Here is a 57671-nt window from a genome sequence, read left to right on the forward strand (position 1 = left end):
GCGAAGACGTAGAGCTCGAGCATGTTGGTCTCGTTGAGCGCCTCCGGCTCGAGCCGGCCGCCCTTGCTCGCCTCGTTTTGCAGCGGCATCACCTTGACGTATTTCGAGCCGGCGTAACGTTTTGCCATCGCCGCCTGCAGGTCGGCGCCGCCGGGCTTGCCCGGCAGCGTGTCGAGCTGGAGCGGCACCGAGACCAGCATGCCCTGCCGGTAGTTGCCGACCGAGGGAATGAAGATCGGCCGCCGCGTCAGGTTCGAATAGAGCTGCATCTCCGGCAGATGCTTGTGCTCGAAGCCGAGGCCGTAGAGCTCGAAGGACGGGGCGCTGCCATCCTCGAAGCTTGCGATCATCGACTTGCCACCGCCGGAATAGCCGCTCACCGCGTTGACGGTGACGGGATAATCAGGCGGCAGCAGGCCGGCATCGACGATCGGCCGCAGCAGCGCGATCGCGCCGGTCGGATAGCAGCCGGGATTGGAGACCTTCTTCGCCGCCTTGATCTTGCCGGCCTGGTCAGGCGTGAGCTCCGCAAAGCCGTAAGCCCAGTCCGGCGCGACCCGGTAGGCGGTCGAGGCATCCAGCACCTTGGGCGCGTGAGCCCCCATGCCGTCGACCAGGGCAACGGTTTCCTTGGCGGCATCGTCGGGAAGGCAGAGTATGACGAGATCCACCTCCTCCATCAGCGCCTTCTTGGCCGCGGGATCCTTGCGCTTGTCGTCGGCAATGGTCTTCACCGCGACGTCGCTTTGGAGCTTCAGCCGCTCATTGATGCCGAGCCCGGTGGTGCCGGAGCCGCCATCGACGAAGACGGTGGCCGGCTTCTTTGCCGCGCTGGTGGCCGGAGCTTTGGTGGTGTCAGCGAGGCTCATGATGCGCTCCCTTCGAGCATGTTCGTGTCGTCTGCGAAAATCTGCGGCCTTGCCTGCCGCATCAATTGTGAGATCCGCTTGGCATCGGCATCGCCGCCGTCAAGCGCATTCGCGATCGCTGCATAATCGGCATCCGACTTGTGCTGGTTCAGCTTGAAGCTGCCTTCGACCTCCTCAACGGTCATGACCAGCCCAACGATCCCTTTCTTCATCGTCTCCAGCCGACCCGCCGTCATCTTGGCCGACGTCCACGGCTTTTTCGGCAACAGCCAGCCCTCAAACTTGGCGCTGAGCGTCTCGAGCTGCACCGCCAGCTCGTCATCCGACAACAGCCGAACCGGCCCGCTCAGATGCACCGACTGGTAGAGCCAGGTCGGAACCTGATCCGGCGAGACGTACCAGTCCGGCGATACATAGGCATCCGGGCCGTTGACCGCGAGCAGCCACGACGCCTCGCCGCCCGCCAGCTTTAGCAGCGGATTGTGACGGGCGAGATGAAAGGCAGCCTGCGGCGTGCCATCTGCGGCATAGGTCAAATAGAACGGCAACGGCGAGGCGATCGGCCGCTTGCCATCGAAGGCGCACATCGTGCCGAAGCCGCGCTCCTCGGCGAATTTCAGGCTCGCGGCGCGGTCCTGCTTGAAAAAGGGTGGCGTGTACATCGTGGTCTCCTGCTGGGCCTCCTCGGGGGACCGCCGGATCAGATCGCGCTGACAGGAGAGAGGATGCCGCGGATCGGGTCCAGCGGCAAAGACGATGATCTCAAACGCGATCGACCGCCCAAACCGCTAAGCTGCGGCGGCGGCGACGGGCGAACAGAATGGTCGCGGCGTTGATCATGGCGCGCGGCTATAATGCCCGCTGGTTCCATGGTCAAGAGCAAATCGGTTCAGTGGGACGGCAGGATGCCGCACGCGCGACGGCAGGACGCGCACAGATGTCATCGGCCCGCCGTGGAATTTCCACTAGAAGTAGGGGTTTTCGAGAACGACCGGCGGGACACAACCTCTTCGCCGGCCCCGAGCCGTTCGCACCCAGCCTCAGGACATCACCATGACCGAGATTACTCGTCGCGCAACGCTAGCCGGCGCCGCCGCATCGGCGCTCCTGCCTTTCGTGAAGATTTTGCCCGCGGGCGCCGCCGCGCCGCTGGCCGAGAAGCAGAATGCGAGCTTCTATCGCTACAATGTCGGCACCCACCAGGTCACGGTGGTCTGCGATGGCGTTGCGACCGTCAATCTGACCGACAATTACGCCGCCGGCGCCAGCAAGGATGACATCAACAAAGTGTTCGCCGAGCACCACCTGCCGGCCGACAAGGTCACCCACACCTTCAACCCGGTCGTGGTCAACACCGGACCGAAGCTCGTCGTCATCGATACCGGGCTCGGTCCCGACCAGTTCACGCAGTCGAAGGGCAAGGTCGGCCAATTCCAGAACAATCTCGCCGCCGCCGGCATCGACCGCGCGGCGGTCGATACCGTCATCATCTCCCATTTCCATGGCGACCACATCAACGGCCTGCTGGCGGCCGAGAACAAGCCCGCCTTCCCCAATGCCGAGATCATGGTTCCGGCGGTGGAATGGAAGTTCTGGATGGATGACGGCGAGATGAGCAAGGGGATGGGCAATCCGATCCTCGAGAACAATTTCAAGAACATCCGCCGCGTGTTCGATGCCCTGGGCCGCAAGGTCACGCAATATGAGGCCGGCAAGGAAGTCGCGCCCGGGATCACCTCGGTGGCGAGCCCCGGCCACACGCCAGGCCACAATTCCTTCATCGTCGCCTCCGGCGCCGAGAAGGTGCTGGTGCAGGTGGATATCACCGCGGGCGCAGCGTTCCTGTTCGTGAAGCATCCCGAATGGAACATCGCATCCGACGTCGACAAGCCGCTGGCCCAGCAGACGCGCCGCAAGCTCTACGACATGGCGATTGCCGAGAAGATGCCGATCCAGGCCTTCCACGCCGCCTTCCCCGGTCTCGTCCGGGTCGAGAAGGACGGCTCCGGATATCGCTGGATCCCCGCGATCTGGAACGCATCGCTGTAGGCTTGCTTAGAAGGCTTGGCCTGACGCCCTGACCGGGCGGCCCCGTTGCCCGGTCAGATCACCCGCCAGATCCACTCCATGATCTTGGCGAGCACGTCGCCGAACAGCAGGAGCACGGCCGACCAGATCAGGGCCGAGACGAAGTTTGCAGCCTGGAAGGTCCAATAGGGCATCTCGAAGATGCCGGCCGCGAGCGGCACCGAGGCGCGCAGGGGTCCGAAGAAGCGCCCGATGAAGATGCTGGGGACGCCCCAGCTGCGCACGAAAGCCTCGCCTCTGGGGAGCAGTCCCGGATAGCGCGAGAGCGGCCACATCTCGGCGACCTTCTCCTTGTAGCGATAGCCGAACCAGTAGGAGACCCAGTCACCCAGCGCCGCGCCGAGGGCGCCGGCAATCCAGACCGGAAAAAAGTTGATGCCGCTGACCCCGATCAGCGCACCGATTGCCACCAGCGCGCCCCAGGCCGGGACCAGCAGCGAGATGAAGGCGAGCGACTCTCCGAAGGCCAGCACGAACACGATTGGCGCTGCCCAAGCCTGGTGAACGCGCACGAAGTCAGTGAGGGCGTGCGCAAACTGCTCCATCCAAAATAGCCTTCCCGCCCCGTCTCAAGGTGCTGCTCGATGAAAAGGACTGGTAAGCCAAGGACTTGTGTGACATCAAGTCACAAAACCCAGACATCACCAAGCCGGCACGTCAAATTGCCGGGAAATGGCGAGGCTGCGGCGTAAAATCGCCCGGATTCGCTCCCAACCCACAGCGCCCAGTCCGCCCTACGGTAACCTTTCCAAGTCAGAAGTGGCATAGTCGGCTTAACCGATTCGCCGCTTCTGCGGCCCTCAAAACCCATCAAGATATATGTCCAAGCAGTTGAAGCCAAAAGCAAAAGACGATTTCTTCGGCGGTGACGAGCCGAAGCCCCGCACAGCCGTCAAGGCGGCGCCGCGCAGTGGCGGGGAAGCCGATTACACGGCAGCCGACATCGAGGTGCTCGAGGGGCTGGAACCGGTGCGGCGCCGGCCCGGCATGTATATCGGCGGCACCGACGAGAAGGCGCTGCATCATCTGTTCGCCGAAGTCATCGACAACTCGATGGACGAGGCGTTGGCCGGGCATGCGACCTTCATCGGAGTCGAGCTGAGTGCGGACGGTTTCCTGACCGTCACCGACAACGGCCGCGGCATCCCGATCGATCCGCATCCGAAATTCCCGAAGAAGTCGGCGCTCGAAGTCATCATGTGCACGCTGCATTCGGGCGGCAAGTTCGACAGCAAGGTCTATGAGACCTCGGGCGGTCTGCATGGCGTCGGCATCTCCGTGGTGAACGCCCTCTCCTCGCGTCTCGAAGTCGAGGTCGCGCGCAGCCAGAAACTCTACCGCATGACCTTCGAGCGCGGCCATCCCAAGGGCAAGCTCGAGGACCTCGGCAAGGTCAACAACCGCCGCGGCACGCGCGTGCGCTTCAAGCCCGACACCGACATCTTCGGGCAGAAGGCCGCGTTCAAGCCGCAGCGCCTGTTCAAGATGACGCGCTCGAAGGCCTACCTGTTCGGCGGCGTCGAGATCCGCTGGAACTGCGCGCCCGAGCTGCTCAAAGGCGTCGAGGACGTGCCGGCGGAAGCGACGTTCCACTTCCCGGGCGGCCTCAAGGACTATCTCGCTGCCGCGATCCACGCCGACACGCTGGTGCATCCGGACATCTTCTCCGGCAAGTCGGGACGCAACGGCGCGCACGGCGCCTGCGAATGGGCGGTGGCCTGGACCGCGGACGCCGACGGCTTCCTTTCCTCCTACACCAACACCGTGCCGACGCCCGACGGCGGCACCCACGAATCCGGCCTGCGCAGCGCGCTGCTGCGCGGCTTGAAGGATCACGCCGAGCGCGTCGGCCAGGGCAAGCGCGCCGCCTCCGTCACCTCGGAAGACGTGATGGTGGGCGCCGCCGTGATGCTTTCGGTGTTCGTGCGCGAGCCCGAATTCCAGGGCCAGACCAAGGATCGCCTCGCCACCGCCGAAGCGCAGCGCATCGTCGAGCAGGCGATGAAGGACCCGTTCGACCATTGGCTGTCGGGCAATCCGAACATGGCCAACCGGCTGCTCGACTTCGTCATCGACCGCGCCGAGGAGCGGCTGCGGCGGCGGCAGGAGAAGGAGACCGCACGCAAGACGGCCGGCAAGAAGCTGCGCCTGCCCGGCAAGCTCGCCGACTGCACCGATGCCGGCACCGAGGGCTCGGAGCTGTTCATCGTCGAGGGCGACTCGGCCGGCGGCAGCGCCAAGCAGGCGCGCGACCGCAAGACCCAGGCCGTGCTGCCGCTGCGCGGCAAGATCCTCAACGTCGCCTCCGCCGGCAAGGACAAGCTGACGGCGAATGCGCAGCTCTCCGACCTCGTGCAGGCGATCGGCTGCGGCACGCTCGCGCAATATCGCGAGGAGGATCTGCGCTATCAGCGCATCATCATCATGACCGACGCCGACGTCGACGGCGCCCACATCGCCTCGCTCCTGATCACCTTCTTCTATCGCCAGATGCCGCGGCTGATCGATGAGGGACATCTCTTCCTCGCGGTGCCGCCGCTCTACAAGCTGACCCACGGCTCCAAGTCGGTCTACGCCCGCGACGACGCGCACAAGGAGGCGCTGCTCAAGAGCGCGTTCAACGCCAACGCCAAGGTCGAGGTGAACCGCTTCAAAGGGCTCGGCGAGATGATGCCGGCGCAGCTCAAGGAGACCACCATGGACCCGGCCAGGCGGACGCTGCTCAAGGTGGTGCTGCTGGCCGACGACCGCGACACCACGGCGGATTCGGTCGAGCGGCTGATGGGCACCAAGGCCGAGGCGCGCTTTGCCTTCATCTCGGACAAGGCCGAGTTTGCCAGCGACGAGCTGCTGGACGTTTGAGGCGGCAACCAAACCGGCTGCACGCCAACACAGCCCCGGCCCAAAGCCGGGGCTGTGTCTTTGGGGCAGCGGCCGCCGTTTCGGACCAGTTTGCCTTGTGTGCTGCCGGGATCTTCGTTGCTTTCCGGATTCGTCTCGCGGCGACTCGGCCAGCGACTCAGCGGATGCTGCGGCCGGGAGCAGGATTGCCTCCGTCTCGGACAAAACCGAATTTGCTAACGAAACCTTACTCAAAATCGAGTCGCCAGAATCCGGTCAAGGCCTTGAAACATAACAATTTTTCTAGATCTGGGCGAGGCCGCCGCAAAATACCCCCACACCGGCGTTTTCCGGCGACTGTGCCTGTCCGGCAACAGCATTTCGGCAAGAACCGTCTATAGTCCGGTCATCAGATGACACGGACTTCAGTGCGCTCGCGCCGACAAGGTTTGGGGATTTAAAATGAAGAAGACATTGCTCGCTCTGACCGCGGTTGCGGCGATGGCCGGCTCGGCCTCGGCTGCCGACTTGGGCGCCCGTCCCTACGCGAAGGCCCCGATGCCGGCGCCCGTCGCCAACTGGACCGGCTTCTACGTCTTCGGCGGCGGCGGCGGCGGCCTCTCCAATGCTGACCAGCAGATTGTCGACACCGCCACGGGTACCCCGCTGACCATCACCCAGCGTCAGGGCGGTTCCGGTTGGTTTGGTACGGTCGGCGCTGGTTACGACTGGCAGTTCAGCGGCACCTGGGTCGCCGGTGTGTTTGGCGACGCTCAGTTCGGCAGCATCCGCTCCACCATCCAGGATCCGATCTTCGACATCACTGGTAACCAGAAGCTGGAGACCTCTTGGGCCGCGGGCGTGCGCCTCGGCTGGCTGGTCGCTCCGAACGTTCTCTCCTACGTCAACGGCGGTTACTCCGGCGCTCACTTCGGCCGCACCAACTTCACGACGCTCGGCGGTACCCCGGCCGGTGTTCACCTCAATGGCTACGATCGTCACGGCTGGTTCATCGGCGGCGGCGTCGAGAACAGCCTGAACATCTTCGGCATCACCTCGCCCGGCTGGTTCATGAAGACCGAGTACCGTTCGGCCTTCTACAATGCCAAGACTGAGGCTATCCGCACCGATATCGGCGACCTCCCGACCATCAACAGCGTCCGCGCCAACAGCTGGAACCAGACGATCTCGACCTCGCTGGTCTACCGCTTCAACTGGACCGGTCCGGTCGTCGCGAAGTACTGATCTGATCGCACGATCAAGCGTCAAAGCCCCGGCATCGCCGGGGCTTTTTCGTTTTGGGCCCTAGCGTCCTTGCGGCCACGGCCCATTGTGTCCGTACCAGAGCTACGGCTAGTCTGTCGGCAAGTTTTCGTGGCTGCGGCAGTCGTTGATGCCGTGGAGCGCGACAGAAGCGGACCGATGGGAGGAAGGCATGCGCAGATTTCTGCTGGTGGCAGGCCTGTTTGCAACCGCTCTCGGGCTGCTCTGGATTGGACAGGGCACGGGCACGGTTCCGTGGCCGCGATCGAGCTTCATGGTCAACCAGCTGCACTGGGCCGGCTATGGCGCAGCCATGGCCGGGTTCGGGCTGGTGCTGATCTGGCAGAGCAACCAATAGAAGAAACCAGGGAATTCAAGCATGACATCCAGCCGGTTCGATCTCCGCGGCAAGGTCGCGATCCTCACGGGAGGCAATGGCGGCATCGGGCTCGGCATGGCGCGCGGCCTCGCCGATGCCGGCGCCGACATCGCCGTGGTCGGACGCAACGAGAGCAAGTCCGCCGCCGCCGTGGCCGATCTCAGGCAGCGCGGCGTGAAGGCGATCGCCGTCGCCACCGACGTGACCGACAAGGCGGCAGTCGCAGCCATGATCGACCGTGTCGTCAAGGAGCTCGGCCGCATCGACATCCTCGTCAACAATGCCGGCATGAGCATCCGCAAGCCGCCGCACGAGCTCGAGCTCGACGAGTGGAACAAGGTGATCGACACCAACCTCACCAGCGCCTTCGTGTGCTCGAAGCTGGCCTATCCGGCGCTGAAGGCGTCCGGCAACGGCAAGGTGATCAACATCGGCTCGATGATGTCGATCTTCGGCGCAAGCTTCGCGACCGCCTATGCGGCCAGCAAGGGCGGCATCGTGCAGTATACGCGCGCCTGCGCCAATGCCTGGGCGCCGGACAACATCCAGGTCAATGCCATCCTGCCGGGCTGGATCGACACCGATCTCACCCGCGGCGCGCGACAGCAGGTCTCGGGGCTGCACGAACGCGTGCTGGCGCGCACGCCTGCCGGACGCTGGGGCGACATCGACGACTTCGCCGGCATCGCCGTGTTCCTGGCATCGCCCGCGTCGAATTTCGTCACGGGCACCGCGATCCCGGTCGACGGCGGATTCTCGGTGATGGCCTGAGGTCGGTCTGCGCGCCATCCAACGACGCAAAAAAGAAGCCCCGGACGACGCCGGGGCTTTTGAATTGAGACAGTGCTTTTCTTGATCGTTGGTCGCGTTGCGTCGACGTGCTCAGTAGCGGGCGATGGTGGGTGCGTCGAACTTGTAGCTCGCGCGCACCACGGCCCATTGGATGTCGCGCGGCTTGGCATCGAAGGTGTAGTTTCCGGAGGTGCCGCCGAGCTGATAGGTCTGGCTGGTGAAGGCCGCGTAATTGTATTCGAGGCCGACGATCCAGTTGCGGGTGACGCCGTATTCCCAGCCGGCGCCGACGGTCCAGCCGTTAGCCCAATGGGTTTGTCCGCCCGAGCCCGTCGCCACACCGACGGTGTCGGCGACCGAGAGGCGGTTGTTCGCGCCGGCATAGCCGCCCTTGATGTAGAAGAGGTTGTTCTGCACGGCGAAGCCGGCGCGCCCGACCACGGTCGCGAGCACGTTGGTACGCCAGGAGAACACGTCATCCGCGGCGCCAAACACGGTGTTCGTGAACGAGCCCTTGTTGTCGAGACCCGAAATCGTGCCTTCCACGCCGAACACGTAATTGTTGGCCTGCCAATTGTAGCCGATCTGCGCGCCGCCCATGACGCCCGCGTTGCGCTGGCGATAGCCCTCTCCCGGCAGCAGATCGCCGAACGCCGCGCCGGTGCCGTTGTTGATGAACTGCTGGTTGGTCCATGCGCCACCGATGTGGCCGCCGACATAGAAGCCGGTCCAGTTGAACAGCGGCTCGACATAGGCGGGCGCCTTCGTGTAGCGCGCACCGAGATCGGCGGCGGAGGCCGCACCGGTCGAAACCAGAGCCGTCGTGCAGGCAAAGGCGGCAATCAACTTATTACGCATGGTACACCCTGTGTCCTTGATGGACGCACGGTCACAGACGGCTCTTACCAAAATTGAAATCAACACGGTTAACGTGGCGGTTGGGCCCGCATCGCGCCGTGAATCCGATGGCGATGTTGCAAGCGTGCAACGCATCGCGCGCGAATTCACGCCGCGTTATCCCTACCGAAGTCCTCCGCTAGGATTGCGGCGCGGCGCGCAAATGCACGTGCTCGGGCCGCACGCCGAGCGCAAGCAGGCGCGCTGGAATGCCCTGGAGCCATGGCAGCGCGGTGATGAGGCGCACGACCAGCGGCACCTTCAGCGGCCGGTCGCCGCCCTGCAAGGCGCCACTGATGATGTTGTTCTGCACGACCACCTGCATAGCTTGCGTCATCTTCACCGGGAACGCGCGACGGCGCCTGATGGCATCGAGCTCGTGCTCGGACGGGCAGCCATGCTGCAGCTTGTCCGCCAGGAGGTTCGCGGTCGCAACCGCATCCTGGACGGCGAGATTGACGCCGACGCCGCCGATTGGCGACATCGCATGCGCGGCGTCGCCGATGCACAACAGGCCTGGCTGCGTCCAGCGCGTCAGACGGTTGATCGCGACGGTGAGCAGCTTGACGTCGTCGAAGCTCTTCACCTCGGCGGTGCCGGAGCGGAGGATCGGCGCCATGCGCACGACGTCGTCGAGCAGCGCCGAAAGTCCCCTCGCCTTCACCGCATCGTACTGTCCCTTGGCGATGACATAGGCGCACTGCCAATATTCGCCGCGGTCGAAGGTGATCATCATCTTGCCGGGCTCGACCCGAGCGAACACGTTCTCGGTTTCGTCGGGTTTGCGGCCGGCGCGAAACCACAGCACGTCCATCGGCGCGCCGATCTCCTCGACGCTAAGGCCGGCGCGCTCACGCACCGTCGAATGCCGGCCGTCGCAGGCGATGGTGAGATCGGCCTCGATGTCGATGATGCCCTCAGGCGTCTTCGCCCGCACGCCGGCGATCGTCTCGCCGCGGCGGATCAGATCGATCGCCTCCGTGCTCATCATCACCTCGAGCGAGGCAAAGCGCCTGCCCGCCTCGCGCAGAAAATTCAAGAAGTCCCATTGCGGCATAAAGGCGATGAAGGGGTATTTGGTATGGAGCCGGCTGAGATCGGCAATGCGCACAGGCGTGCCGCCGAACAGGCCGTCCATCTTTTGCAGGCGCTGGTGCGGCAGCTTCAGGAAGCCGTCGATCAGGCCGAGCTCATCCATCACTTCAAGCGTCGACGGATGCACGGTATCGCCGCGGAAGTCGCGGAAGAAATCCGCATGCTTCTCCAGCACCACGACGTCGATGCCGGCGCGTCCCAGGAGGTAGCCGAGCATCATGCCGGCAGGTCCGCCGCCGACGATGCAGCAGCGGACCTTCATGGTCCTGTCAGATTGTGGGTTGGGTGTCACTGCAGACGCGAACCGCGAGGTGAGTATCGATGAAGAGATGTCCGCCGATACTAGCGCGATTCAGGTCAAAGAGAGTCCTAATTATGCAGGGCGCAGGTGGATCAATGCCGGTTGGGAGCAGCAGACCGGCGCCAAATGAAAGGCCCGCTTCGTGCGGGCCTTCCGTGACGGTCGCGTTCGACTATTTCTGATCCTCGTTGCTGGTCCCGGACCCCGGACTACCGATCGGCACCCCATTCGGAGCGCGCCCGGCACCCATGTTTCGCTCGGCCTGAGCTGCCGTGGGCGACTTGCCGGCGGCAGTCGGCGCCTGAACGTTGGGATTGGTCGGGCTGTTATTGGTGTTGATGTTGGCGCCTGTGGTGGTGCCCTGCGTTCCCATGCCGGAGGGAGCCGACGGCCCGGAATTGGCACTGCTGGGTGACGTTCCAATTCCGGCGCCCGATGAGGCCGCAGATCCGCCGCTGGCTCCGCCGGTCCCCGTGCCTGCCGCGGCACCGGCACCCGCACCACTGCCGCCTGCGCCACCACCACCACCGCCTCCGCCACCACCGCCTCCTTGAGCAAGGGCGGCCGTCGAAAGCGCAGCACAAGCGATCGTGACGAGGATGGATTTACGGATCATGGATCGTCTCCCTGGTTTGGCAAACAATCCAGCCCGGCAGGAGTTGTTCCTTCCGCAGGGGAAGCGAGCTTCTCGTCTCAGGACTTTGGCGACTTGCGGTCCCACGGCCGCTTGCCATCGGCGTCGCGATCCCATGGTCGCGTGGCCGGAGCCCCCTTCTCATCCTCGGCGGCCTTCGCGCGGTCCGCTTGGACGCGTTCGCGATCGGTGAGAGGTGGGGCTGTTGGAACTGGATTCGTTTGAGCCAGAACCGGAAGCGTCGTCAGGAGCGCGACAATAAGGAATTTTGTCATTCCCGGCTCTAGCACTTTCACCTTGGCTTGTCCGATTTAAGTTCGGCCGCTGCGCGAGATCATCCCGTCACAATCGCACAGCGCATCAATTATTACTCCGGTTCGCGCTCCTGAAGCTCTTGATCTCCGACACGCTGCCGTCGCGATAGGTCAGCTCCACCGAGACGGATTTCGTGCTTGGCGCGAGCTTCATGTAGAGCGGCATGCCGGCGCTGACCGCGCTGGGGTCGCGCATGTCGCAGGGCGGCATCTTCAGCACCTGGTTGGGCACGGCGCTGTCGACGCCGATGCGCACCTCGCGGATGGCGCAGCGGTAGGAGACGAGATGGGTGTAGTAGACGAGCAGCCCGTTGAACTCGCGGAACGACAGCCAGCTCGTCGAGGTCATGTCGAGGATCTTGCGCTGGTCGCGGATCAGCGCGGCCTCGGGATCGAACCTGATCGGGAACGGGCCCTGCATGTCGCCGGACTGATCGACATAACGGACCTCGATCGTGCCAGCCTGCGCATCCGGCGGCAGCTCGATCGACGGGTTCGGCATCCGCTTGCGGGTGCGCGGATCGAGCGTGTCGATGAAGCCGGTCTCGCGGAAATCGCCCGTGCCGGCAATGCGCCAGGAAATGCCGAGCGTCGGATCGGCGAAAGAGAAGGTCACGCTCCAGCCGCCATTGTGACGCGAGAAGCTCGCGATCGGCGCGTTGAGGGTCTCCTCCTTGGGCATCTGCGGCACCGACACCGGCGGCAGCGCCGCAAGCTTCGTGGGCGGCGGATCGTCCGAACGCGCGGCGGTGTCCTTGGCGAGGCCGCTGAGGAAGACATCGTCGACCATCTGGTCGAAATAGACCGGCACCTGCCTGTGCTTCACGGTGTCGGCGAGCTCGCTGACGGCACGGCGGGTACGCTGCGCCACCTGCACCAGATTCTCGCCGGGCTTGAGCAGCTCCTTGGCGAAGGTGCGCGTAAACACTGAGTTTGGATTGGCGTCGTCATTGGAGAGCCGATCGAGCGCGGTCTGGCGGGGACCCGCGGAGAACACCGAGAACACGCCCTCGGGCAGCTGGGTCATCGGTGCGAGACCGCCGGCGCCGGCGACCGCGCGGGTGCCCTTGCGCTCGAACGGATTGTTGCGGCAGGCGTCGAACACCAGGATCGAGGTCCGCGCCTTCTTGTTCTGCAGCCGCTCGACGATGCGGTCGGCCAGGATCGAAGCGTCGCGCACCAGCTCCTCCTGCCCTTCCGTCGCAGCCGGCACGTCGGTCGGCAGCAGATAGTTCTGGCCGGCGATCTCGAAACCGTGGCCGGCATAGAAGAAGAACGCGGTGTCGCCGGGCTCGATGGCCTTGTCGAAGGCGAGCAGCGTCTCGGAGAATTGCTGCCGGCTCTGGTTCTCGGCGACCATCACCGAGAAGCCGAGCTGCTTCAGCGTGTCGCCCATGGTGCGAGCGTCGTTGACCGCCTTGAGCAGCTTCGGCACGTTCTTGTAGTCGTTGTTGCCGACGACGAGCGCGACACGCTTAGCGGCCCAGGCGGGCCCCGCGAAACCGCTCAGGCCCACCGCGAGGCCAAGGGCCGCCAGAATTCTGAAAAGCCGACGCGTCATCGCAAAATTTCCCGTTGCAGAACCGGCCCTGCCACCGATCTTCGAACGGCAGTTCATGGGACCCCCTGCCGCTGTGTGATAGTCGGCCCAGACCTGACGACGGTTCAAGGACCCCGGGGGCTCCGATTGTACGATCCGACTATGGCCGATTCCGCTGGAATCTGTTTCCTTTTGGACAATTTCGCCGGAAGCGAGGGGCTGCCGTGTTGCACTGGTGTACGGACGAGGTCGACCCGAAGGATCGCTTCGACTATTGGCGCGAGGTGCGCGCCAAGGGGTTGTTCGGTGTCACCGCCGAGCTCGCGCGCGAGCGGCGCGCGGACTTCTTCGGCGAATTCTCGCTGCGTAAGCTGGGCGGCGCCGGCCTCGTCGAGCTGAAGGCCTCGCCCTACGCGGTCGAGCGCAGCGCGTCGGACATCGCCTATGCCCCGGGTGAGGCGATCTGCGTCTACCAACAGCTTGGCAGCGGCGGCTGGTTCGGCGGCATGCGCGCAAGCGACTTTGCCATTGCCAATGGCAGCTTCGCCACCAGCCATACCGACCTGCCGTACCGCACCGCCCCGCTGGGCACCGGGGGCTTCCACCTGCGGATCCTCAAGATCCCCGTGAGCCACATCCCGGTGCAGGACAAGCGCATGCGCGATCTAGCGCCCCGGACCTTCAACGATCCGGCCCTGGTGCCCCTGCTCGCGGCCTGCTTTGCCGATCTCAACGAAATCGCCACGGACGATACGGCCTCTGCCGTCCAGGCGTCCTTGGTCCAGGCTTTGGCCCATCTGGCGCTGATCGAGCGCGGCGTCGTGCGGCCCGGCAGCCGGCGGGGACAGCAGGCACTGCGGACCGCCCGCCTCTCGCAAGCCCGGCGGCTGATCGCGCGCCACCTTCAGGACCCCAATCTTGCGCCGGCCATGGTGGCCGACCTGCTCGGCGTCTCCGTTCGTCACCTGCACATGCTGTTCGAGATGGCAGAGAAGAGCTTTTCCCAGACGGTGACCGACGAGCGCCTGAAACAGAGCCGCCGCCTGCTGCGCGAGGCGCCGGAACGGCTGATCGCCGACATCGCGTCGTCGTGCGGCTTCGAGAGCCTGGCGACCTATTACCGGGTGTTCAACGCCGCCTATGGCATGGCCCCAGGTGATTTCCGGGCCAAAGGCACGGACGGCCGTTAGCTGCTGTCTTGGCGGTTGCGGCCAAGCGGAGGGGGCTCGGGGGAAAACCCCAGCCGCGCCCGTGATTTGGGCAAAAACCTCAGGCTTTTTAGGCTCTTCCCGCGCCCGCTCCATTGACTTTGGCCAATTCCCGCCTATGTTCCGGGTCGACGCGGCTCAGATCGAAGAGCGATTCCTGAGCCTTGCGCTTTGTCCGCGTGAGTCAGCACCCCCAGCTTCTTCGAGAGCGCGCCGTTTCGGGGTGGAACGCGACAGCCTTATTACCCTCGATTCCGAACGGCGGTTTCGACCAGAGGCTCAATGTCCTTTTCAGATCTCGGACTGTCCGAAAAAGTCCTCGCCGCAGTGGCGGCCACCGGTTACACCACCCCCACCCCCATTCAGGAACAGGCGATCCCCCACGTCCTCGCACGCAAGGACGTGCTCGGCATCGCCCAGACCGGCACCGGCAAGACCGCGGCCTTCGTGCTGCCGATGCTCACCATCCTCGAAAAGGGCCGCGCCCGGGCGCGCATGCCGCGCACGCTGATCCTCGAGCCAACCCGCGAGCTCGCGGCCCAGGTGAAGGAAAACTTCGATCGCTACGGCGCCGGCCAGAAGCTCAACGTCGCCCTCCTGATCGGCGGCGTCTCCTTCGGCGACCAGGATGCCAAGCTGATGCGCGGCGTCGACGTGCTGATCGCCACCCCCGGCCGGCTGCTCGACCATACCGAGCGCGGCGGCCTGTTGCTCACCGGCGTCGAACTGCTCGTCATCGACGAAGCCGACCGCATGCTGGACATGGGCTTCATCCCCGACATCGAGCGCATCTGCAAGCTCGTTCCCTTCACGCGGCAGACCCTGTTCTTCACCGCGACCATGCCGCCGGAAATCCGGCGCATCACCGAAGCCTTCCTGCACAATCCGCAGAAGGTCGAGGTCTCCAAGCCCGCCACGACCGCCGTCACCGTTACGCAAGCCCAGGTGCCCGCCGGCCGCGAGGCGCACGAGAAGCGCGAATTGCTCCGCCGTTTGCTACGCGAGGCCAAGGACCTCAAGAACGCGATCATCTTCTGCAATCGCAAGCGCGAGGTCGCGATCGTTCACAAATCGCTGCAGAAGCACGGCTTCAGCGTCGGTGCCCTGCACGGCGACATGGACCAGCCGGCCCGCATGGCCGCGCTCGACCAGTTCCGCAAGGGTGAGCTGCCCCTCCTCGTCGCCTCCGACGTCGCCGCCCGCGGCCTCGACATTCCCGAGGTCAGCCACGTCTTCAATTTCGACGTTCCCCACCACGCCGACGATTACGTCCACCGCATCGGCCGCACCGGCCGCGCCGGCCGAACCGGCACCGCGATCTCGATCGTGACACCGCTCGACCAGAAGTCGATGGCGGCGATCGAGAAGCTGATCGGCCAGAGCATTCCGCGCGCCGAAGGCGACTATGACGTCCACGCCGAAGCGGGCGAACAAGGCGAGCGTCCGCGCGAGCAGCGCGGCCGCGAGCGTTCACGCGGCGGACGCGGCAAGCCGCAGCGCGGCGAGCGGCGCGGTCATGACCGCGAGCGCAGCCACGAGCCGCGCGAGGCGCGTGGCGAGGCACGGGCGGCTCCCGAGGCGAGGCCGGCACGCGAGGCACGGCCTCCGCGCGAAGCCAGGCAATCATCCGAGCCGCGCAATGGTGTGCGCCCGCAAGCGAATTCGTCGCATGTGCCCTCGATCGGCCGTCCCGAGCCGCGCCGCCAGCGCGAGATCGACAGCGAGCCGGGCGATCACTCGCATCTGCCGGCGTTTCTTCTGCGGCCGGTGCGCTCCCCCGCCGGCGCCTGAAGCGCGCTGGCGCGCCAGATTTCGGTTGAAGATCCTCGATCTACAATTTTTTGGATGCCCCGTGAACGTATATTTACGGGGCGTTCACGATCGTCCGTTAGCCTACGAACATAATTTAAGGATTGCTGCGGTCGATGGCGCGTCGGCCGCTGTGGGGATGTTCAGTGATCAAGGTACTCGACGAACACGAACGCACCCTGGCGTTCGCCGAGGTGGCGCTCGGTCAGATCCGATCGCTTCGACAGACGGCCATTCCCCGCAATTACGAGATCTGGTACGTCTACGCCACCGGCTACAACGCACCGCTCAACAAGATCATCAATGAGACGCTGGCGCGCAGCGGCAAGCTGACCGAGGCCGATCTCGAGCAGATCTACGAGACCTATCTCTCCCACATCAAGACCACCGACCGCATCGACAAGGTCGGCGCGCGCGTCGTCGGCGAGATCGACGACGTCGTGAAGGTGTTGGGCGAGGCGCTCGGCATGACCGGGGCCTACGATACCAGTCTGTCGGATGCGACCGAGAAACTGTCGTCGGCCGAGAACCGCGACCAGGTCAAGGCGATCGTCGAGGCGCTGCTGCGCTCCACCAGCGAGATGCGCGAGACCAACAAGGCGCTCGAAGAGAGGCTGACGCTGTCGAAGAACGAGATCAGCAATCTCCAGCAGAGCCTGGAGGCGATCCGCGCCGAAAGCCTGACCGATCCGCTCACGGGCCTGGGAAATCGCAAATATTTCGACCGCATGATCGGCATCGCAGTGCAGAGCGCGCTCGTCTCGGGCGAGCCGCTGTCGCTGCTGCTGTTCGACATCGATCACTTCAAGTCGTTCAACGATTCCTACGGCCATCTCACCGGCGACCAGGTGCTGCGGCTCGTCGGCCTTTCGCTGAAGCAGACCATCAAGGGCCAGGACATCACGGCGCGCTACGGCGGCGAGGAATTCGCGGTCGTTCTCCCCAACACCGCGATGCGCCAGGCACTGACGGTGGCCGACCACATTCGCCGCGCCGTGATGGCGAAGGAATTGAAGAAGAAATCGACCGGCGAGATCCTCGGCCGCGTCACCATCTCCGTCGGCGTCTCCACGCTCAGGGAGGGCGACGACACCGACGCGCTGATCGAGCGTGCCGACGCCTGCCTCTACGCCGCCAAGCGCAACGGCCGCAACCGCGTGATCTGCGAAGCCGATCCGGAATTCGCGATCGAGAGCCACAGCCGGGTGGCGTAGGCTAAATCAATTCCCCGCCGTCATTCCGGGGCGCGCCTCTTGGCGCGAGCCCGGAATCCATACTCCCGATGGTGGTTATGGATTCCGGGCTCGCGGCGATACCCGCGCCCCGGAATGACCGCGACCTGAGAGCGAGACCTCCGCCTCGGTAATGCGCGCGATTCAGCCGTCGCTTTATGAGCTACGGCGACCCGCCTTACGCGCCGTTTTCTTGGCCGGTCGCTTCTTTGCAAGGGGCTTCTTCGCCGCCGCCTTCTTCGCCTTCGGTCGCTTCTTCACCTTGGCGCGCTGGGCGGCAGTGAGCGCCGCCCTCGCCCATTGCGCAAGCTCCTGGGAATCGTCGAACAGGCGCGCCGGCAGCTCCCAGTAGGAATTCACAACCACGGTCTTGGCGCGGGTCGAATACTGGAACGGCTTCGAGCCTTCGGCCTCGAAGTCGGGAATGGTCGTCTCGTCGGCGCGAAAGAACAGGCCGGCGCGCAGCGACAGCGCGAAATTGACGCCGTCGGCGGAGATGCCGTAGCCGGAGAACATTTTCCGGATGGTGACCGGGCCGAAATCGGCGAACAGGTCGATCAGGAATTCGCGGTCCATCGGAGGCTTCCCTGCGCAAGCAAGTGAGCCTTCATAGCATTTCCGTCATTGCGAGCGAAGCGAAGCAATCCAGACTTCCGCCGCGGAGGCAGGTTGGATTGTTTTGTCGCCAGCGCAAAATTGCTCGCAATTTTGTCGCGGGCTCCTCGCAGTGACGCTGGAAAGTCTACCCGTCGATCTTTGCCGGCCGCAACTCGACCGATTCGCCGCAACCGCAGGCGGAGACCTGGTTGGGATTGTTGAAGACGAACTGGGCCTGCATCTTGTCGGCCTTGTAGTCCATCTCGGTGCCGAGCAGGAACAGCACGGCCTTGGGATCGACCAGGATCTTGACGCCCTTATCCTCGACGACCTCGTCGGTCGGGCGGATGTCGTGGGCGTATTCGACCGTGTAGGACTGGCCGGCGCAGCCGCCGTTCTTCACGCCGACGCGCAAGCCCACGATCTCCGAGTCCGCGCGTTGGGTCAGCTCGGTGATGCGCTGGGCAGCGGCATCCGTCAGCCGCATCACCTGCGGGCGCGGGCGCCGCGGCTTCGGAGTGGATGCTGGTGTCGAGCCTGACGAAATCTGGGTCATGTTGTCTATGTGGTCCGTTGCGGAGCGAATTCAATGCGGCCCGAGGGCGTCACCACATGTTCAGCACGAGGCGGGCCTCGTCGCTCATGCGTTCCGGCGACCACGGCGGCTCCCAGACGACCTTGACGTCGACCACGCCGACGCCGGGCACGCTCGCGACCGCGTTCTCGACCATGGTCGGCAGCTCGCCGGCAGCCGGACAGTTCGGCGTCGTCAGCGTCATCTGCACGTCCACGGAACGGTCGTCCTTGATCTCGACCTTGTAGATCAGGCCGAGCTCGTAGATGTCGGCGGGGATTTCCGGGTCGAACACGGTCTTGAGCCCGGCGATGATCTCGCGGGTCAGCCGCTCGGTCTCCTCCGGCGGCAATGCCGAATGGGTCTCCATCGGATTGGCTTTGATTTCGGCCGTGTCACTCATGCAAACAAATCCCGCGCCTTCAGCAGCGCCTGTGCCAGATGATCGACTTCTTCCCGCGTATTATACATGCCGAACGAGGCCCGGCATGTCGCCGTCACGTTGAACCGCTCTAAAAGCGGCATGACGCAATGGGTGCCGGCGCGCACCGCGATGCCCTGGCGGTCGATCACGGTGGCGACGTCGTGGGCGTGCGCGCCCTTGAGCTCGAAGGAGATCACGGGGCCCTTGCCCCGCGCCGTGCCGATCAGCCGCAGCGAGTTGATCTCGCGCAGGCGCTCCTGGGCGTACGCGGTGAGGTCCGCCTCGTAGGCGGCGATGCGTTCCTTGCCGATCGAGTTGACGTAATCGATGGCGGCACCAAGGCCGACGGCCTCGACGATCGCCGGCGTGCCCGCCTCGAACTTGTGCGGGGGATCGCCATAGGTGACGACATCGCGCGAGACTTCGCGGATCATCTCGCCGCCGCCGTTGAAGGGGCGCATCGCGACGAGGTGGTCGTACTTGGCCCAGAGCACGCCGATGCCGGTCGGGCCATAGACCTTGTGGCCGGTGAAGACGTAGAAGTCGCAGCCGATGTCCTGGACGTCGACCGGCAGATGCACGGCGCCCTGGCTGCCGTCGACCAGCACCGGAATGCCGCGGGCGCGGGCAATCTTCACGACGTCCTTGACCGGGACGATGGTGCCGAGCGCGTTCGACATCTGCGTGATCGCGACCAGCTTGGTCTTCGAGGTCAGCAGCTTCTCGAACTCGTCGATGAGGAAATTGCCCTCATCGTCGACCGGTGCCCACTTGATCACCGCGCCCTGGCGTTCTCTCAGGAAGTGCCAGGGTACGATATTCGAGTGGTGCTCCATGATGGAGATGACGATCTCGTCGCCTTCCCCGATATTGGGGGCGCCCCACGAAGACGCGACCAAGTTGATCGCCTCGGTCGCGTTGCGGGTGAAAATGACTTCCTCGGTGCGCGCCGCGTTGATGAACTGCGCCACCTTGGTGCGGCCGCCCTCATAGGCTTCGGTCGCGGCATTGGCGAGGTAGTGCAGGCCGCGATGCACGTTGGCGTATTCGGATGTATAGGCCTGCGTCATGCGGTCGAGCACAGCACTCGGCTTCTGCGCCGAGGCGGCGTTGTCGAGATAGACGAGCGGCTTGCCGTAGACCTGCATGGCGAGCGCCGGAAAATCCTGGCGCACGCGCGTAACGTCATAGGCGCCGTTCTTGACCGCCGGATGCGTGCTCATGACCGCCGCTCCAGCCAGCGCTCGGCGATGCCGATCACGTGCTCGCGCAAAGTATCATCGGCGATCTGCTCGATCGCCTCGCCGACAAAGGCCTGGATCAGCAGCGCCTGGGCCTGCTTCTCCGGCAGGCCACGGGCCTTCAGGTAGAACAGCAGACTGTCGTCGAGCGCGCCGGCGGTGGCGCCGTGGCCGCAGGAGACGTCGTCGGCAAAAATCTCGAGTTCGGGCTTGTTGTCGGCCTCGGCCTCGTCCGAGAGCAGCAGCGCGCGCGTCATCATCTTGCCGTCGGTCTTCTGCGCGTCGGGACGGACGATGATGCGGCCCTGGAACACCGAATGGGCGCGGTCGTCGATCACCGCACGGAAGATCTCGCGGCTGACGCAGTTCGGCACGGCATGGTCGACCACCAGTGTGGTGTCGCCGTGCTCGGTCTTCTTCAACAGGTTGACGCCGTTGACCGAGAGCTGGCTGCCCTCGCCCGCCAGCGTAATGAAGCCCTGCAAGCGGCTGACCGCAGCGCCGCTGGTCATGTTGAAGACGTTCAGCTTGGTGTTGGCGCCGACGGTGACGAACTGCGAGGTGATGTTCACCGCATCGGCCGCATCGTCCATCAGGCGGATATGCGCGACGTCGGCGTCGTCACCGATCGAGACGATGACGGCGTCGTTGACCTGGTAGGCCGCAGCGCCGGCGGCGGCGAAGCTCTCGATGATGGTGGCGCGGGCGCCCTTCCCGATCGCCACCTGCGAGCGGGTGAAAGCCGAGGCCGATGCGGCGATCGCAACATGGATGATCTGGACCGGCGCAGAGAGCTGCGTTCCATCCGCGATCGACAGCACCACGCCGTCGGTCGCCAGCGCCGCGTTGACCGCGATCACGGCATCGGTGGACGCGGTCTTGAGGAGACCGGCATCCTTATCCAGCGTCTCGCGCAGAGTCTTGAAGCCGACCTCGGACGCAAGCGCCTTCACGTCTGAAAGCTCAGCCGCGAACACGCCGTCGACCAGCACCAACTTGCGGGCGCCCGCGATGGCATGCGCCTTGACCGCGTCCGCAGCGCGCTTCAGCGCGGTCGCATCGGGCACGGCGGCCAGCGGCAGCACCTCGCCGACCAGCGCGCGCAGGTCGGTGTATTTCCATTCCTCGATCCGGCGGTGCGGCAGACCGAGACGCTCATAGGTCTCGAACGCCTCGCAGCGCGCCGCCATCACGTCAGGCGAACCCGGCAGGCGGCCTTCGGCGCTGGCGAAGAGATCGCTCACCGCGCGGCCGCTCCCGGTCTTTGCCACAGCAACGTTCATCTTAAAATTCCTTACGCGGCATCCTCGAACTGGGCGTAGCCGGAGGCTTCCAGCTCCAGCGCCAATTCCTTGCCGCCGCTCTTCACGACGCGGCCCCTGGACATCACGTGCACGACGTCGGGCACGATGTAGTTCAGCAGCCGCTGATAATGGGTGATGACGACCATCGCGCGCCCCGGCGAGCGCAGTGCGTTGACGCCGTCGGCCGCGATGCGCAGCGCGTCGATGTCGAGGCCCGAATCCATCTCGTCGAGGATGCACAGGCTGGGCTCGAACAGCGCCATCTGCAGCACCTCGTTGCGCTTCTTCTCGCCGCCGGAGAAGCCGACATTGACACCGCGCTTGAGCATGTCCTGCGGGATGTTCAGCGACTTCGAGACTTCGCGGACCTTCTTGAGGAAGTCCGGCACCATCAGCTCGCTCTCGCCGCGCGCCTTGCGCTGCGCGTTCAGCGCCGTGCGCAGGAAATTCATGGTGGTGACGCCGGGGATCTCGACCGGATATTGGAACGCCAGGAACACGCCCTTGGCGGCACGCTCGTCGGGATCCATCTCCAGCAGGTCCTCGCCCCTGAACAGGATCTGGCCGTCGGTGACCTCGTAGCCGGGCTTGCCGGCGATGACATGGGAGAGTGTCGACTTGCCGGAGCCGTTCGGCCCCATGATCGCGTGCACCTCGCCCTCGTTCACGGTCAGCGTCAGCCCGTGGAGGATCTCACGCTCCTCGACACGAACCTTGAGGTCTTTCACTTCAAGCAAAGCCATAATGTTTTTCCATCTATCCCCTCATCCCAGGGAGCGCCGCAGGCGCGTCTCGAAGGATTGAGGCCACCAATCTTTCCGGTATCCATCCTTCAAGGCGGCCGCTTGCGCGGCCTCTTCAGGACGAGGTCCGAGCTAGCCGACCGACCCTTCGAGCGAGATCGAGATCAGCTTCTGCGCTTCCACCGCGAATTCCATCGGAAGCTGCTGCAGCACGTCCTTGACGAAGCCGTTGACGACGAGGCCGACCGCTTCTTCCTGGCTGAGCCCGCGCTGGATGCAGTAGAACAGCACGTCCTCGGAGATCTTCGAGGTGGTCGCCTCGTGCTCGAACGTCGCGGACGAGTTCTTCGCCTCGATGTACGGCACGGTGTGCGCACCGCATTTGTCGCCGATCAGCAGCGAGTCGCAGGCGGTGAAGTTGCGCGCGCCAGTCGCCTTGCGATGCGCGGTGACGAGACCGCGATAGGTGTTCTGCGACTTGCCGGCGGCGATGCCCTTGGAGATGATCCGGCTCGACGTGTTCTTGCCGAGATGGATCATCTTGGTGCCGCTATCGACCTGCTGATAGCCGTTCGAGATCGCGATCGAGTAGAATTCACCACGGGAATTGTCGCCGCGCAGAATGCAGCTCGGGTATTTCCAGGTGATGGCGGAGCCGGTCTCGACCTGGGTCCAGGAGATCTTCGAGTTGGCGCCACGGCAGTCGCCACGCTTGGTGACGAAATTGTAGATGCCGCCCTTGCCTTCCGAATTGCCGGGATACCAGTTCTGCACCGTCGAATATTTGATCTCGGCGTCGTCGAGGGCGACGAGCTCGACCACGGCGGCATGCAGCTGGTTCTCGTCGCGCTGCGGCGCGGTGCAGCCTTCGAGATAGGAAACGTAGGAGCCCTTGTCGGCGATGATCAGCGTACGCTCGAACTGGCCGGTGTTGCGCTCATTGATGCGGAAATAGGTCGACAGCTCCATCGGGCAGCGCACGCCCGGCGGCACGTAGACAAACGAGCCGTCGGAGAACACCGCCGAGTTCAGCGTCGCATAGAAATTGTCCGAGGTCGGAACCACCGAGCCCAGATATTTCTGCACCAGCTCGGGGTGCTCGCGGATGGCTTCCGAGATCGGCATGAAGATCACGCCGGCCTTCTTCAGCTCAGCCTTGAACGTGGTCGCAACCGAGACCGAATCGAAGACAGCATCGACCGCGATCTTGCGGCGGGCCGGATCTTCCTCGCCGGGCTTGGGCTCGACGCCTTCGAGCATGGCGACTTCCCGCAAGGGGATGCCGAGCTTCTCGTAGGTCTTCAGGATCTCGGGATCGATCTCATCCAGCGAGGAGACCGTCTTCTTCGGCTTCGGCGCCGCGTAGTAATAGAGGTCCTGGAAGTCGATCTTGGGATAGTCGACGCGGGCCCAGGTCGGCTCCTGCATGGTCAGCCAGCGCCGATAGGCTTCGAGCCGCCACTGGAGCATCCAGTCGGGTTCGTTCTTCTTCTGCGAGATGTATTTGACGATCTCTTCCGACAGCCCCTTGGGGGCCTTCTCGGATTCGATCAGGGTCTCAAACCCATAACGATACTGGTCGACGTCGATGCGCTTCACGCGCTCGACCGTCTCTTGTACGGCTGGCATTCCATCCTCCGCTCGCGGTTTCAAGGACCGCGGTGGATCAAACTCGGACGAGTATTACGATATTTCTCTGCGGAAAGCACGGGCTTAGAACCGTTCAAGCCGTGTTTCATCGCTCAACCCTTAAGTAGGGTATTACCAAGCTTTCGCCAAGCCTCTAACGCCCTATTGATGTCCGCCGGTTCCGTGGACCAGCCCAGACTGAGACGCACCGCTCCCTGGGCCACCACGGGATCATAGCCCATCGCCGACAGGACGTGAGACGGCTGGACCTTACCGGAGGAACAGGCGGAGCCGGAAGACACCGCGACGCCCTCCAGATCGAAGCCGATCACGGCGGTTTCGGCCTTGAGGCCTGGTGCGGTGAAAAGGACGGTATTCGGCAACCGTGCCACGTCTTTCGCAAAGACTGTCGTGCCGGGAACGTCGCGGACGCCATTTTCCAAGCGATCTCTGAGACTTGCCATACGCTTCACATCTTCCGGCAGAGCCTGAAGCGCAGCCTTCACCGCCGCGCCAAAGGCGGCGATCCCGGCAGTGTTCTCGGTTCCGGCCCGGCGGCTGAACTCCTGTCCGCCGCCCCGCAGCACCGGCTCAAGGCCGCTTATCCCATTCGCCATCGCCAGGGCGCCGACCCCCTTGGGGCCGCCGATCTTGTGCGCAGAAAAGGTCGCAAGGTCGGCGCCTACTGAATTGATATCGAACGGTATTTTGCCAAGCGCCTGGATCGCGTCGACATGCAGCAGGCCGCCGGCCTCGTGGACGATGGTTGCAGCCTCCGTGACGGGCTGAAGGGCGCCGGTCTCGTTGTTGGCGGCCATGATCGAGACCAGGGCTGGCGGGCCGCCCTTCAGCAGCGCCTTCAAATGACCGAGGTCGACCACGCCGGAGCGCGTGACCTGGATCAGCCCGATCTTGTCCGCCGGGAACCGGCCGCCGGCCAGCACCGAGGCGTGCTCAACCGCCGAGACCAGCAGCCGCTCGACGGGTGCGCCGGAGGGGCCCCGCAAACCCGGCGAGAGCGCCAGCGCATTGGCCTCGGTTCCAGCGGAGGTGAAGACGACGTTGCGCGGCTGCGCCCCCACCGCGGCGGCGAGTGTCGCGCGGGCTTCTTCGACCAGCCGCCGCGACTCCCGCCCCTCGGCATGGACCGAGGATGGATTGCCGACCAGGTCGAAGGCTGCGACCATCGCCGCTCGCGCCTCGGGGCGCAGCGGCGTGGTCGCATTCCAGTCGAGATAGACACGGTTCGGCATCTGGCCCTCTTAGCACCTTTTGTCGTTCGGCCAATCGGAGGGCGTGCGCTCGTCAGGCCAGCTGTTGCTCCGTCCTCGCAACACTTCGGGGCACCGCCCGCAACCCGAACAGCGGCCGAAGCCAGGCAACGCGCCGGACGATCTCATAGCTCGCCACACATGTGAGCGCGGTCCCGGCGATGACAATGGACGCTTCGATCCCAGCCGACAGACCGCTGCCATGCAATTGATGCGCGATCACGATGATCGCGGTCTGATGCACTATGTAGTACGGGAAGATCGCGTCGGTCAGATAGCGCCGCGCCGGGCTGTCGGCTGTAAGATAGCGCCGGGCAAAGCCCAGCACGACGGCGATCGCGAGCCATTGATAACAGCCATAGGCCGAGGCGGCGAACCACTTCAGCATGGGCGACGGCGCAAACAGGCCGGCGCGTACCAGGATGAAGCCAGCGAAGCACGCGGCGGCGGCCAGCAGGGCCGCCCAGCGCAGGCGTTCGAGTTCGCGCCAGATCCCCTCCTGCTTGGCCAGCAGGAAACCGATCAGGAAGGCCGTGGCGTGGTCCGCGTGGTTGTACCAGTCGCCAAACAGCGCGTGTGTCGACGGGAAAGCCGGGAACAGCACCAGGCGCCAGGCCGCATACAGCAGGCAGGGCGCGATCAGGAGCCATGGGCCGGTAAGCGCACGAGCCAGCTTTCGGCCAAGCCAGTCAGCGCCGGCCGGCCATAACGCGAGCACGCCGATCAACGCCATGGTGTAGACCCACAGATAGACCACGAACCAGAGGTGGTTCCAGGTCGGCAACACGATGCACGGCTTCGGACAGAATTGCGCGCCGAAGGCGAAGTAGTGCCTGGCGTAGAAATCGAAGAAGCCGGCGGGATAGCCGAGGCTTTCGACGATCTGGAGATAGGCCTGCGGCGGCACGATCACGAGCATGCCGAAGATCAGCGGGATCAGGAGCCGCGCCGATCGCGCACCGGCAAGCGAGGCGAGGCTGGACTTGCCGAGCATGAAGCGGGTGGCAACCCCAGACACCAGGAACAGAAGCGACAGCCGCCATGGGTTGAGGAAGAGCATCACCGGTTCCAGCCACGTCAGCCGGTGCGTGCTCTTGATGTGAAATCCCCAGGACACGTAGAGCATGCCGACGTGGTAGAAGATGAGCAGCGCGAAGGCTAAAATCCGCACCCAGTCCAGGTCGATACGCCTTTCAGAGCTTTGGGATTGCTGTGGTGTTGTCATGGTTTTCTGCTCCTTGACGGGACGACAAACGCGGTTTTGGGGCCAGGACTGACGAAAATGGCTGACACCGAAAATGCTCCGCCTGCGGCGCGCGTCGAGCCGGTTTGGGATCAGAATCGGACACGAGGGGATGAGCTGCCGGCGGCTGGGACGAGTCGCGGGACTTTCGGGATCGGCGGCGGCGACCGGATGATGTTCGCAGCGATCGCGGCCGTCGCGCTCGTGATCGGAATCGTCAATGCGTTTTCGTTCGCTCAGGACGCGGCCTGGCGCGGCGACAGCTACGACATCGGCCGGCGGTTGTTCTGGGAGATGTCGAGCATCGCCGTCATCCTGCTGTTGCTGCCGATCCTGGTTTTGGCGGTCCGCCGCATGCGCCGGACAGCCGGCCTCGCCGCCCAGGCGGCCATCGGGGCGATCGCCCTGCTCGGCTTCTCCACCCTCCACATCACCGGCATGGTCTGGGTGCGGAAGCTCGCGCTCTGGCTCGCCGGCGGCGCCTACGATTTCCGTTTCTCGCTCGCGACGGTCCTGTATGAATTCCGCAAAGACGCCGTGGCCTTTGTTCTGATCGCCGCCACGATCTGGCTGCTCGAAAGCCGGCGTGAGCTGAAGAGCGCGGCAGTCGCATCGTCGGCGCCGCCCACCCCGAAGCAGCCATCGTCCGCCGATCTGATCTGGCTGCGCGACGGCACCAGCCGCATTCGCGTGGTGCCGCGCGATATCCTCTGGGTCGCGTCAGCCGGCAATTACATCGAATATAGCCTCGCCGACGGCACCCAGCACCTCATACGGGGCACGCTGGCAGCGGCGGAAAGCGAGCTGGCGCGCTTTTCCATCGTTCGCGTCCACCGGACCAAGCTCGCCAATCTCGACCGGGTGCGCGGCGTGGACCTCAAGCCATCAGGGGATTTCGAGCTCGCCTTCGACAACGGCCAGACGCTCGGCGGCAGCCGGCGCTACCGGCCGGCGGTCGCATCGCTGGGAAGCCGAACCGCGCCAGCGGGAATCGCCCCAGGCGCCCCCTAAACAATCGTGATTTCAATAAGTTGGATAGCACCCTTCGGCAGGACGGCCGGCTCTTGCCGTGCTTCGGTTGATTCAGGCAGGTCCAGGTCGCGGCAGGCAAGCCAGAGATGACAATGCAATGACTGGCTAAGCTCTTGAGCTGATTGAGAGATGTCGAAGAAGCTTGCTTTTTGACCCTGGCCTTGTGTTAGAAGCGCGCGTCAGTTCACCTGCGCGCCACTCGCGCATCATCCGAGGGCGCGCCTCTCCACCCTTCATCCGTGCTCTCGTCGGCGGCAACGCTGCGAGAGCCACAATCGGACGATTGCGCAGGGATCACCTCCAAGGGACTTAGATCAGAGATCATCGATGCCTGAAGTCATTTTCACCGGCCCCGCCGGCCGCCTCGAGGGCCGCTATCACCCGGCCAAGCAGAAGAATGCGCCGATCGCGATGATCCTGCATCCGCATCCGCAGTTCCACGGCACGATGAACCATCAGATCGTGTACCAGTGCTACTACGCCTTCGCCCATCGCGGCTTCTCGGTGCTGCGCTTCAATTTCCGCGGCGTCGGCCGCAGCCAGGGCGCGTTCGACCACGGCACCGGCGAATTGTCCGACGCGGCCGCCGCGCTCGATTGGGCGCAGACCATCAATCCCGAGGCGCGCGCCTGCTGGGTTGCCGGCTTCTCCTTCGGCGCCTGGATCGGCATGCAGCTCTTGATGCGCCGCCCCGAGGTCGAGGGCTTCATCTCGATCGCGCCACCGGCCAACCTCTACGACTTCTCGTTCCTCGCGCCCTGCCCGTCCTCAGGTCTGATCGTGCATGGCGAGAAGGATGCGGTGGTGCCGCCCAAGGACGTCAACACGCTGGTCGAGAAGCTGAAGACCCAGAAAGGCATCGTAATCGATCAGCAGATCATCCCCGGCGCCAACCACTTCTTCGACTCCAAGCTCGAGCCGCTGATGGAAACCATCACGGCCTATCTCGACATGCGCCTCGCCAACGTGCGGTAATATCTTCCGACGTGGATGGGTTCGCGGCATGGCTGCGAACCCATCACCCTGGAGATTGCGAGCGATGAAGGCGTATCTGGTTCTTGATCTCTCGGTGAACGACTACGCCGGATTCAAGACTTACATCGCTGAAGTTCCGGCGTTCATCGCCAAGCACGCAGGGCGATACATCGTCCGCGGCGTCGAGCCGACAACGATTGAGGGCGACTGGGCGCCCGAGCGTCTCGTCATCATCGAATTTGCGGACCGCGAGAAGGCTCAGGCCTTCTTGGATGATCCTGAGATTCAACCCCTGTTCAAACTGCGTCAGGCGACGACGACCAGCAGGCTGCTGCTCGCGGATGGGTGCATCTGATCGCAGCAACTGACTACGCCAGCTTGAGCGCGACGATCCCCATCAAGACGAGCGCGATGCCGGCAAGCTTCATCGCGCTCAAGGTCTCGCCGAACAGCACCACGCCCATCAGGAACGTGCCGGCCGCGCCAATGCCGGTCCACACCGAATAGGCGACGCCGACCTCGAGCACCTTCAAGGCGCGCCCGAGCAGGAATACGAAGGCGGCGAGCAGCACGAGCGAGGCGATGCTCCAGCCGGCGCGCGTGTAGCCTTCGGCATATTTCATGGTGATCGCCCAGCCGACGTCGAGCAGGCCCGCGATCACCAGCATGAGCCAAGCAAGGGATTGTGACATCGGACGGGGCTCACGCCGCGAGCTTGAGCAGATGCGCGTCGTGGCGAATGAGGAAGGCGCGCAACAATTGCGGATAGTCCGCCCCGACCGCGCTGCGCACGCTCGGGCGCTTTGCGAGCTCGGCACGCCAGGCACGAACCTTCGGCACGTCGTTGAAAATGCCGTGCTCTGTCAGCTCGTCGAACAGATCGAAGTAGCGGAAGATCGGCGCGAACACGGCATCGACCAGACTGAACGCATTGCCGGCGAAGAACGGACCTGCGCCGAGCGCGGCCTCGACACGCGCGAACTTTGCGACCAGCGCCTGGCGCTTGCTTTCGAACGTCGCCGGATCGGTTGTGGTCTCCAAGCCCCAGAGGTCGCCGAGGATCGCCGAGCCGAACTCCATCCAGGCACGGTGCTCGGCCCGCTGCAACGGATCCGCCGGATGCAGCCTGCTGCCTGCCTGCGTCTCCTCGATGTACTCGCAGATCACGTTGCTCTCGAACAGCGCGACCTCGCCCTTCTCCGTCGTCACCACCAGCACCGGCACCTTGCCGAGCGGCGAGAGTTTGAGAAACCAGTCGGGCTTGTTGGCGAGATCGATGTCGATCCGCTCAACCGGCACGCCCTTCTCCTTCAGCGCGATCACCGCGCGCTGCACATAGGGACAAAGCTTGTGGCTGATCAGTTTCAGGGAAGAGGTCATGGCAAGGATCCCGGCAGTTAGATGCGACTGCATCCAATATAGATGCAACTGCATCCAATCGTCAAGATCCATGCACCTGCATTAACCACCAAATATTAGCCCGGGAGCTTCGAGTTTGAGTTTGCCGGACGGGGATAGTCTTCAAATCCCGGGCAGTGGCAATCTTTGCAGCTGCACCTATCGCCCTCCAGATGATGATAGCCGATGGGATGCTGACAATGGAGACAGGTGCCCCGCAAACCATCAGAGGGACCCGGAGGAAAACCATTCGTAGAATCGTTCAAGTTCGGTCTCCTCGCAAAGCTGGCCGGCGGGCACCCCGCTTTACGGCCTGGCGATCACCCCGCCGGTCATCGGCATCGGCACGCCCGTGGTCGCCGGATAGGACAGTGGCAGGCCCTTCATGCCGCGGACGGCGAGAAAGCCGAAGGCCTGCGCCTCGATGGCGTCCGAGGCCCAGCCGAGCGTTTCGGCCGCCTCGACCGTGGCCGAGCCCACCCGCTCCCGCAGCATCCGCAGCATGGTGAGATTGCGCGCGCCGCCGCCGCAGACAATCCAGCTGCGCGGCCGTCGCGGCAGAAGAGGAATGACGCGGGCGATCGCGGCCGCGGTGAAGGCGGTCAGCGTCGCTGCGCCGTCGGCAGGCGCGACGTCGCCGAGCCGCAGGGCCGCAAAATCGTTGCGGTCGAGCGATTTCGGCGGCGGGCTTGCGAAGAACGGCACCTCCAGCGCCTGCGCGATCCAGGCTTCGTCCACCTTGCCGAGAGCGGCGAATTTGCCTTCGGCATCGAACGCCTGGTTCATGCTGCGGTACATGAAATCGTCCAGCAGCGCGTTGCCGGGGCCGGTGTCACAGGCGATCAGCGTTTCGTTGCCGTCGATATAGGTGATGTTGGAGACGCCGCCGATATTGACCACGACGATCGGCCCTTCGCGCTCCAGCGAATGGGCGAGCGCGCGGTGGTAGACCGGCACGAGCGGCGCGCCCTGCCCGCCCGCCTCGACGTCGGCGGCGCGGAAGTCGTGCATGACAGGAATATGGAGGGCCCTTGCCAGCGCCGGCGCGTCGCCAATCTGCACCGTCAGCCGTCTTTCGGGCCGGTGCAGCGCGGTCTGGCCGTGGAAGCCGACAATGTCGATGTCCTCCGGCCTCATCCGATTCTGGGCGAGGAAGGCTGCAACCGCCTCGGCATGGGCCTGCGTCACCGCCCGCTCGGCATCACCCAGAATGCCCGGGCGGGCGTCGCGTTGCTGCAGCTGCACGGCCTCGCTCAAGGCCTGGCGCAGCAGGTTGCGCTCGGCCGGGCCATAGGGCCGGTAACCGGACGGCCCGAACGCCTTCACCTGCTTTCCGTCGGTTTCGATCAGCGCGACATCAACCCCGTCCAGCGAGGTGCCGCTCATCAAACCGAGTGCCGTCAACATCATGGACCAGCATCCTCAAGAGACCCGCGCTGGCATGCCGATCTTGTGCCAGAGGGGCACATCTTATAATGCCAACGCGCCAAGTGGCGGGCGGCCAACCGGGTTCCCGCGGAAGACCCTTAAATTGCCCCCAAAACGGTAAACCAAGAATTGTCAGGCACGCCGACAGATGACTGCATTTAAATCGGATTTCCTCAACACCCTGCAGGAACGTGGATTCATCCACCAATGCTCCGATTTCGAGGGGCTGGACGCGCTCGCCGCCAAGGGCGAGGCCACCACCTATGTCGGCTACGATTGCACCGCCCGCTCGCTGCACATCGGCAATTACCTGACCATGATGATGCTGCACTGGCTGCAGCAGTCCGGCAACAAGCCGATTACGCTGATGGGCGGCGGCACCACCATGGTGGGCGATCCCTCCGGCAAAGACGAGACGCGCGCGATGCGCACCATCGCCGAGATCGAGGCCAACAAGGAATCGATCCGCGGCGTGTTCGCCAAGGTGCTGCGCTACGGCGAGGGCAAGAGCGACGCGGTCATGCTCGACAATGCGGAATGGCTGACCAAGCTGAACTGGATCGAGATGCTGCGCGACGTCGGCCGGCACTTCTCGGTCAACCGCATGCTGACCATGGATTCCGTGCGGCTGCGCCTCGAGCGCGAGCAGGAGATGAGCTTCATCGAGTTCAATTACATGGTCTGCCAGGCCTACGACTTCGTCGAGCTGGCCAAGCGCACCGGCTGCCGCCTCCAGATGGGCGGCTCGGACCAATGGGGCAACATCATTATGGGCGTCGATCTCGGCCGCCGCATGGGCACCCACCAGCTGTTCGCGCTGACGACGCCGCTGCTGACGACCGCCTCGGGCGCCAAGATGGGCAAGACCGCGCAAGGCGCGGTGTGGCTCAACGCCGACCAGTTCAGCCCTTACGACTTCTGGCAATACTGGCGCAACACCGAGGACGCCGACGTCGGCAAGTTCCTGAAACTGTTCACGACACTGCCGATGGCCGAGATCAGGAAGCTCGAGGCGCTCGGCGGCTCGGAGATCAACGAGGCCAAGAAGGTGCTCGCAACCGAAGCGACCGCGCTGCTGCACGGCCGCGACGCCGCGAACGAAGCCGCCGAGACCGCGCGCCGCACCTTCGAGGAAGGCGCGCTTGCCGAGAGCCTGCCGACCGTGGAAATTCCGCGCGGCGAACTCGACGCCGGCCTCGGCGTGCTCAACGCCTTCGTCAAGGCTGGCCTCGTCGGCTCCAACGGCGAAGCGAGGCGCCAGATCAAAGGCGGCGGCCTGCGCGTCAACGACGCGCCCGTCACCGACGACAAGATGGCGCTGTCGGCAGGCCACCTGACGCCGGAAGGCGTGATCAAGCTGTCCTTTGGCAAGAAGAAGCACGTGCTCATCAGGCCTGCATAGGCGTATGAGCTTTTCACTGCTTGTCAGGGCGCACGGATGCGCGCTCCCTGACGGCAATGAAACAGGACAGGCCCAAGGAAACGAAAGCGGAAACGACAGCGGAAACGGGCAAGGAAAGGGTCGGAGGCGCCCGGCGGGACGGGGTGCGCACCGCACTCGTCGTGCTCGGCCTCTGCTTCACGCTGGCTGTTCTTGGCCGGGGCTTGAGCGAGAGCTTCACGGTCTTCCTCAAGCCGATCTCCGAAAGCCTCGGCTGGGATCGCGCCCAGGCCGTCTCGATCTACTCCCTCACCTGGCTCGTCAGCGGCATGACTGCACCCCTGGTCGGGCGCCTGTTCGATCATTCCGGACCACGCCTCGTCTATGCGCTCGGCTTACTCCTGCTCGGTTCGGCCTTTCTGATCGCGAGCCATGCGCACGCGCTCTGGCAATTCCAGCTCTCGATCGGAATCTGCGTCGGCATCGGCGTTGCCTTCATCGGCAATGTGCCGAACTCCATCCTGCTCGGCCGCTGGTTCGGACCAAAGCTGCCGACCGCCATGGCGGTGGTCTATTCGGCAATGGGCGGCGGCGTGCTGGCCTTGCTGCCGGCCTCGCAGCTTCTGATCGATCATCTCGGCTGGCGCGAGACCTACCAGCTGTTCGGCTTTGCAGCGCTCGGGCTGCTGGCGCCGCTGCTGCTGCTTCCCTGGCGCATGTTCGCGGCCGGCTCGCCGCACGTCGCCAAGAAGAGCGATCCTGACTTCGTCGACAGCGGCTGGACGCTTGCGAGCGCGATGCGCCACCACGCATTCTGGGCGCTGTTCTCGACCTTCTTCTTCACCGCGGTCGGCATGTATGCGATCGCGGCGCAGATCGTGGCCTATCTGATCGACGCCGGCTTTCCGCCGCTCCAGGCTGCGACCGCCTGGGGCTTCTCCGGAATCGTGCTGGTGTTCGGCATGCTCGGCGTCTCCGCGCTCGACGGCCTGATCGGACGGCGGCCGTCGGTGCTGCTCAGCTACGCGATCTCGATTCTCGGCATCGTTCTGCTCTGGCTGCTGCAGTACTATCCGAACGTCATTCTGCTCACCGGTTTCGTCGTCTGCTTCGGCAGCATGATGGGCTCCCGCGGGCCGCTGATCAGCGCCACCGCCATGAAGATCTTTCGCGGCAAACGCGTCGGCACCATCTTCGGCACGATCTCGATCGGCAGCGGCCTCGGCTCGGCCTTCGGTTCATGGAGCGGCGGCCTGATCCACGATGCCACGCACGGCTACGATCTCCTGCTCGTCTTCGCACTTGCGAGCGTGATCCTCGGAATGATTCCGTTCCTGGTCGTCCCTGCTTTGCGGGAGTAGGTCTCCCCGACGTAACCTGCACACCCTGGTTTCACCGGAATCCTACGGACGAGCGCGAGGCGAACGTGCAAAAAAGAGGGTCGCGTGCAGCTCTTGGCGGCGCCTTGCGGTGTTTTGTCCGACATGACGAAAATGTCAGCGCTGAATTGATCCTGGTGGCTTGCGAGGCGGAAGCGAATACGGTCCAAGTCGCAGCATTGGGTCCAGCATTGGATGGAGGGCAAACCAATGGACTTTCCTTATCTCACTCGCTTTCAACCGGTTCTCCTGAGCCTGTTTCGCTTCATCACCGGCCTGCTGCTGTTCCAGTACGGCGTCGCCAAGCTGTTCAAGTTTCCGGCTGTCCCAATGTTCGCCAAGGTCGAGCTGATGTCGCTTTACGGCGCCGCCGGTGCGCTCGAACTGGTGCTTGGCGGGCTGCTCATGATCGGCCTGTTCTCGCGCCTCGCAGCCTTCATCTTGTCCGGTGAAATGGCTTTCGCCTACTTCATGGGCCACATGTTCAGGGGCGAGACGCCGATCTTCCTGCCGCTGCTGAACAACGGCACCCTGGCGATCCTGTTCTGCTTCGCCTGCCTGTATCTCTCGGCGGCGGGCGGAGGCCCGGTCAGCGTCGACGCAGCGATGGGCAAGAAATAGCCGCCGGACCGGCGGGCGCATCCGCGCCCCGCTGAAGCACATCTCATCCGCTAAGCACGAGGATGGCGCCGGCAGATCTCCGGTGCCGTCTCAGCGCGCGCCCAGCACGTTCCAGATCAGAACGAGGGCGGCGACGAGCAGCAGAGACATGATGATGCGATGAACGAATCGATTCATTGCAGGTCCGTCCAGACGGTCTAGCTGCCAAAACCCAAGATCGATTCCCTTCCCCAGACGGCCTGGAGTCCGTCTGCACGGCGATTTGCCTGCACCATTGCGCACGCGCCTGCGCACGTTGTCCGCGCGGCAGGCCGCCGCATGCCTCCATTCATGATTGGTAAGAACTTCATGCTACCGGTGCGAGCAATAACAACCATTCCGTAGGGGCTGTGATGAAACTGCTGAGTCATCTGAAGATCCGTACCAAGCTTGCCAGCATGGTCTGCCTCGCGGCTCTCACGGTCACAGCCATCATCGGCGTATCGGCCGTGCTCAGCAAGAGCCGGATGATGGAGGACCGCGTCCAGCAGATGCGGACCGCCGTCGAGCTCCTCTACAACTATGCCCAAGCGCTCCAGGACGAAGTGACCGCCGGCAAGCTGACGCCGGCCGAGGCCAAGAGCCTGTTCCACCAGCGCGGCCGCCGCATGAACTTCAACGGCAACCAGGGCTATCCGGTGGTTTACAATCCGGACGGCTCCCTGGTCGTGAACGGCGCCAACCAGCAGCTCGAAGGCAAGATCACCGGCGCCAAGGATTCAAACGGCGTGCTGATTGCCGACGCCATCATCAAGGCCGGCAGCGAGACTGCGCAGGGCGGCGTCACCTCCTATCTCTACCCCCGTCCCGGCCAGACCGAGCCGGTCCGCAAGACCGTGTTCGCGCGCAAATTCGCGCCCTGGAACGTCATCATCAGCTACGGCCTCTATGTCGACGACATCGACGCCGATGTGCGCGCCTTGACGCTGGAGCTTGGCGCCATCGGCATCGGCCTGATGCTGCTGATGGCGGCGCTGTCCTGGCTGATCGCCCGCGACGTGCTCGGCGCGCTCGACCGTCAGAAGAACCGCATGCAGGCGATTTCCGAAGGCGCCATCGACAAGCCGGTCGAGGAGACCGACCGCGGCGACGAGATCGGCCGCATGGCCGAGACGCTCGAAATCCTCAGGCAGACCGCGCTCACGGCCCGCACGCTGGAGGCCGAGCAGGTCGCGGCCAAGGCCCGCAGCGAGCAGGAGAAGCGCGAGGCCCTGATCGCCCTTGCCGACCGCTTCGATGCCTCCGTCGGCCAGCTCGTCGGCCTGATGGCCTCCGGCTCCGGTGAATTGGAGACCACGGCCAAGTCGATGTCGTCGACCGCCGAAGGCACCAATCGCCGCGCCGCCGTGGTCGGCTCGGCCGCCAATGAGGCCAGCCAGCGCGTCCAGACCGTCGCCTCCGCCGCCGAGGAGCTCTCCTCCTCCATCACCGAGATCAGCCGCCAGGTCGCGCAATCGGCCGAGGTCACGGGACGTGCGGTGGACAGCGCCCGCCGCACCGACACCATCGTGCGCGCACTCTCGGACGGCGCCCAGCAGATCGAGCATGTCGCCGAGCTGATCTCCAACATCGCGGCGCAGACCAACCTGCTCGCGCTCAACGCCACCATCGAGGCCGCCCGCGCCGGCGAAGCCGGCCGCGGCTTTGCCGTGGTCGCTTCCGAGGTGAAGTCGCTGGCGAGCCAGACCGCGGAAGCCACCCGCGAGATCGGCGACAAGATCGCCCAGATCCAGGGCGCCACCAAGGAAGCTGTCGATGCGATCGGCGGCATCACCGCCACCATCGAGGAGGTCAGCCGCATCGCCACCTCGATCGGCGCGGCCATCGAGGAGCAAGGCGCCGCCACCGCCGAGATCGCCCGCAGCGTCTCGCAGACCGCGGAGGCGACCAAAGAGGTCACCACCAATATCGACGGCGTCTCCACGGCGGCCAACGAGACCGGCAACGCTGCCGGCATGGTGCTCGCAGCAGCCAGCAACCTCTCCAAGCAGGCCGAGCAGCTCTCCGGCGAAGTCGGAACATTCCTGAAGGGCGTGCGCGCGGCCTGACGCCCCGCTCCAGCCTCAAAACGTTTGGCGCGAAAGCATCGCCACATTCGTCATGGCCGGGCTTGTCCCGGCCATCCACGTTTTTGGCCGCGCCGCACGAAGAACGTGGGCTCGGGACAAGCCCGGGCATGACGAGCACCTGGGAATGTGGGGATTACCGCCGCGCGAGGGTGCAACCGCTCGACAGTTGGCGCGTCGATCCGGTCGAGCCGTCGTTCGAATGCGATGGGAATTCCTCGAATGGCGAGTTCTGCTTGCCGGTGTTGAACTCGAAGATCTTGCGGAACAGGCCGGGCGCCATCGCCGAGATCGGATTGACGCGCATCACGGGCGCGGCTGGCGTGCCGACGACCTCGTAGGTCACGCCGATCAGCCCCTCATTGTTGCCGCCACCGAGGAAGATGCCGAACAGCGGGATCTGGCCGAAGATGTTGTTGACGCCGTACATCGGCACGAAGGTGCCGCTCATGCAGACCTGGTTGCCGGGATAGTCGATCGAGCCCTCGATGGTGGCACCGATCATCGGCCCCTTGACCACGCCGTCACGGACCGTGAGCGCACCGTTCTGCCGCGTGAACTCGGCGCGAAGTGCGCTGAAGGAGACGCCATTCCCGGTCCCGTTCGGCGCGCCGGCGGCAACGCGTTCGAGCTGCGCCTCGCCCTTCACGGTGAAGTCGCGGACATTGATCAGGCCCTCGCGCGCGGCGTTCGGCTCGGAAGACGGCGGCTCCATCGCCACCACCATCTGGCCGCCGACCGCCTTGGTGTAGGTGTCGGTGAAGCGCAGCAGCGCGCCGGCGTCGTTGGTCTGCAGGTAGATCACCTCGCGGTTGCCCTGGGCACGGCCGCCGCGCAGGTCGGCAGCGACAGGCGTGTCGCGGCCGATCTTGCCGCTCAGCGTGAACGCCTTGATGGCCCCATTGCGCTTCGACATCTTGGCATCGAGGCTGCGCATGGCCTCGCCGTTGAAGCCGGCGACGGCACCGAGCTTCACGTCGATGTCGAAATCGACGTTCTTCAGCTTGTTCTTGTCGTCCTTGGAATTGCCTGAGATCGCCGACTTCAGGAAGCCGCGGCCGTCGAACACGTCGCCACGCATGGTGCCGCGCAGCACACCGTCCTGGCTGCGCTCCACCCTGAGCGAGGCCTTGTCGCCGTCGGACGGCGCGTAGGTCGGGAAGTTCGCGTTCACGAGATCGCTGTTCGCGTCGAGCTCGAGCGAGCCCTTGATCGAGGCGCCGCCGCCTTCGATGACGATGTCCTCGAAACGCGTCGATTGCGCCGTCGGCACCACCTTGAAGCTGGCCTTGCCGGACTTGCCCGGCAGCTTGACCCAGCCGGGCAGGATGTTGTCGAGCCTGACCGAGGTCAGATCGGCCTCGACGCCGAGCTTCGTCGTCTGATCCGCGCCGCTCGCGATCTTGCCCGACAGCTTGATCGGCAACGATCCGATGACGGCGGGGCTGAGATCGAAGCCGAGTCGCGCGCGGCTGGCATCGTCCAGCGTCGCCTGCAGCCTGACATCCGCGTCGCCCTCGGCCGGCTTGCGATAATCGAGCGAGGCCGCCTGGCCGTTGATCTTGACGTCGCCCTTGACCTGATAGCCCTGGTTGTTGGCTGATATCTTGAGGTTGTTGGCTTCCAGCTTCTGGTTCATCACCAGCTTGTCTGCGGCAAAACCGTTGAGATCGGCGGTGACGGCGTAGGTGGTGTCGGCCTTGGTCAGCTCGCCCTTGACCGGCATGCCGAGCTGGATGTTCGCCGAGAACGTTCCCTTGCTGGTGTTGGGATCGACGACGGTCGCCGACAGGTCGCTCAGCCGATCATTGGCGAGCATTTCAGCGGCCGCGGGCACCGGCCCTTCCACACGGAATCTGCTCCGCGACGGCGACGGCTTCGGCGCCATGTCGGGCACCTCGAAGACGAAATCGGAGATCGTGACCTTGCGGCCCGCGGGGGTATCGGCAATGCCCTGCCCGATGTTGACGGTCGCGGTGCGTCCGGTCACGCGCGCCTTCAGATCGGCATCGCGCACCACCGGCATGCCGTCCACGGGCCGGACCGCAACGCCGCTCGCCACGATGTTGACCGACAGGCCGTCGTCCGGAATGGGCGGACCCTTGCGCGGCAGGTTCCTGGTCGGCGAGTTGACGCCGATCTCGATGCGCTGGAGCGTGCCGCGCTCGATCCGTTCTATCACCCATTCACGCAATTCGGGGACGATCAGCGTCGGCCACATCCGCTTCAAGGCGGAGGCCGACATCGGCGTGCCCGCAAAACCGAGGGTGAGCCGCGGCTCGCCCGAATAGTCGAGGGCGCCGGTGCCGGCGACGCCGATCTCGCCGTTGGAGACGTCGGCCTGTGTCAGCAGGATGCGCTTGTGGTCGGCGTCGAAGCGGAAGCCGATCGCGATGCGGTTGAAGACGAGCGGCGGCTCGTTGTCGATGCCGCCGAGCAGGATCGAACCGCCGCTGAAGCCGAGCTGCCAGTCGTTGATGTTGCCGTTGGGTGGCTCGAGATGGGCCAGCAGCGTCAGGCGGTTCGCGCCGGAGAGAACCTTGAACGGCGCGACCAGCACCCGCCGGTTCGCATCCCACTCGACGTTGATCTCGGCTGAGTCGATTGCCATCGGGTAGTCGGGCGTGTCGGTATCGATGATGTTGCCGGCGCCGGCCGCGATCTTGCCGCGGAAGAAGGTCGGCACGCCGTCGCGGCCGAGCTCGCCCTTGAGCTCGCCCGTCAGCGGCAGGTCGGCGGTGTAGGTGAGGTCCTTCACCCGCAGTGCCAGCAGGATGTTGGACGTCGAGACCTTGTCGGCCTTGATGTCGACCGAGCGCACGCCGTTCTCGGCCGGTCCGATCGTGGCGCGCAGCAGCCACGGACGCGCGCCCTGCTCGCCGAGGCTGAGCGCGACGCCGCCGCGGCTCGGCCGCCTCAGGCTGAGCGTGATGTTCTCGAACGACCATTTGCTGCCGCGCTGCTGATCGTCGACGATCAGGACGCCGTTCTTCAGACCGATCTCGTTGAGGTTCTGACCGTCGAGGCCAGTCATGCTCAGGCTGTCGAGCCAGTCGAGGCCCTGAAGGATGCCGCTCTGCGCGGTCGCCTGCGGTGCGGCCTGCGATGCGTCCGGGCTCGCAGGCGCGGTCGCGAATGGCGGCGGGGGGACACCGCTGCGCGGGAATGTCGGCGGCAGGCCCGCATCCTTCTTGGACGCGACACCGGTCGCGAGCGGCTTTGCGGTGTCGCCGGCGGACACGGTGACGGTGCCATCGGGCGCAATGCGGATGGCGAGCTCGGCATCGACCAGGTTAAGACTCTCGGCACGCAGGTGCCCCATCAGGAGGGCCGCACCCGACAGCCTCACCTCGGCCTTCGGCGCGCTGGCGACGACGGCGTGATCGCGGTCGCGAACGATGATGTCTCGGATGCGGACGGCGACGCGGACCCGGCCGGCCCGCTCGATCTGAGTGCCGCCGACCTCAACGGTGTTGCCGTGGCCGATATTGTCCTCGATCGCGGCTGCGAGCCACGGCGTTGCGATGTCCAGACTGATGGGACCGGCACCGAGCCGCCACCACAGCGCACCGAAACAGCCGATGAAAATGACGATGACGGTGGCGACGGCCACCGCCAGGCGCTTCAGCCAGCGTCCCCCACCCGTCCAGCGGCGCAGCGCGCCAAATCCACCACCGAAGCGAAGAAAGCCCGAACCGGAACGCGCCAGCAACCGGCGTGCGCGATTGCGCGCAGCCGCTTCCTGATCCGGATCCCAGTCGGCGTCGTCCCATTCCTGCGGCTCGAGTTCGCCGCCGCGCCGATCAAAATCCCGGTTGTAGTCCTGGGGCGACGTATTCCTTGCCATTGCCTCTCGATACAGGCGCCCGTCATAGGACTGAGCGCCGCCGGGACCGCAGCCGTTCGCGGGAAGTGATGCTCCCTGCGCCGGCACTGCCGCCATACCTCGAATATTCCTGCTGTTCGTCATTTCGCCCCGGGAGCGCGTTCAACGAGCAGTGGGGTGGTGCGTGGAATTCCTTGTAACCATACTCCGGCGTCGCCAGACTTGCCCAGCCGAGGGCACGATTCCGGCTCGCCGGACAAGAGCTGCAATACCGCTTCGGTTGACCTGCCGAAAGCGTCGAAAGGAAGGCGTATGTCCAAGAAATCCCGAAAGAAATCGTCCAAAACGCCCTCCGGCAGTCCGACCGCTGCAAAGAAGTCCGCAAAAACGCGGGCATCGACTCAAACAAGATCCGCGAAAACGCAGCGGACACCGGCACGCAAATCAGCTGCGACCATAGCAAAAGCAGGATCGCATAAGGCCGCATCGAAACAGTTAAAATCCTCCAAATCCGCCTCCTCTCCGGCTGCGGCCAAGTCGGGCTTGAAGTCCGGCTTGGCCGAGGGCCAAAAGGCCCCGGCCTTCCGCCTGCCGCGCGATGGCGGCGACGTGGTCACGCTGGCCGACTATGCCGGCCGAAAGCTCGTCCTGTTCTTCTACCCCCGCGCCGACACCCCCGGCTGCACGCGGGAGGCGATCGACTTCACGCGCCTGGCGGACGCCTTCGCGGCCGCCGGCACCGCGGTGCTCGGCATCTCCGCCGATCCGTTAAGGGCCCAGGAGAAGTTTCGCGACAAGCACAAGCTTGGCGTGCCCCTCATCTCGGACGAGACGCATGAGATGCTGGAGGCTTATGGGGCCTGGGGCGAAAAGTCCATGTATGGCAAGAGCTTCCTTGCGATCCTTCGCACCACGGTGCTGGTCGGGACTGACGGTAAAGTCGCGCGGATCTGGCGCAATGTCCGGGTCGATGGCCATGCCGACGAAGTGCTGGAGGCGGCAAGGAGCCTTTAACCAATCCTTTAAATTCGCGCGTTCCCATTTGCGGAAAATTAACCATGAGCGGCCCAGATTGCGGCGGCAATTGAGCCGCAAGGAACCCATCCGACCGGCGCGGGAGTGCCGATGTCGAAAAGTTCTGCCCAATACTCGCAGTACCCCCAACATCATCCTCACGATCACGGACGCGCCTTCCGGCGCCCTCTGGGTGCCCCGGCGGCGGTAACCGCGATTCCCCTGCCCGCCACCGACGATGCCTACACCATCGTGCATGCCGGCAAGCAGGTCCGCTTCGGACCCGTGGTGTTCTGGATCGTGGTCGGCACCGTGGTGCTGCTCGGGCTGTGGTCGGCCGCCACCGCCACCTATTTCGCGTTCCGTGACGACGTCCTGACCCGGCTGATCGCCCGCCAGGCCGAGATGCAATACGCCTATGAGGACCGCATCGCCGAGCTGCGCGCCAAGATCGATCGCACCACCAGCCGTCAATTGCTCGACCAGGAGCAGTTCGACCAAAAGCTCGACCAGATCATGAAGCGCCAGACGGCGCTCGAGTCCCGGGCCACGGCGCTCGGCGCCATGCCCGACGTGACCGGCTCGATTCCCCGCGCCGCTCCGCAGCGCAGCGATGCAAGCCCGACCACGCCAAAACCGTCGCCCATCAGCGACACCGTGATCTTCGTGGCGCCACCGGATCGCGAAGCGCGCCTCGAATCGCGCGCGCCGAGCGTTGCGGCAACGCCGACCAGCCAGTTCGCCAAGAACCGCGGTTTCGACAACGTGCTGGTCCGGCTCACGACCTCGCTTGATCAGGTCGAGCGGCGCCAGATGGCGACGCTCAACGCGGTCGAGGAAAGCATGGATTCGCGCATGCGCCGGATGCGCAGCGTGGTCAGCGACCTCGGCCTGAACCTTGCCCATCTCGAAGCCGCCGTGCCGCGCAGTGCGATGGGCGGACCGTTCGTCCCGGTCAAGCTGACGGCGAATGCCGGACCGTTCGAGAAGCAGCTCCACCGCATCCACACCACGCGCGCCGAGATGGACCGTCTCAACCGCACGCTGGCGTTGGTGCCGTATCGCAAGCCCGTCATCGGCGAGGTCGAGTTCACGTCCGGCTTCGGTGTGCGCAGCGATCCTTTTCTGGGTCGGCCCGCGATGCACACCGGCCTTGATTTCCGCGCCGCCAGCGGTGACCCCGTCCGCGTCACCGCCTACGGCAAGGTGGTTTCCGCCGGCTGGTCCGGCGGCTATGGCCGCATGGTCGAGGTCGACCACGGCAACGGGCTTTCGACCCGCTACGGCCATCTCTCCGAGATCAACGTCAGGGTCGGCGAAGTCGTGAAGATCGGCCAGGTCATCGGCCTCGTCGGCTCGACCGGCCGCTCCACCGGTCCGCATTTGCACTATGAGACCCGCATCGAAGGCGAAGCGGTCGATCCGCAGAAATTCCTGCGCGCCGGCGTGCGGCTCAGCGCGGGTTAGGTCCGCGCTTTTCAGTTTTGCCGCGCAGAACTTCCCGAGAGCCAGAGCAACGACTGGCGGCCGAGAGCTTGCGCAGTAAGCTGAATGCACGCCCATCAATCACCAGCAGCGCGCTGGCGATGACGATCGAGCCGGCGATCTCGCGGCCGGAGATCGGCTCATCCAGCACCAGCCAGCCCAGCAGGATGGCGGTGACGGGAATGAGCAGCGTCACCAGCATGACGTTGCTCGCGCCCGAGCGCCGCACGATCTGGAAGAAGACGATGTAGGCGAGCGCCGTCGAAAGCCCGGCGAGCCCGAGCACGGCGAGCCAGGTCGTGAGGCTCGGCATCGGTAACTGCCAAGGCTGCTCCACGACGCCGGCGACGACCGCTATCATCACCGTGGATGACATCAATTGAAACGTCGCCGTCCCCAGCGGCGCTGCGTCCTTCAGCAAGCGCCGCGCAGCCAGCGCCGCAAAGCCGTAGCTCAGTGCCCCGCCGAGGCAGAGCAGAATGCCGAGCCCCTGTCCCGGCCTGGTCTCGAAGCCCCATCCGCGCAGCAGGATCACGCCGACAAAGCCCAACGCCACCCCGGCCAGGCGGCGCATCTGCAAGGCCTCCTGGCCCGCTGCAATCATCACGGCCACCGTGAACATCGGCGTGGTCGCGTTCAGGATCGAGGCCAGCCCACTCGGAATGAAAGTTTGGCCGATCGCGATCAGCGAAAACGGGACGACATTGTTGAGCAGCCCGATCGCAATGAACGGCGCCCAGCCCGTCCAGCTCCTGGGAAAGCCGATGCCATGTGCGCGCAGCAGCGGCAGCAGCATTGCAGCGCCGAGCGCCACGCGCAAAAACACCAGTGTCAGCGGCGGCAATTCCCGCAAGGCCGCGCCGTTGAAGAAGAACGAGCCGCCCCAGAGGATCGAGAGCAGAGCGAGCAACGACCAGTCGCGTGCATCGATCCGGTGGTCATTGTCGGGCATGGGGTCTTACCTCAGCCCCATGGCCTAGAACGGTGCGATCAATGTCGCCACCCGATTTCTGACGAGGTCCCGGTTTACAAACCGATACTCGGCGCGAATGGAGTGACTGAGGGGCACCGGTTAGCGCGGTTTGACTAGGATGGCTTCTTCGGCCGCGACACCAGCTCGATCATCCTGCCTTCATCATCGTCCGGCATCACCGCTTTCGCCTGCGCGTACGCCTCGACCGCGGCGCGCGCGACCAGCGGCTTGCCCTCGAGCAGGCTCTCGGCGAGCTTCACGGCGTAGGCGGCATCCTTGTGCCGCAGCGCTGCGGTGAAGGTCGCGCCGCTGAAATCGCGGGCGACCATGCGCTTGGAGTGACGCGCTACCTGCGGGCTTGCCGCGACGCCTGCCTGGATCGATTCCAGCACCAGGTTCATGTCGAGCCCGGCCTGCTCGGCAATCGCAAGGCCCTCGGCGAGGCCGGCGATCTGGATCGCGCCCATGAGATTGTTGATCAGCTTGTAGACCGTGCCGGAGCCGACCGCGCCGAAATGGCGGATGGTCGAGCCGATCGGCGTCAGATAGGGCCGCGCGCGCTCGAGATCGGCCGCGTCGGCGCCAACCAAGAGCGTCAACTTCCCGGCCGCCGCCGCGTCCGGCAATCCCGTCACGGGGCAATCGATGTAGATCAGCCCGCGCGCGTTGAGCTCGCGGCCCATCTCGCGGGAATGGTCATAGGAGACGGTGGAGCATTCGATCGCGATGGTGCCGGCCTTCGCCGTCTTGGCGGCGCCGTCAGGCCCGAGCCAGACCGCGCGCGAGGCCTCGTCGTCGGCGACCATGGTCACGACCGCGTCGGCATCGATCGCGGCGTCCTCCGGCGAGGTCGCCCAAATCGCGCCGCGCGCGATCAGGTCCTCGGCCTTTGCCTTGCTGCGATTCCAGACCGTCACCGTGAAGCCGGCATCGAGGTAGCGGCCGGCCATGCCATGGCCCATCCGCCCAAGCCCGATGAAGGCGATGCGGGGCATGGCTAGTCCACGTCCTCGATGTCGCCGGTCGTGGTGCCGAAGGCGCGCTGCGCCAGCGTCGCCGCCATGAACTCGTCGAGCTCGCCATTGAGCACGCCCGATGTGTCGGAAGTCTGCACGCCTGTGCGCAAATCCTTCACCATCTGATAGGGCTGCAGCACGTAGGAGCGGATCTGGTGGCCCCAGCCGATGTCGGTCTTGGCAGCCTGGTCGGCAGCGGCCTTCTCCTCGCGCTTCTTCAGTTCGATCTCGTAGAGACGCGCGCGCAGCATGTCCCAGGCCTGCGCCCGGTTCTTGTGCTGGGAGCGGCCGGCCTGGCAGACCACGGCGACGCCGGTCGGGATATGCGTCAGGCGCACCGCGGATTCGGTCTTGTTGACGTGCTGACCGCCGGCACCGCCCGAACGCATGGTGTCGGTGCGGACATCGGATTCCTTGATGTCGATCTTGATGCTGTCGTCGATGACGGGGAACACCTGGACGCTCGAGAACGAGGTGTGCCGCCGCGCGTTGGAATCGAATGGCGAGATGCGCACCAGCCGATGCACGCCGGCTTCAGTCTTCAGCCAGCCGTAGGCGTTGTGACCGGAGACCTGGATGGTCGCCGACTTGATGCCGGCCTCTTCGCCCTCGGACTCTTCGAGATACTCGACCTTGAAGCCGTGGGTTTCGGCCCAGCGCGTGTACATGCGCAGGAGCATCTGCGCCCAGTCCTGGCTCTCGGTGCCGCCGGCGCCGGCATGGACTTCGAGATAGGAATCGAAGCGGTCGGCTTCGCCCGAGAGCAGTGCCTCGAGCTCGCGCCGCGCCACTTCCTTCTTGAGGTTCTTCAGCGCAGCTTCGGCTTCGGCGACGACGCCGTCATCGCCCTCGGCCTCGCCGAGCTCGATCATGCCGATGTCGTCTTCGAGCTCCTGCTCGACCTTGCCGATGCCTGAGAGCGCATCCTCAAGCGAGGTGCGCTCCTGCATCAGCTTCTGGGCTTTCTGAGGGTCGTTCCAGAGATTGGGATCTTCTGCGAGCTTGTTCAGCTCAGCGAGGCGCGCCGTCGATTTCTCGACGTCAAAGATGCCTCCTCAGCAGCCCGACTGACTGCTTGATCTCTTCTACCAACCGTTCGATTTCGGCGCGCATGTTGTTCTCTGTCTTGCGGAATCCCGCGTGCAGTTCGAGAGGGGATGTAGCGGCGGCGGCCGCAAAGCGCAACCGCCCAAACCGTGATCGCCGGCCTTATCCGCGGCCTACCACAACCCGCCAGTGCCCGGCCGGAAGAGGAAGCCGGAATCCGGCTGCTGCTGCTGCACCGGCATGCCGCGCCCGTCGGCGTCGGCAACGCCGATGACCGAATAATTGTCCGGCGGCGCCGTGCCGGGCTTGAAGGCTTCGAGGATGGTTCCGCCGGTCTCGCCGGGGCCGGCGCGCATGCCGGTCTTGGCGACGACGCGAACGAGCTTGATGCCGGCGGGCACCTTGAACGGGACCGCGGGCTTGTCGGCGAGCGCGAGCTTGAGGAAGTCACGCACGATCGGAGCAGCGAGATGACCGCCGGTCGCGGCATTGCCCTTACCGAGCGGACGAGGCTTGTCGTAGCCCATGTAAACTGCGACTGCGATGTCCGGCGAGAAGCCGACGAACCAGGCGTCCTTGGCCTCGTTGGTGGTGCCGGTCTTGCCGGCGACGGGCTTGCCGACCTCCTTGATCACCGTGGCCGTACCGGACTGCACCACACCCTCCATCAGCTCGGTGATCTGATAGGCGGTCATGGAATCCAGCACCTGCTCGCGGCGGTCGATCAGCTGCGGCTCGGGCTGGTTCTTCCAGCCGCCCGGCGCGTCGCAGCCGCGGCATTCGCGCTGGTCGTGCTTGAAGATGGTGCGGCCGTAACGGTCCTGGATGCGGTCGATCAGCGTCGGCTTCACGCGGCGGCCGCCATTGGCGAGCATCGAGTACGCCGTGACCATGCGCATCGCCGTGGTCTCGCCGGCGCCGAGCGCGTAGGAGAGATAGTTCGGCAGTTCGTCATAGACGCCGAAGCGGCGGGAATATTCGCCGATCAGGGGCATGCCGATGTCCTGCGCGAGGCGCACCGTCACGGTGTTGAGCGATTGCCGCAGCGCATTGCGCAGCGTCACCGGTCCCTGGAACTTGCCCGAGGAGAAGTTTTCAGGCCGCCACACGCCGGCGCCCTGCCCCTGGTCGATCTCGATGGGCGCGTCGAGCACGACGGTCGAGGGCGTGTAGCCGTTGTCGAGCGCGGCCGAATAGACGATCGGCTTGAACGACGAACCGGGCTGCCGGTAGGCCTGCGTGGCGCGATTGAACTGGCTCTGGTCGAACGAGAAACCGCCGACCATCGCGAGCACGCGGCCGGTCCAGGGATCCATCGCCACCATCGCGCCGGAGACTTCCGGAATCTGGCGAAGCCGGTACTGGCCCTCGACGGGGTGGCCGTCCTTATAGAGGGGATCGGCATAGATGACGTCGCCGGGCTGGAGCACCTGCGACACCGCTGTCGGCGTCTTGCCTCTCGTGCCGCCCTGCAGCGCCCGCGCCCAGCGCACGCCGTCGACCGTGACGATGCCGGTCTCGCGCTGCTTGCTCACCGCGCCGCCGAGCTCGCGGCCAGGCTGAAAGCCGATCCGTGCCGACTGATCGCTGGTCTCCAACACCACCGCCATGCGCCAAGGCGAGATGTCGGACAGCGACTTGATCTCGGCGAGCTTCACGCCCCAGTCGCCCGAGATGTCGAGCTTGCTGATGGCGCCGCGATAACCCTGCTGCTCGTCATAATTCACGAGGCCGGCGACCATGGCCTTGCGCGCCATGACCTGAATCTTCGGATCGAGCGTGGTGCGAACCGACAGGCCACCCTCGTAGAGCTTCTTCTCGCCGTAGCGCTCGAAAATGTCGCGGCGGACTTCCTCGGCGAAATATTCGCCGGCAAAGGTGTGGGCGCCGTTGGAACGGCTGGTGACGGCGAGCGGCTCCTTGCGCGACTTGTCGGCGTCGGCCTGCTTGATCCAGCCGTTTTCCACGAGACGGTCGATCACGTAATTGCGGCGCTCGATGGCGCGGTCGCGGTTGCGGACCGGATGCAGCGTCGCCGGCATCTTCGGCAGCGCCGCCAGATAGGACGCTTCCGCCACCGTCAGCTCGTTCACCGACTTGTCGAAATAGACCAGCGAGGCCGCCGCGATGCCGTAGGCGCCGAGGCCGAGATAGATCTCGTTGAGATACAGTTCGAGGATTTTGTCCTTCGAATAGGTCTTCTCGATGCGCATCGCCAGCAAGGCTTCCTTGATCTTGCGTGAGAAGGAGACCTCGTTGGTGAGCAGGAAGTTCTTGGCGACCTGCTGCGTGATCGTGGACGCACCCTGCGGACGGCGGTTGGAGCCGTAGTTTTGCAGATAGAGCAGGCCTGCGCGAGCCATGCCGGTGTAGTCGATGCCGCCATGCTCGTAGAAATTCTTGTCCTCGGCCGCGAGGAAGGCGTTGATCACGAGCTTCGGCACCGCCTGGATCGGCAGATACAGCCGCCGCTCCTTGGCGTATTCGCCGACCAGCGAACCGTCGACCGCGTGCACACGCGTCATCACCGGCGGCTCGTAATCCTGAAGCTGAGAGTAGTCCGGCAAGTCCTTGGAGAAATGCCAGATCAGGCCTGCCACGGCCCCGACGCCAACAAGGAACACCACTGTTCCCGCGGCGAACAGGAAGCCCATGAACCGCACCAGCAAGCGCATTATCTGTTTATCCGTTCAAACTCTGGATCAGCCCAGTATCAGCCCTTTGGCACACAAAACGGTACCAACCTCACGCCGCGAATTCACCGGCTTACGCAATCACATCGAAGCCGGACTTAAGACGCTTGCCGAACAGGATTCTCGCCGATTCCGGAACCCTCTACCGGTTTCTATAAAGCGTCCGCTGTGGCCAAACTAGGGCCTTCGGGCCGGGAGGAACAAACCGGCTAGTTCGACGTCCCCGCCGTGGCCATCCGCTTGGTCAAAAATCCGTCGATCGCCTGGGCCATCGAGCCCACGGCGCGGGACCGCCAGCCCTCGGAGACCAGCTGCTCGAGATCGCCCTTGTTGGAGACGTAGCCGATCTCGACCAGCACCGATGGCACGTCGGGCGCCTTCAGAACCCGGAAGCCGGCGGATTTCAGGGGATGCTTGTGCATCCGCACCGTCTGCTTCATTTCGCTCATCAAATGGCGGGCGAAACGGTTTGAAAAGGTGCGGGTTTCCCGCTGTGTGAGGTCGATCAGGATGTCGGCGACGTCGGTCGGCTCCTCCGCGAGGTTGAAGCCGGCGATCGCATCGGCGCGGTTCTCCGCATCCGCCAGCCGCTGGGCCTCGGCGTCGGACGCCTTGTCGGAGAGCGTATAGATGGTCGCGCCCTGCGCATCCCCTTCCGCCCGCGGCAGCGCATCGGCGTGGATCGAGACGAACAAGGCCGCCTTGAGATTGCGGGCGATCTTGGTGCGGTCATTGAGCGGAACGAAGGTGTCGTCGTCCCGCGTCATGACCACACGGTACTTGCCGGCTTTTTCCAGCTTGTCGCGGAGCGCCAGGCCAAAGGCCAGCACCAGGTTTTTCTCGCTCTCGCCGCTCGACTGCGTCCCGTTGTCGATGCCGCCATGGCCGGGATCGATCACCACCACCGGTCGAGTATCGGCCTTCTGCTGCGCGCCATCCGGGGCCGCGGCACTGGGAACCGTGGCGGGCGGCGCTTCAGCGATCGCGGGCCGCAGCTCGGGACGGTTTTCGGGGGCACGTGACGACACGAAGGCGGTGCGGTCGACCTCCTCCAGCTCGAGCACCAGCCGGGCCGGTTGGCCGTTGGCCGCCTCCAGCACGTATGATTTGGCGATCTTCGCCGGTCCGGTCAGGTCGAACACGATTCGAGAGCCGCCGGGCATGACGAGCCCGTAGCGGAAGGCCTTGACCAGCCCCCGCCCCCCACTTCCGGTCCCGGCGGGCAGCTGAAAATTGACCTGCGGCACGTCCACCACCACGCGGTAAGGGTCGGCCAGCGTGACGGCGCGGAAGGTGACGGTCTGGTCGAGGTCGAGGATGAAGCGGGTCTGCTTGCCGTCGCCGGCCAGGCGGGCGGCCGAGGCGACCGGAAAATTCGCCGCAACGGCAGCAGGTTGCAGCCGGCTCTCGGCGGCGATCAGGCGCGCGGAATCAGCACAGGGCAATGCCGCAGTGCACAGCAACACGCCCCCCAGCAAAATCCGTCGATTTGTGCGGCTCGCCACCGATTCCGTGCCTCCGAGCAGCTCTCTTAACGCAATAGAACCACAGGGTTAATCGATCCTTAATGACGGAAACGCGAAACTCGCCGACTGTGACCGCCGTGCGACGCTCCCTTGCACGGATGGCTCATTCCTCGTATGTACGGAATGCTGACGGCCGATATTTCCGGTTGTGTCGCATTCAGCCTCCCGGTGCAGCGCCGGAACTCTCAAGGTTTGAGAATTCCAGCGTTTTCCACTTCCCTCTATGACCAGCGCGGTGCGCGGCAGCGAGGTGGAGCGGGTCAAGCCCCGGCGGCGGACGGTCTCGGGCTACCACTCATGTTGCCGGGACGGTTCTGACAGCGGCGTAACCCATTACCCGGTCCCTTGACCCCAAGGGGGCGGTTCGTGATCCCCAAGGCGAGCGCGCTCGCGCCGTGCCTGGCCAGCAGCAACTGATTGAAGGGCGGCCTCGCCGCCCAGTGTTTCATACGGGCCGACGCTTGATGCGCCAGACTGTGCCGACGAAATCTGAAGGAGCATTCGCGACGCTGCGGAGTGACAATCCCGTGCGTCGCAATGGTCCTGAAGCTTCCGGTTCGGCAAGGCGCGAGAGACGGCGTTTCGGCCTTCCCCTCACCCCCGAATCAGGTGGACCGTCGCGTCACCCGCCGGCGCGATACGCGCCCACGGCTTATCGCGTCCGCCGCCGCCAAGAGTTAAGACATGCCCAACAAGATGTTGATCGATGCCACCCACCCGGAGGAGACCCGGGTCGTCGTGGTCCGCGGCAATCGTGTCGAAGAGTTTGATTTCGAGACCGCGCAACGCAAGCAACTGCGCGGGAATATCTACCTCGCCAAGGTCACAAGGGTCGAACCCTCGCTCCAGGCTGCTTTCGTCGAATATGGCGGCAATCGCCACGGCTTTCTCGCCTTCAGCGAAATCCATCCCGACTATTACCAGATCCCGGTCGCCGACCGGCAGGCGCTGATCGAGGCCGAGGAACAGGCCCATCGCGAGGCCGAGGAAGAAAGCGAGAACCGCTCGCACGGCCGTCGCCGCTCGCGGCACCGCAACGCCCGCCGCCGCGGTCATGGCGAGCGCGTGCGCAGCGACATCGTCGAAGGTCTCGAAGCCGGCGCCGATCCCGCCGCTCAGCCGGTCGAAGGCGCCGCGCTGCCCGAGCATGCCGAGGGCGAGCATCTGCACGCCGATACGGAGCATCATGGCGAGCACGAGGGCCACGATCCCGATCATGGTGACCATGATCATGACGAACATCGTCATGCCCGCGATGACGAGCACGATCACGCTCACGATGATGCCCACGGCCGCGAGGACGAGCGCGATCATCACGATCATGATCACGCCGACGAGACGCCCGCGCCTGTCGCGGCGGTCGGCGCCGAGCCCGCGGTCGAGACCGCTGCCGAGCCGCAGCCGGCGTCAACCTTCGACGTTCCCGCTCCAGAAGCTCATGCCGCGGAAGCGCAGGCGGAGCCTCTGGCCGAAGCCGTGACATCGGCCGCCGAGCCGGCCGAGGCCATCTACACCGCCGGCGAAAGCACGGAAGCCCCGCATGCGGACGCCGGGGAAGCAGCCGAGGAGGACGACGAGGACGAGGACGGCGAGGATGCCGAAGAGGAAGTCGTCGAATCCGTCGGCGGCGACGACGTGCTCGAGGAAGTGCCGGAGCGCACCTTCCGCCCGCGCCGCCAGTACAAGATCCAGGAAGTCATCAAGCGCCGCCAGGTGATGCTGGTTCAGGTCGTCAAGGAAGAGCGCGGCAACAAGGGCGCGGCGCTGACGACCTACCTCTCGCTCGCCGGCCGCTACGCCGTCCTGATGCCGAACACCGCACGCGGCGGCGGCATCAGCCGCAAGATCACCAGCGCGCAGGACCGCTCGCGCCTGAAGGAAGTGGTGCAGGACCTCGACGTGCCCGAGGGCATGGGCATCATCCTGCGTACCGCGGGCGCCGCCCGGACCAAGCCCGAGATCAAGCGCGACTTCGAATATCTGATCCGGATGTGGGAGACGGTGCGCGACCTCACGCTGAAATCGCAGGCCCCGACCCTCGTCTACGAGGAAGGCTCGCTGATCAAGCGCTCGCTGCGCGACCTCTACAACAAGGAGATCGACGAGATCCTGGTCGCCGGCGAAGCCGGCCACCGCGAGGCCCGCGACTTCATGAAGATGCTGATGCCCGCCAATGTCGGCGCGGTGAAGCAATATCGCGACGGCCAGCCGCTGTTCTCGCGCATGGGCGTCGAGAGCCAGCTCGATGCGATGTTCTCGCCGACCGTGCAGCTGCGCTCCGGCGGCTACATCGTCATCAACCAGACCGAGGCGCTGGTCTCGATCGACGTCAACTCGGGACGATCGACGCGCGAGCACCATATCGAGGACACCGCGCTCAAGACCAACATGGAAGCGGCTGAAGAGGTCGCCCGCCAGCTCCGCCTACGCGACCTCGCCGGCCTGATCGTCATCGATTTCATCGACATGGACGAGAAGCGCAACAACCGCGCGGTCGAGCGCAAGCTGTCCGATTGCCTCAGGCAGGATCGCGCGCGCATCCAGGTCGGCCGCATCTCGCATTTCGGCCTGCTCGAGATGTCGCGCCAGCGCATCCGCGCCAGCGTGCTGGAATCTTCGACCGATCCGTGCCCGCATTGCGGCGGCACCGGCCACGTCCGCTCGGTGTCCTCGGTGGCGCTGCAGCTCCTGCGCGGCCTCGAAGAGATCCTGATGAAGGGCGCCACCCACAATCTCGTGGTCCGCACCCGCACCGACGTCGCGCTCTATGTGCTGAACCACAAGCGCGGCCATCTGCGCGATCTCGAGAACGGCTTCAAGGTCACGCTGTCGGTGATCGCCGATCCCGGCGTCAGCGGTCCGCAGGCCTATGTGATCGACCGCGGCGAGCAGGTGCATACGCTCGAAGCCGCCAAGGCGCTGCTCGTTGCGCAAGCCGCTGCGAGCCCGCCGCCACCGGCCGAAGAGGCCTATGACGACGAGGACGTCTTCGACCTGGAGACGGAATCCGAGGTCGAAACCGACGAGACCGAAGGCCTTGCCGACGAGCAGGCTGGCGGCGAGGCAGCCTCGGAGCAGGACGGCCAGCGCCGCAAGCGCCGGCGCCGCCGGCGCGGCCGCGGCGGCCAGCGCGAAGGAGAGTTGCGCGAGGATACGGCGCCGACCGTGCCTGAGCCCGCGATGATCGCCGGCGAAAGCGAGGAGGAGACCGAGTCCGAGCAGGACGGTGAGGAAGGCGAGGAACAGGCCGCCCGTGGCGAACAGCAGGGCAGCGGTGATCGCCGGCGTCGGCGTGGCCGCCGCGGCGGTCGCCGCCGTCGCGGTGGCGGCGAGGAAGGTCTTGCTGGCTCCATCAGCGACGAGCTCGGCACCAACCCGCCGCCGGAAGCTGCCGATGCAGTGGCCGATTTCGACGGCCTCGGCAGCCAGGCTTCGCCTTCGATCGCGCAGGCCGAGCCGACCGGCGAGCCGCAAGTTGCGGAGCCTGAGCCGCACGCCGAGATCCGAACCGAGGCGCCGGCCCAGCCGGAGCCCGCTCCCGCCGCGACGACCGCAACGCCGGACGAAGAGTCAGCCGGCGACAGGGCCGCGCGGCGCCGCTCCACCGTGCGCGAAAAGGTGAGCTTCCTGGCGAACAGCCAGGCGGAGCCCGCAACGCCGGCGGCGGAGGCGACCGAGCCGGTTGCTGCACCCGCGCCGGCACCTGAGCCCGCGCCGGAGGCGGCAAGCGAAACCCCGGCCGCCCCACGTCGTGCCGGCTGGTGGTCACGCCGTTTCGGCGGCGGCGAGTAAAGGGACAAATGGAATTGAAACCGCCCGGCCCAACCGGGCGGTTTTGATTTGATGAGGTCAGTTGCGATGCAAAGCGCGATCATTCTCGGCGGCGGCATGGTGGGCGTCGGCGCCGCGCTGCATCTGCAGCGGCGCGGCTGGTGGGTGACGCTGATCGATCGCAGGGAGCCGGGCCGCGAGACCAGCTACGGCAACGCGGGGATGATCCAGGCCGAAGCGGTACGCCCCTATCCGATGCCGCGCGACCTCGCTTCGCTTTTGAAGATCGCGACCGGCCGCACCAACGACGTGCGCTACAGCCTCTCCTCGCTGCATCTCCACATCGAGCCCCTGCTCCGCTATTGGTGGCATTCGGCGCCGAAGCGACATCGCGAGGCGATCGAGGCGTGGGCACGGCTGATCGCCTACGCAACGGCCGAGCACGACATCCTGATCCGCGAGGCGCATGCCGACAATCTCATCCGCCGCGCCGGCTACCGAGCGCTGTTTCGCGATGCCGCTTCGTTGGATCTGTCGGTCAAGGCTGCCGAGGAAGATCAGCGCGAATTTGGCGTGAACTACCGCGTGCTGTCGGGCAGCGAGCTTGCCAGGGCCGAGCCGATCCTGCGCGATGATCTCCCGGGAGCGATCCACTGGCTCGACACCTGGACCGTGTCCGATCCCGGCGCGCTGGTCACGGCCTATGCCGAGTTGTTCGCGCGGCTCGGCGGCAGGATCGTGCTCGGTGATGCGCAGTCGCTGCAGCAGACCGCGACCGGCTGGTCGGTGGACACCGACCAGGGCCGCATCGACGCTGCCCACGCCGTCGTGACGCTCGGGCCGTGGTCGCCCGATTTATTGTACAAATTCGGCTATCGCATCCCGCTGGTGCGCAAGCGCGGCTACCACATGCATTACAGCGGCGGCGCTTCGCTCGACCTGCCGCTGGTCGACAAGGCCCGTGGCTACGCCATGGGGCCGATGGCCAAGGGCATCCGCATCACCACCGGCGCGGAATTGACGGGCGCGGACGCGCTCGCAACCCCGGTGCAGCTCGCCAGCGCCGAAGCCTCGGCGCGCGAGCTGATCGACCTCGGCAAGCGGGTCGAGCCGGATCCATGGTTCGGAACGAGGCCCTGCACGCCCGATATGCTCCCGGTGCTCGGCCCGGCCCCGCGCCACCCCGGCCTGTGGATGAATTTCGGCCACGGCCACCAGGGCTTCACGCTGGGCCCTGCGACCGGACGCCTGCTCGCGGAGATGATGAGCGGCGAAACGCCCGCGGTCGATCCCACGCCGTACCGGCCCGAGCGATTTTAGCGAGCGCGTCCTATCCGCGACGCTCGACAATCCGGCGCGCCGCCGGAATCAGGGTCGCGCCGAGCGCATTCTTGACCAGCGAGGCCGCAATGAACGGCATGATGCCGACCTGCCAGGCCTTGGCGGCGCCGAGACCAAGGCCGAATGCCAGCCAGCCGAATCCGGCCGCGAGAATGACGATGTGGCCAACAGCCATCGCCGCAAATAGCAGCATGACGCTGCGATCCCAGCCGCGCTCGGCGAGCCAACCGGTCGCGAACGCAGCCAGCACGAAACCGAACAGATAGCCCGCGGTCGGGCCGACCAGCGGCGCGATCCCACCCACGGGGCCGGCGAACACCGGAAGCCCGATCGCGCCCTCGGCGAGGTAAGCGATCATGGTCGCGCTGCCGAGGCGCCAGCCATAGGCGGCGCCGATCATCAGCACCACCAACGTCTGCAACGTCATGGGCACGTAAGGCAGCGGCAGATTCACCTTTGCCGACAGCGCCATCAACGCCGTGCCGAGCGCGACCAGCACGACGGCACGCAGCGCGCCGACGGCTTCGCCCGGTCGCGTCGGCCACATCAATGCGGCGAGAGAAGAATGTGGCGTAGCGGCGGACGGGACGGAACGGTCTGACAAGCTGAACTCCGGAAGGCTGAAGAAAACTGGCGCAGTTATTTAAGCCACTCAGCAATCCGGTCAACTGCCTCACGCATCTCCCCTGGCGAGCGCGCATAGGAGAAACGAATGAACGAGCGGCCATGGATGGGATCGAAATCAAGGCCGGGCGTTGCCGCCACGCGCGCCTGCTCCAGCATCTGCTTTGCGAATTCGAAACTGTCGGCGGTGAAGTCCGAGACGTCTGCATAGAGATAGAAGGCGCCGTCGGCCGGCAGGAATTTCGTCAGTCCCGCCTTGGGCAAACCATCGATCAGGACGCGCCGGTTTTCCTGGTAGCCGTGCTTGATCTCCTCCATCTCGGCCGTGCCGTCGAAGGCAGCCTCCGCCGCGATCTGCGACAGCGCCGGCACCGAGATCGAGAGGTTCTGCTGCAGCCGCTCGATCGGCCGCACCAGGATCTCGGGCACCACCATCCAGCCGATGCGCCAACCGGTCATGCAAAAATACTTCGAGAACGAATTGATCACGAGCGCGTGCTCGGACAGCGCAGCCGCTGTCACGGCCGGAAACGCGTAATCGAGCCCGTGATAGATCTCATCGGAGATGAAGCGGATGCCGGCGTCTTCTGCGGCCGCGATCAGGCCGGCGAGCGCTTCACGGGACATCATCGTGCCCGTCGGATTGGCGGGGCTGCCGACCAGAACACCCTTCAGCGGCGCCTTGCGATGCGCTGCGAGCAGGGCCTCGCCGGTGAGCGCGTGACGCGTTTCGTTCGTGGTCTCGATCAGCACCGGCTCGCAGCCGAGCGCGGTCAGAATATGTCGATATGGCGGATAGCCCGGCACCGTCACGGCGACGCGATCGCCAGGTTCGAACATCGACAGAAAGGCCAAGATGAAGCCGCCCGACGAGCCCGTCGTCACCACGATCCGCTCGGGGCTGACATCGCAGCCATAGGCGTCGCGATAATGGCGCGCGATGCGCGCGCGCAAGGAAGGGATGCCGAGCGCGGACGTATAGTCGATTCGTCCGGCCTCGAGCGCCGCATGGGCGGCCGCGATCGCGGTCCTGGGCGCGCCGGCCGCAGGCTGGCCGACCTCCATATGGATCACATGACCGCCGGCGGCCTCGATTCGGGCCGCCGCGGCCATGACATCCATCACCATGAACGGGGGAACATCGCTGCGGCGGGAGGGCTCGAGCCACTGCCCCAACCGGTTCCTCAATGTCGCGTCGTGCATCGATTTCTGCTATTGGCTGGCGAACCGGTCCGTCCGGTCCGTAAACGGGGCGCTTGTGCCCCAGACTGGCCGCATTGTACGGCTCATAAGGGCACCGCTCACAAGGGCATATCGCGTATCCGGTCCGCCGCCAATCGCCAAAACCAATCACTGAACTGCTTGACCAAGACCACTTGACCGAGCCCCTTTTGACCAAGACCGCTTGATGTCGCTCCAGATCGCATTGCGCAAGAAGGCCTCCGCCCTCACCGCCCTCGTCACGGCCACGGCGATCGCGCTGACGCCGTTCTCGGCCGCGCGCGCGCAGGCCAAGGGGCCGCCGGTCCTGCGCGACACCGAGACCGAGCAGCTGCTGCGCGAATACACGCGTCCGATCCTGCGCGTTGCGGGTCTGGAGAAGCACAACATCCAGATGGTGATCATCAACGACGGCTCGTTCAACGCCTTCGTCGCGGATGGCCGCCGCATCTTCGTCAATTGGGGCGCGATCCTGCAATCGGAGACGCCGAACCAGATCATCGGCGTGCTCGCGCACGAGACCGGAC

47 protein-coding genes (2 of these 47 cut by a window edge) are annotated in these 57671 nt (G+C 65.1%); 20 read left to right on the plus strand and 27 right to left on the minus strand.

Annotation, left to right across the window (positions count from 1 at the left end):
* Together argC and I6F20_RS06785 are read right to left on the minus strand one after the other, a co-directional pair.
* Window positions 1-869: the 5' portion of an N-acetyl-gamma-glutamyl-phosphate reductase gene (gene argC / locus I6F20_RS06780; protein WP_036022938.1), read on the minus strand. 115 nt of this gene lie to the left of the window's left edge; the window shows 869 of its 984 coding nt (coding positions 1-869); the start codon lies at window positions 867-869; its stop codon lies off the left edge, out of view.
* Window positions 866-1531, minus strand: a complete 666-nt coding sequence (locus I6F20_RS06785) for an FMN-binding negative transcriptional regulator (protein ID WP_109143890.1) — start codon at window positions 1529-1531, stop codon at window positions 866-868. The genes argC and I6F20_RS06785 overlap by 4 nt, the downstream gene beginning before the upstream one ends.
* 391 nt (window positions 1532-1922) lie before the next feature.
* On the opposite strand from I6F20_RS06785, the gene I6F20_RS06790 reads away from it, so the two are divergent.
* Window positions 1923-2918 (plus strand): MBL fold metallo-hydrolase, encoded by a 996-nt coding sequence (locus I6F20_RS06790; protein ID WP_225125531.1) that lies wholly within the window; start codon window positions 1923-1925, stop codon window positions 2916-2918.
* 53 nt (window positions 2919-2971) lie between these two features.
* On the opposite strand, the gene I6F20_RS06795 is transcribed toward I6F20_RS06790, so the two are convergent.
* Window positions 2972-3502: a DedA family protein gene (locus I6F20_RS06795; protein ID WP_035999932.1), complete on the minus strand. Its 531-nt coding sequence runs from the start codon at window positions 3500-3502 to the stop codon at window positions 2972-2974.
* 274 nt (window positions 3503-3776) lie between these two features.
* Here I6F20_RS06795 and parE point away from each other — a divergent pair, with 274 nt between their 5' ends.
* The 4 genes from parE (at window position 3777) to I6F20_RS06815 (ending at window position 8211) form a co-directional block, all read left to right on the plus strand.
* The gene (gene parE, locus I6F20_RS06800) at window positions 3777-5819 is read left to right on the plus strand and encodes a DNA topoisomerase IV subunit B (RefSeq protein ID WP_035999934.1); all 2043 of its coding nucleotides are present in this window, start codon (window positions 3777-3779) and stop codon (window positions 5817-5819) included.
* 441 nt (window positions 5820-6260) lie between these two features.
* A complete protein-coding gene (locus I6F20_RS06805; RefSeq protein WP_225125533.1) occupies window positions 6261-7043 on the plus strand; it encodes an outer membrane protein in 783 nt (260 codons plus the stop codon).
* 190 nt (window positions 7044-7233) lie between these two features.
* Window positions 7234-7419, plus strand: a complete 186-nt coding sequence (locus I6F20_RS06810) for a hypothetical protein (protein ID WP_036000069.1) — start codon at window positions 7234-7236, stop codon at window positions 7417-7419.
* A gap of 21 nt (window positions 7420-7440) precedes the next feature.
* Entirely contained in the window at window positions 7441-8211 is a 771-nt protein-coding gene (locus I6F20_RS06815; RefSeq protein WP_225125536.1) for an SDR family NAD(P)-dependent oxidoreductase, read from the plus strand.
* A gap of 111 nt (window positions 8212-8322) precedes the next feature.
* On the opposite strand, the gene I6F20_RS06820 is transcribed toward I6F20_RS06815, so the two are convergent.
* The 4 genes from I6F20_RS06820 to I6F20_RS06835 all read right to left on the minus strand — a co-directional run bounded on the left by I6F20_RS06820 (window position 8323) and on the right by I6F20_RS06835 (window position 13034).
* Window positions 8323-9090 carry an outer membrane protein gene (locus I6F20_RS06820; RefSeq protein ID WP_225125537.1) on the minus strand — a complete coding sequence of 256 codons (768 nt, stop codon included), beginning with the start codon at window positions 9088-9090 and terminating at the stop codon, window positions 8323-8325.
* A gap of 178 nt (window positions 9091-9268) precedes the next feature.
* Window positions 9269-10486, minus strand: a complete 1218-nt coding sequence (locus I6F20_RS06825; protein ID WP_225125538.1) for an FAD-dependent oxidoreductase — start codon at window positions 10484-10486, stop codon at window positions 9269-9271.
* Between the two features lie 211 nt (window positions 10487-10697).
* The gene (locus I6F20_RS06830) at window positions 10698-11141 is read right to left on the minus strand and encodes a hypothetical protein (RefSeq protein WP_225125539.1); all 444 of its coding nucleotides are present in this window, start codon (window positions 11139-11141) and stop codon (window positions 10698-10700) included.
* Window positions 11142-11519: 378 nt separating this feature from the next.
* The gene (locus tag I6F20_RS06835) at window positions 11520-13034 is read right to left on the minus strand and encodes a caspase family protein (RefSeq protein ID WP_225125540.1); all 1515 of its coding nucleotides are present in this window, start codon (window positions 13032-13034) and stop codon (window positions 11520-11522) included.
* Window positions 13035-13237: 203 nt separating this feature from the next.
* Between I6F20_RS06835 and I6F20_RS06840 the strand changes: the two genes are divergently transcribed.
* The 3 genes from I6F20_RS06840 (at window position 13238) to I6F20_RS06850 (ending at window position 17244) form a co-directional block, all read left to right on the plus strand.
* Window positions 13238-14203, plus strand: a complete 966-nt coding sequence (locus I6F20_RS06840; RefSeq protein WP_225125541.1) for a helix-turn-helix domain-containing protein — start codon at window positions 13238-13240, stop codon at window positions 14201-14203.
* 300 nt (window positions 14204-14503) lie between these two features.
* Entirely contained in the window at window positions 14504-16012 is a 1509-nt protein-coding gene (locus tag I6F20_RS06845) for a DEAD/DEAH box helicase (protein WP_035999958.1), read from the plus strand.
* A gap of 164 nt (window positions 16013-16176) precedes the next feature.
* Window positions 16177-17244 (plus strand): GGDEF domain-containing protein, encoded by a 1068-nt coding sequence (locus I6F20_RS06850; protein ID WP_225125542.1) that lies wholly within the window; start codon window positions 16177-16179, stop codon window positions 17242-17244.
* A 174-nt stretch (window positions 17245-17418) separates the two neighbouring features.
* Here the strand turns inward: I6F20_RS06850 and I6F20_RS06855 are convergent, their stop codons facing one another.
* The 9 genes from I6F20_RS06855 to I6F20_RS06895 form a co-directional block, all read right to left on the minus strand.
* Entirely contained in the window at window positions 17419-17838 is a 420-nt protein-coding gene (locus I6F20_RS06855; protein ID WP_225125543.1) for a TfoX/Sxy family protein, read from the minus strand.
* A gap of 166 nt (window positions 17839-18004) precedes the next feature.
* The gene (locus I6F20_RS06860; RefSeq protein ID WP_074447904.1) at window positions 18005-18415 is read right to left on the minus strand and encodes a HesB/IscA family protein; all 411 of its coding nucleotides are present in this window, start codon (window positions 18413-18415) and stop codon (window positions 18005-18007) included.
* A 49-nt stretch (window positions 18416-18464) separates the two neighbouring features.
* Window positions 18465-18836, minus strand: coding sequence for an SUF system Fe-S cluster assembly protein (locus I6F20_RS06865; RefSeq protein WP_018641712.1), 372 nt, complete (start codon window positions 18834-18836; stop codon window positions 18465-18467).
* A complete protein-coding gene (locus tag I6F20_RS06870) occupies window positions 18833-20080 on the minus strand; it encodes a cysteine desulfurase (RefSeq protein WP_225125544.1) in 1248 nt (415 codons plus the stop codon). Before I6F20_RS06870 ends, I6F20_RS06865 begins: the two co-directional genes overlap by 4 nt.
* Window positions 20077-21381, minus strand: a complete 1305-nt coding sequence (sufD, locus tag I6F20_RS06875) for a Fe-S cluster assembly protein SufD (RefSeq protein ID WP_036022922.1) — start codon at window positions 21379-21381, stop codon at window positions 20077-20079. Before sufD ends, I6F20_RS06870 begins: the two co-directional genes overlap by 4 nt.
* A gap of 11 nt (window positions 21382-21392) precedes the next feature.
* Window positions 21393-22145, minus strand: a complete 753-nt coding sequence (gene sufC, locus I6F20_RS06880) for a Fe-S cluster assembly ATPase SufC (protein ID WP_035999976.1) — start codon at window positions 22143-22145, stop codon at window positions 21393-21395.
* Window positions 22146-22277: 132 nt separating this feature from the next.
* A complete protein-coding gene (gene sufB, locus I6F20_RS06885; protein ID WP_036022921.1) occupies window positions 22278-23774 on the minus strand; it encodes a Fe-S cluster assembly protein SufB in 1497 nt (498 codons plus the stop codon).
* Window positions 23775-23887: 113 nt separating this feature from the next.
* A complete protein-coding gene (locus I6F20_RS06890; protein WP_225125545.1) occupies window positions 23888-25027 on the minus strand; it encodes a cysteine desulfurase family protein in 1140 nt (379 codons plus the stop codon).
* A gap of 52 nt (window positions 25028-25079) precedes the next feature.
* Complete coding sequence (locus tag I6F20_RS06895; RefSeq protein WP_109143899.1) at window positions 25080-26270, minus strand: acyltransferase family protein; 1191 nt, start codon at window positions 26268-26270, stop codon at window positions 25080-25082.
* A 57-nt stretch (window positions 26271-26327) separates the two neighbouring features.
* Here I6F20_RS06895 and I6F20_RS06900 point away from each other — a divergent pair, with 57 nt between their 5' ends.
* The 3 genes from I6F20_RS06900 to I6F20_RS06910 all read left to right on the plus strand — a co-directional run bounded on the left by I6F20_RS06900 (window position 26328) and on the right by I6F20_RS06910 (window position 28650).
* A complete protein-coding gene (locus tag I6F20_RS06900) occupies window positions 26328-27299 on the plus strand; it encodes a LytTR family DNA-binding domain-containing protein (protein WP_225125547.1) in 972 nt (323 codons plus the stop codon).
* Window positions 27300-27647: 348 nt separating this feature from the next.
* Entirely contained in the window at window positions 27648-28295 is a 648-nt protein-coding gene (locus I6F20_RS06905) for an alpha/beta hydrolase (protein WP_035999994.1), read from the plus strand.
* A gap of 64 nt (window positions 28296-28359) precedes the next feature.
* Complete coding sequence (locus tag I6F20_RS06910; protein WP_225125548.1) at window positions 28360-28650, plus strand: DUF1330 domain-containing protein; 291 nt, start codon at window positions 28360-28362, stop codon at window positions 28648-28650.
* A gap of 13 nt (window positions 28651-28663) precedes the next feature.
* On the opposite strand, the gene I6F20_RS06915 is transcribed toward I6F20_RS06910, so the two are convergent.
* From I6F20_RS06915 to I6F20_RS06925, 3 genes are all read right to left on the minus strand, one after another.
* Window positions 28664-28987 (minus strand): DMT family transporter, encoded by a 324-nt coding sequence (locus I6F20_RS06915; RefSeq protein WP_225125549.1) that lies wholly within the window; start codon window positions 28985-28987, stop codon window positions 28664-28666.
* A 10-nt stretch (window positions 28988-28997) separates the two neighbouring features.
* Window positions 28998-29675 carry a glutathione S-transferase family protein gene (locus tag I6F20_RS06920; protein WP_225125550.1) on the minus strand — a complete coding sequence of 226 codons (678 nt, stop codon included), beginning with the start codon at window positions 29673-29675 and terminating at the stop codon, window positions 28998-29000.
* 324 nt (window positions 29676-29999) lie between these two features.
* Window positions 30000-31103: an anhydro-N-acetylmuramic acid kinase gene (locus I6F20_RS06925; RefSeq protein ID WP_225125551.1), complete on the minus strand. Its 1104-nt coding sequence runs from the start codon at window positions 31101-31103 to the stop codon at window positions 30000-30002.
* Between the two features lie 166 nt (window positions 31104-31269).
* Between I6F20_RS06925 and tyrS the strand changes: the two genes are divergently transcribed.
* The 4 genes from tyrS to I6F20_RS06945 all read left to right on the plus strand — a co-directional run bounded on the left by tyrS (window position 31270) and on the right by I6F20_RS06945 (window position 36589).
* A complete protein-coding gene (gene tyrS, locus I6F20_RS06930) occupies window positions 31270-32523 on the plus strand; it encodes a tyrosine--tRNA ligase (RefSeq protein ID WP_225125552.1) in 1254 nt (417 codons plus the stop codon).
* A gap of 143 nt (window positions 32524-32666) precedes the next feature.
* Window positions 32667-33863 carry an MFS transporter gene (locus I6F20_RS06935; protein ID WP_518513047.1) on the plus strand — a complete coding sequence of 399 codons (1197 nt, stop codon included), beginning with the start codon at window positions 32667-32669 and terminating at the stop codon, window positions 33861-33863.
* 228 nt (window positions 33864-34091) lie between these two features.
* Window positions 34092-34502, plus strand: a complete 411-nt coding sequence (locus I6F20_RS06940) for a DoxX family protein (protein ID WP_036000011.1) — start codon at window positions 34092-34094, stop codon at window positions 34500-34502.
* A 392-nt stretch (window positions 34503-34894) separates the two neighbouring features.
* Complete coding sequence (locus tag I6F20_RS06945; RefSeq protein ID WP_225125554.1) at window positions 34895-36589, plus strand: methyl-accepting chemotaxis protein; 1695 nt, start codon at window positions 34895-34897, stop codon at window positions 36587-36589.
* Window positions 36590-36743: 154 nt separating this feature from the next.
* On the opposite strand, the gene I6F20_RS06950 is transcribed toward I6F20_RS06945, so the two are convergent.
* Complete coding sequence (locus I6F20_RS06950; RefSeq protein ID WP_225125555.1) at window positions 36744-40550, minus strand: YhdP family protein; 3807 nt, start codon at window positions 40548-40550, stop codon at window positions 36744-36746.
* Between the two features lie 195 nt (window positions 40551-40745).
* Here I6F20_RS06950 and I6F20_RS06955 point away from each other — a divergent pair, with 195 nt between their 5' ends.
* Together I6F20_RS06955 and I6F20_RS06960 are read left to right on the plus strand one after the other, a co-directional pair.
* Entirely contained in the window at window positions 40746-41447 is a 702-nt protein-coding gene (locus I6F20_RS06955) for a peroxiredoxin (RefSeq protein ID WP_225126002.1), read from the plus strand.
* 111 nt (window positions 41448-41558) lie between these two features.
* Window positions 41559-42914 (plus strand): M23 family metallopeptidase, encoded by a 1356-nt coding sequence (locus I6F20_RS06960; RefSeq protein WP_192893223.1) that lies wholly within the window; start codon window positions 41559-41561, stop codon window positions 42912-42914.
* On the opposite strand, the gene I6F20_RS06965 is transcribed toward I6F20_RS06960, so the two are convergent.
* From I6F20_RS06965 to I6F20_RS06985, 5 genes are all read right to left on the minus strand, one after another.
* Entirely contained in the window at window positions 42901-43884 is a 984-nt protein-coding gene (locus I6F20_RS06965; RefSeq protein ID WP_225125556.1) for a DMT family transporter, read from the minus strand. The two genes, I6F20_RS06960 and I6F20_RS06965, sit on opposite strands and share 14 nt — an antisense overlap.
* Before the next feature lie 134 nt (window positions 43885-44018).
* Complete coding sequence (locus I6F20_RS06970; protein ID WP_346275745.1) at window positions 44019-45002, minus strand: NAD(P)-dependent oxidoreductase; 984 nt, start codon at window positions 45000-45002, stop codon at window positions 44019-44021.
* A protein-coding gene (prfB, locus tag I6F20_RS06975; RefSeq protein WP_225125559.1) for a peptide chain release factor 2 occupies window positions 44903-46034 on the minus strand; the annotation gives its coding sequence in 2 pieces (ribosomal slippage) (window positions 44903-45964 and window positions 45966-46034; 1131 coding nt in all). Before prfB ends, I6F20_RS06970 begins: the two co-directional genes overlap by 100 nt.
* A 107-nt stretch (window positions 46035-46141) precedes the next feature.
* Entirely contained in the window at window positions 46142-48643 is a 2502-nt protein-coding gene (locus I6F20_RS06980) for a penicillin-binding protein 1A (RefSeq protein WP_036022896.1), read from the minus strand.
* 227 nt (window positions 48644-48870) lie between these two features.
* Window positions 48871-50166, minus strand: coding sequence for an N-acetylmuramoyl-L-alanine amidase (locus I6F20_RS06985; protein WP_225125561.1), 1296 nt, complete (start codon window positions 50164-50166; stop codon window positions 48871-48873).
* 705 nt (window positions 50167-50871) lie between these two features.
* Here I6F20_RS06985 and I6F20_RS06990 point away from each other — a divergent pair.
* Window positions 50872-53979, plus strand: coding sequence for an Rne/Rng family ribonuclease (locus I6F20_RS06990; protein ID WP_225125563.1), 3108 nt, complete (start codon window positions 50872-50874; stop codon window positions 53977-53979).
* A 66-nt stretch (window positions 53980-54045) separates the two neighbouring features.
* Complete coding sequence (locus tag I6F20_RS06995; RefSeq protein ID WP_225125565.1) at window positions 54046-55278, plus strand: NAD(P)/FAD-dependent oxidoreductase; 1233 nt, start codon at window positions 54046-54048, stop codon at window positions 55276-55278.
* 10 nt (window positions 55279-55288) lie between these two features.
* On the opposite strand, the gene I6F20_RS07000 is transcribed toward I6F20_RS06995, so the two are convergent.
* Together I6F20_RS07000 and I6F20_RS07005 are read right to left on the minus strand one after the other, a co-directional pair.
* Entirely contained in the window at window positions 55289-55846 is a 558-nt protein-coding gene (locus I6F20_RS07000; protein ID WP_225126003.1) for a biotin transporter BioY, read from the minus strand.
* 92 nt (window positions 55847-55938) lie between these two features.
* Entirely contained in the window at window positions 55939-57126 is a 1188-nt protein-coding gene (locus I6F20_RS07005) for a pyridoxal phosphate-dependent aminotransferase (protein WP_225125568.1), read from the minus strand.
* Between the two features lie 205 nt (window positions 57127-57331).
* Between I6F20_RS07005 and I6F20_RS07010 the strand changes: the two genes are divergently transcribed.
* Window positions 57332-57671, plus strand: partial view of a M48 family metalloprotease gene (locus I6F20_RS07010; RefSeq protein ID WP_036022887.1) — the beginning only. Its footprint extends 1061 nt past the window's final position; the window shows 340 of its 1401 coding nt (coding positions 1-340); it begins with the start codon at window positions 57332-57334; the stop codon falls past the right edge of the window.

It is taken from the genome of Bradyrhizobium sp. IC3123, assembly GCF_020193625.1.
GTDB classification, from domain to species: Bacteria; Pseudomonadota; Alphaproteobacteria; order Rhizobiales; family Xanthobacteraceae; genus Bradyrhizobium; species Bradyrhizobium yuanmingense.

What these genes read in the sequence shown, in the direction of transcription:
- I6F20_RS07000 (WP_225126003.1), bottom strand. Translation starts at nt 55,846, where the DNA reads ATGTGGCCGACGCGACCGGGCGAAGCCGTCGGCGCGCTGCGTGCCGTC.
- I6F20_RS06815 (WP_225125536.1), top strand. Translation starts at nt 7,441, where the DNA reads ATGACATCCAGCCGGTTCGATCTCCGCGGCAAGGTCGCGATCCTCACG.
- I6F20_RS06830 (WP_225125539.1), bottom strand. Translation starts at nt 11,141, where the DNA reads ATGATCCGTAAATCCATCCTCGTCACGATCGCTTGTGCTGCGCTTTCG.
- I6F20_RS06905 (WP_035999994.1), top strand. Translation starts at nt 27,648, where the DNA reads ATGCCTGAAGTCATTTTCACCGGCCCCGCCGGCCGCCTCGAGGGCCGC.
- I6F20_RS06900 (WP_225125547.1), top strand. Translation starts at nt 26,328, where the DNA reads ATGGCTGACACCGAAAATGCTCCGCCTGCGGCGCGCGTCGAGCCGGTT.
- I6F20_RS06955 (WP_225126002.1), top strand. Translation starts at nt 40,746, where the DNA reads ATGTCCAAGAAATCCCGAAAGAAATCGTCCAAAACGCCCTCCGGCAGT.
- I6F20_RS06960 (WP_192893223.1), top strand. Translation starts at nt 41,559, where the DNA reads ATGTCGAAAAGTTCTGCCCAATACTCGCAGTACCCCCAACATCATCCT.
- I6F20_RS06790 (WP_225125531.1), top strand. Translation starts at nt 1,923, where the DNA reads ATGACCGAGATTACTCGTCGCGCAACGCTAGCCGGCGCCGCCGCATCG.
- I6F20_RS06890 (WP_225125545.1), bottom strand. Translation starts at nt 25,027, where the DNA reads ATGCCGAACCGTGTCTATCTCGACTGGAATGCGACCACGCCGCTGCGC.
- tyrS (WP_225125552.1), top strand. Translation starts at nt 31,270, where the DNA reads ATGACTGCATTTAAATCGGATTTCCTCAACACCCTGCAGGAACGTGGA.
- I6F20_RS06945 (WP_225125554.1), top strand. Translation starts at nt 34,895, where the DNA reads ATGAAACTGCTGAGTCATCTGAAGATCCGTACCAAGCTTGCCAGCATG.
- I6F20_RS06805 (WP_225125533.1), top strand. Translation starts at nt 6,261, where the DNA reads ATGAAGAAGACATTGCTCGCTCTGACCGCGGTTGCGGCGATGGCCGGC.
- I6F20_RS06920 (WP_225125550.1), bottom strand. Translation starts at nt 29,675, where the DNA reads ATGACCTCTTCCCTGAAACTGATCAGCCACAAGCTTTGTCCCTATGTG.
- I6F20_RS06845 (WP_035999958.1), top strand. Translation starts at nt 14,504, where the DNA reads ATGTCCTTTTCAGATCTCGGACTGTCCGAAAAAGTCCTCGCCGCAGTG.
- I6F20_RS06855 (WP_225125543.1), bottom strand. Translation starts at nt 17,838, where the DNA reads ATGGACCGCGAATTCCTGATCGACCTGTTCGCCGATTTCGGCCCGGTC.
- I6F20_RS06915 (WP_225125549.1), bottom strand. Translation starts at nt 28,987, where the DNA reads ATGTCACAATCCCTTGCTTGGCTCATGCTGGTGATCGCGGGCCTGCTC.
- I6F20_RS06965 (WP_225125556.1), bottom strand. Translation starts at nt 43,884, where the DNA reads ATGCCCGACAATGACCACCGGATCGATGCACGCGACTGGTCGTTGCTC.
- I6F20_RS06795 (WP_035999932.1), bottom strand. Translation starts at nt 3,502, where the DNA reads ATGGAGCAGTTTGCGCACGCCCTCACTGACTTCGTGCGCGTTCACCAG.
- sufB (WP_036022921.1), bottom strand. Translation starts at nt 23,774, where the DNA reads ATGCCAGCCGTACAAGAGACGGTCGAGCGCGTGAAGCGCATCGACGTC.
- I6F20_RS06860 (WP_074447904.1), bottom strand. Translation starts at nt 18,415, where the DNA reads ATGACCCAGATTTCGTCAGGCTCGACACCAGCATCCACTCCGAAGCCG.
- I6F20_RS06895 (WP_109143899.1), bottom strand. Translation starts at nt 26,270, where the DNA reads ATGACAACACCACAGCAATCCCAAAGCTCTGAAAGGCGTATCGACCTG.
- I6F20_RS06870 (WP_225125544.1), bottom strand. Translation starts at nt 20,080, where the DNA reads ATGAGCACGCATCCGGCGGTCAAGAACGGCGCCTATGACGTTACGCGC.
- I6F20_RS06980 (WP_036022896.1), bottom strand. Translation starts at nt 48,643, where the DNA reads ATGCGCTTGCTGGTGCGGTTCATGGGCTTCCTGTTCGCCGCGGGAACA.
- I6F20_RS06910 (WP_225125548.1), top strand. Translation starts at nt 28,360, where the DNA reads ATGAAGGCGTATCTGGTTCTTGATCTCTCGGTGAACGACTACGCCGGA.
- I6F20_RS06995 (WP_225125565.1), top strand. Translation starts at nt 54,046, where the DNA reads ATGCAAAGCGCGATCATTCTCGGCGGCGGCATGGTGGGCGTCGGCGCC.
- I6F20_RS07005 (WP_225125568.1), bottom strand. Translation starts at nt 57,126, where the DNA reads ATGCACGACGCGACATTGAGGAACCGGTTGGGGCAGTGGCTCGAGCCC.
- I6F20_RS06835 (WP_225125540.1), bottom strand. Translation starts at nt 13,034, where the DNA reads ATGACGCGTCGGCTTTTCAGAATTCTGGCGGCCCTTGGCCTCGCGGTG.
- I6F20_RS06785 (WP_109143890.1), bottom strand. Translation starts at nt 1,531, where the DNA reads ATGTACACGCCACCCTTTTTCAAGCAGGACCGCGCCGCGAGCCTGAAA.
- I6F20_RS06810 (WP_036000069.1), top strand. Translation starts at nt 7,234, where the DNA reads ATGCGCAGATTTCTGCTGGTGGCAGGCCTGTTTGCAACCGCTCTCGGG.
- I6F20_RS06950 (WP_225125555.1), bottom strand. Translation starts at nt 40,550, where the DNA reads ATGGCGGCAGTGCCGGCGCAGGGAGCATCACTTCCCGCGAACGGCTGC.
- sufC (WP_035999976.1), bottom strand. Translation starts at nt 22,145, where the DNA reads ATGGCTTTGCTTGAAGTGAAAGACCTCAAGGTTCGTGTCGAGGAGCGT.
- I6F20_RS06820 (WP_225125537.1), bottom strand. Translation starts at nt 9,090, where the DNA reads ATGCGTAATAAGTTGATTGCCGCCTTTGCCTGCACGACGGCTCTGGTT.
- I6F20_RS06865 (WP_018641712.1), bottom strand. Translation starts at nt 18,836, where the DNA reads ATGAGTGACACGGCCGAAATCAAAGCCAATCCGATGGAGACCCATTCG.
- I6F20_RS06990 (WP_225125563.1), top strand. Translation starts at nt 50,872, where the DNA reads ATGCCCAACAAGATGTTGATCGATGCCACCCACCCGGAGGAGACCCGG.
- I6F20_RS06825 (WP_225125538.1), bottom strand. Translation starts at nt 10,486, where the DNA reads ATGAAGGTCCGCTGCTGCATCGTCGGCGGCGGACCTGCCGGCATGATG.
- I6F20_RS06940 (WP_036000011.1), top strand. Translation starts at nt 34,092, where the DNA reads ATGGACTTTCCTTATCTCACTCGCTTTCAACCGGTTCTCCTGAGCCTG.
- sufD (WP_036022922.1), bottom strand. Translation starts at nt 21,381, where the DNA reads ATGAACGTTGCTGTGGCAAAGACCGGGAGCGGCCGCGCGGTGAGCGAT.
- I6F20_RS06925 (WP_225125551.1), bottom strand. Translation starts at nt 31,103, where the DNA reads ATGATGTTGACGGCACTCGGTTTGATGAGCGGCACCTCGCTGGACGGG.
- parE (WP_035999934.1), top strand. Translation starts at nt 3,777, where the DNA reads ATGTCCAAGCAGTTGAAGCCAAAAGCAAAAGACGATTTCTTCGGCGGT.